Below are 56,267 nucleotides of genomic sequence, written 5' to 3' on the forward strand. Positions count from 1 at the left end.
TTTATCTAAACCTAATTTTTTAATCGTCTCTAAAATAGCCATCACATGACCATGAGGAAGACTTCTAATCACTTCAAAATGATTGGGAATGCCTTCATTCATGGACAGTGTTGCTCCTTTAAGAGCCAGTTTCAGATTGTCGATAATATCATCGGGTAATTTTGAGAGATTGGCAAGGGTTCTTTTTTTGACTTGATCTCCTTCTCGGTAGGACTCTCGAAGAAGAACAGCGGGGGGGGAATTACGGTTAGGAACTTTTTCTATATACATGGCTATCATTCTAGCAAATGGAGAGAATTCTTGTCCATTAAGAAGTGTTACAAATTACATGGGTACATTAAGAAAAGTTAAGGGGCGTATCCATTGATGGATAAGGGTTTTCGGCTATTATAGTATATATGTATGGGGGAAGTTCAGTAATAACAGAACATCAACCCGCAATCCTAAGCGCATGGCATGATTACTTTGACCCTTGAAACCGAGCCAATTGCCCATCAAGTGACCCTAACCGACGATAAATTAATAATCGACCTAGCCGACGGTCGCAGCATCACCGTTCCGCTAACATGGTACCCTCGTTTACTGCACGCCTCCCCCGCCGAGCGTCAAAATTGGCAACTCTTAGCGGATGGATGTGCTATCGAATGGCTCGATCTAGATGAGCATATTGGTATCGAAGGACTATTAGCTGGTCGGCGCAGTAGCGAGAGTTCACGCTCCCTGAATCGATGGTTAACAACTCGCAGACAAACTGTAACCGAGTAAATGGGGACAATGTTTCTGTTGTGCCACCCCAAATCCTCCATTCTTGCCCTGTAATTTATATCAAAATTTACTTAGAGCTTGCTGAATAAATCTAAAAACCTTGTTGGGTAAGACTTTTAGACTTTTGGGAAATCAAAAAGTACTGGCTATCGGAGTGATCGGGGGTAAAATTAAGGTACTTTTTCCCTGAAAATTAGGTAATTGACCGCCTGAAAATCGGTAAAACCCTACACCCCACACCCCACACCCCACACCCTAGCCCCACCAACAAACTTTTTCAGTAAACCCTATCTATCAAGGGATTTACCATACCTTACCCGAAATAATAGTGAAATTTTGTGACAAAGTGCAGCCAGATACAAGAATCTTTGCTAGATTCCCAGAAGGCTTCGGTGATAAGTCTCCTTAAAGGAAGCTCTTTGCAGTAAGCTAATCTGGCTAACACGCTTTTGGGCGTGATATGGGGGAGGATACAACCATGACTCATGAGATTTTAGGTGAATTTTTATCTTTGCCTGCTGAAGCACAGAGCCAAGTAGTCAGCCTGATCGCTTTTTTGAAACAAAAGTACATATATTCTGAACCTCTGTCTGCATCGTCAAATGTTGATTTAGTTAATGATCCCTTTGTTGGAATGTGGCGCGATCGTCAAGATTTAGATAGTACTACTTGGGTGCGAAATTTACGAGAAAGCGAGTGGTCAAAGACAAATGGCTAGTTCAACTATCGTAGATACCGACATAATCATTGATGTTGGTCGTGGTATTCCTGAAGCAGTCAATTGTCTGCAAAGGCTACAATCAAGTTCCAGATTAGCAATTAGCGTAGTTACACAAATGGAACCAATTGTTGGCTGCACTAACAAGTCAGAGTTACGGACGCTGGAAAAATTCCTTCAACAGTTTGATGTAATCAGAATTGACCAACCTATTTCAGACAAAGCGGTTGACTTACTTCGCTTGTATCGGCTAAGTCACGGTTTGCTGATTGCCGATGGCTTGATTGCAGGTACAGCAATAATATGGAATTACCCTTTTATCACCAAGAATCAACGAGACTACCGATTTATTCAAAATTTAAATGTATTACCCTACCCTTAGCGAAAAGCCTAACTAGACCGTTATGCCGCAAGTCCTCGGTGGAGGGTGTAAACAGCCGATCTTGTAGGGTGCGTTCCTTAATGTGGCTCCTACTGGTCCAGCGATCGATTTTTGGGGAACGCACCATGCACATTGATTGCATCTTTGATACCAAATCCTGTTATAATAAAACGAGATATAGGGTGCGTCCCATGCAGCCTTTACCTTTTTGAAAACACTTTCAATGATGTAGCTATGGACTGGGAAACTCGAATTACACTAAATCCCGATATTTTGGTGGGAAAACCTATCATTAAAGGAACAAGGATTGCGGTTGAATTTATCATCGATCTTCTCGCCCAAGGTTGGAGTATTGATGAAATTCTGCGAAACTACCCAGGTATTACAGTAGAAGATATTCAAGCTTGTCTTAGCTATGCTAGTGTAATGCTCAAGTCTGAGAAAGTCTATGCTATTCCTGCTTAACTGATGCGTTTTCTAGCGAACGAAAATTTCCCCCTTGATGCGGTTGAAGCCCTAGGACAAAATGGCCATGATGTCCTGTGGATTAGGGTGGAATCCCCCGGAATCTCGGACTGGGAAGTTTTAAGTCGCGCCCAAGCAGAAAATCGTATTCTCTTGACATTTGATAAAGATTTTGGAGAACTCGCCTTTCGTTCAAGGTTGCCGGCCAGTGTTGGTATTATTTTGTTTAGAATAAGAGTACCTTCTGCATCTGTAGTCGCTGAGAAAGTTGCCAAGGTTATCTCATTGCGGGATGACTGGTATGGACACTTTACAGTTATTGAAGAAGACAAAATTAGAATGAGAGACTTAACGGTGAGATCGCCGATCTTGTAGGGTACGTTCCCTAATATGGCTCCTACTGCTCCACCGATCGATTTTGGGGAACGCACCATGCACATTGATTGAAACTGTGGGTTTAAGTGCGATGCCGAAGGCACTGCGTAGCAGTACACCAATCTTATAGAGACTTAGTAGGATGGGCATTAGCTCATCCTACAGACCTGTGAGATATTATAGAGGGGTCTCCAGAAGTCAAATCGTAATCAGGAGTTAGTATATGCAAGCAATCCTTTTAAGCCGTGAAGAAGTTGCTCAACGTGCAGAGAAACTGTACGAAAGCAGAATCCGCCAAGAGGTGGAAGTTGAAGAAAACATTGGCAAGATGGTTATCATTGACATTGAAACAGGTGACTACAAAGTTGATGAAAATGGCTTACACGCTGCTGACTTATTGAGCGAGAAACACCCCCATGCTCGGCTCTTTGGGATCAAAATTGGCTACAACGTTGCTGCCGCTTTTGGTGGGGGTGTTATGGAGCGTGTAGTTAAGTGATTTCAGGTATTGTGGCTAATGGACACCCGATCATCACTATCCCATTTCGGATTCCAAATCGCGCTGACTTTCCGATTGAGTTTGTAGTAGATACAGGATTTACAGATGAGCTTTGTTTACCACCCGAAGCAGTAGCATTACTGAATCTTCCTTTCAGGTACGATATGCGTGCGAATTTAGCAGACAACAGCCAAGTAATGCTGCCTCTTCACAAAGCAATTATTATCTGGAATGGTGAGGAGCGAGAAACTCGTGTATTTGCCACAGGGCGGCGACCCCTGGTTGGAACTGCTTTATTAGATAGCCATGAACTTGTGATTCAGTTTACGGAAGGTGGGTTGGTAACGATTGATGATTTGTAGTGCGATGCCGAAGGCACTGCGTAGCAGCACGCCGATCTTGTAAGCTGCGTTCCCTGATGTGGCTCTTACTGCTCCAGCGATCGATTTTTGGGGAACGCACCATGCACATTGATTGAAACTGTGGGTTTAAGTGCGATGCTGATCTTGTAGCTTGGGTTGACGGTTGTTACCCAACTCCCTCAAAACCAAGATTAAATGCAGTAGGATAGACGTGGGATAGATTTTCTAGATTGCCGTGAGCGAAACCGTCTATATTGAAACCAGTATTTTGGGTCATCTAACCGCAAGACCAACAGAAAACCTGATTCTTGCCGCTAACATTAAGATTACACAAGACTGGTGGGATGAGTATAGTAGTTCATTGGTTCTGTATGTTTCGGAAATTGTTGAAGATGAAGCATCGAGAGGAGATTCAAAAATTGCTACTCAAAGACAGAACTTGTTACAGTCCTTGATTTTTCTCGATCTAACCGAAGAAGCGATCGCTCTAGCACAAGAATTCCTACAACAAAGCAACCTACCCCCCAAAGCGTCTAATGATGCCTTACACATGGCACTAGCAACCGTTTATGGCTTAGACTATCTACTAACATGGAATTGTAAGCACATGGCAAACGCTCAAATTCAAAGAAAGCTATCTCAAATTAGTCTTGAGCTTGGATACAGGCTGCCATTTGTTTGTACCCCTTACGAGTTCATAGGATTTAAGCTTCGAGGAGAATAACTATGTATAAAGATGAAATTGTCGAAGAAATTCATAAATATAGAGAAGAATACGCAAAATCTTTTAATTATGATCTCAAGGCAATATTTGACGATCTTAGAGAAAAGCAAATTGCCAGTGGACGTAAAGTTATTAAGCTCCCGATCAAGCGACAGTATAACAAATCACTGCACCCGACCGAGAGTGCGATCGTCTTCAGGCACTGAAAGCCGTAGGGTACGTTCCCTAATGTGACTCCTACTGCTCCACCGATCGATTTTTGCGGAACGCACCATGCACATTGATTGAAGCTGTGGGTTAAAGTGCGATGCCGCTCTGGTGGGCCCAGTTGAGGAATGTTAGCGTTGGTTAAAATAGAGGGGCAATCCTGTAGGCTAGACTGTAAGCAGCTAACTAAATCACCCCTAATTCTTGTGATAGAGATTTCCCCATGCTCCAAGCCTTGAAAGCGATTTATCATAGTGGTACGTTCATCCTTCAAACAGCTTACGATTTACCTGAAGGCACTGAGGTGGAGCTTTTTGTCAAATCACCTCAAATTATTCCCCCAAAGATTACCGATATTGCGGCTAGGCAGAATTTTTTAAGGCTGCTTGTTGAGCGAATGCAACAAAACCCCATTCCCTCTGATGCTCCCCAGTTTACGAGAGATATGTTGCATGAACGCCGTTGACACAAATGTTTTAATTTACGTCAATGATTCGCGTGATCCCGGTAAGCAGACAATCGCAGCTTCTCTAGTAGCTAATCTGACAGAGGGAGTTTTAATTTGGCAGGTTGCCTGCGAATATTTAGCGGCAAGCCGCAAACTTGAGCCATTTGGGTATTCAGACATTGATGGGCTGAAAATTGTCAATCCTTTCAAGAGTCCCTAAACCTGCCGCCGCTCAACTTAACCGTTCCCATACCCTGCTCCCACCAAAAACTTTTTCCCTATGAGGGCAAAGATTCGCCAATAGACTGGACAAGAACCTCTAGATGGGCGCGGCTATGGGTGGCCATGGCAGTAAACCGCAGACGACTGGTGGGAACGGTAGGAGGACGAATTGCGGGGGCAAAAATGCCTTTTTCTAGCAGTTTTTGCGATAATTCTAGGGCTTGACCCGGATTGGCTACCGGTAAACATAAAATCGCCGCTTCCGAAGGCAATATATTAAAATTATTTAAGTTACTCTTGACAAAATTAATATTTTGGTGTAGGCGTTGGCGACGTTCCGGTTCCAGATGAATAATCTCTAGAGCCATTCTAGCGGCGGCGGTGTCGGCGGGGGATAAACCGGTAGTATAAATCCAAGTAGCGGCGCGATTGCGGATAAAATCGATAATTTTGGCGTTTCCGGTCACATATCCCCCTAAACTGCCCAAAGCTTTACTCAGGGTTCCCATCTGAATTAATTCCCGTCCCTGACAACCACAATATTCCACGCAACCTGTGCCATTTTCCCCCATAACCCCGGTAGCGTGGGCCTCATCCACCAAAACCATACAATTATAAATCTCGGCTAGAGCGAGAATTCCCGCTAGGGGACAGATATCCCCATCCATACTAAACACTGTATCGGTGAGCAGTAAACAATGACGATAGTGATGGCGGTGGGCTAATAACTGATTTTCTAAATCTTCGAGACTATTGTGCCGGTATTCTTTCACCGTGGCACCGCTTAACTTGGCTCCATTTTTCAGGCTAGAGTGATTGTACTGATCGCCTAAAATCAGGTCTTTCTGCCCGACTAAACAGGTAATTGTCCCCAAATTGGCTAAATATCCCGAACTAAAAACGATCGCGTCTTCGCTATTTTTAAAAGATGCGATCGCTAATTCTAAGTCTCGATGAAGATCTCGGTGTCCACTTAATAGACGCGAACCGGTGCTTCCAGTTCCATAGCGTTGTGTGGCTGCTATGGCTGCCGCGATCATTCTTTCATCGGCTGCTAATCCCAGATAATCATTACTGGCAAAATTAATCAGCGATCGACCCTCTAATTCTATAACGGCTCCGCCCTGGCCTTGAATGGTTTTAACCCTTCGATACCAATTGGCCCGATGGAGGGTTTTTAAGCTATCCTCGATCCAAGAATAAGGATGATTCATAGGCGATTTGTCAATACATAGTCAGATTGTTGCCGAAAAAGGCTCTTTTAAGGGTTAATAGTTTCGTAAAAACGACAATCTTGACAGGGACCAGAGGGGTTAATCGCACAGCGTAACAGTTCGGATCTGGCGTTAAAACGACAACTAGCATCCCCCATCACCCAACGTCCTTCAATCAAACTTTTTTCGTTAGGAGTGGGAGCAGTTTGTACATAAAGGGAAATTTTGCGTAAACAATAGCCACCAATCTTGTATTGATACTGGTGGTGACGTTCCAAAACCGCATAGGTTTGTCCTTTTAAGGCCAAATAATTACCCGGTTGTGGCATCCAATCCAATTGGATCTCTCCCAAACTTTGCCGTGGATGGGTTAGAATAACCTCCGTTAGTAATGAATCTTGCTCCATGATTATCCCTGTATTCTGGGCTACCTTTGCTCAATGGTAGCCTAGATCTCTGGCTCTCTTATTCTTTGTGTGATAAGTTTAACTTATATAATAGCGATCAATCTTTGTGTCCTTTGTGTCTCTGTGGTTCGTTCCACTCACTCTAGAATTGCCAATTTCCCGATTAGAGTAGAAGATAAACAGCAGGATTTTTCCGAGAATTTAGTTTATGGTTTACCCCATCCCGCCTGAAGATAATCTACCGCAAAAATTTCCGAAAATTCCCTTAGATCGTCGGGCCTATGCTTTCCTGATCGACTTTGCCTCGATCTGGTTTTTAAGCTCCTTTGCTAATAGTGCGCCTGTACTGCAATTCTTCCTTTTTCTGCTGATCTGGTGGTGTTTGCGGGTGTTATTGGTAGCGCAGAATCAGGGTCAGAGTTTAGGACGTTGGGCCTTGGATATGAAGGTCATCGATCTGCGACTTCAGCGTTTACCCGGAATTTTGGAGTTAAGCAAACGAGAGGCGATCGCTGGTGGCGGGGCAGCTTTAATGATGGTAGGGTTAAATACTTTTTTTGGCAATCCTTTAAGTTTGATTTTATTATCTTCGCCCCTTTTCGCCGATTGTGGTATGGCGATCGGTGATGAGCAATTGAACCGAGCTTTCCACGATCGCATCGGTGGCACGATTGTTATTCCCACCCGTCGGGGTTTTTCTCTCGATCTACGTTTAAGAAGGCTTTGGTATCAAGTTAAGGGCAGAATGAGAAGATAAATACCGGTTATTCAGGAGACAGGAGACGGGAGACAGGAGATTGCTTTTATTTATTCTCCCCACCCCCCAATTCATAATTCATAATTCATAATTCATAATTCATAATTCCCACTTCCCCACACCCCAACATCTAACTGATCACTGAAAAAGGCGGGATCGGCCGGGATCGAACCGGCGGCCTAGTGCTTAGGAGGCACTCGCTCTATCCAACTGAGCTACGACCCCAATTTTTTCCCTAACCATGATAAGCCATCCATGGCTAAATTGCTGATTGCCATGGATTATTTAAGGGTTTTTTGGGGGGGTAATCTCGACTAATCCAGCAGAAAACGCCTCGATACCCACTCCCTTTTTTGTTTTATGGCCGCAACCTTGGCAGTATGTTAATTTTATTTGCCCTTGAGGGCTTTTTGAAAATTCTTGCGGTAGGCGGGATTAACAGCCAACAGAAGCGGCCAGAACAGTGTTAGAGCTAAACGATTGGGTAAACTGGAACTAAAGTTAGTGCTTCTGTATCCATTCCAGAATTTCCAACCACCGACACCGTAAACAATTATTAAGAGAAAAACAACCAGTCTCATGTCATCTCATCCTTGGATTTAGACAATTCACATCTCCCATTGTAAGCTTGGGTTTTGCCGGCTTGGGAAAAGAAAATATTGTCCTGAATCGGGGGGACGGTGTTAGAATGCCGGTTAGGAACTAGCTCGATCGAGATAGGAAAACTAAAGCCATAATTTGCAAAAAATATTTAAAAACGGCGAAAAGATAGCCTTGGGAGGAAGTTATGCGAGCGGTACTAATGGCAGGTGGTTCGGGGACAAGATTACGTCCGCTTACTTGTGATCTTCCCAAACCGATGGTCCCGATTCTCAACCGTCCGATCGCCGAACATATTATTAATTTACTGCGAAAGCATGACATTACTGAAATTATCACCACTCTGCACTATCTCCCCGATGTCATGCGCGACTACTTTCAAGACGGCAGCGACTTTGGAGTAAAAATCACCTACGCTGTGGAGGAGGATCAACCCCTAGGCACCGCAGGATGTGTGAAAAATATTGCCGAATGGTTAGATGATACCTTTCTGGTGATTAGTGGCGATAGTATCACCGATTTTGACCTGCAAAAAGCGATCGCATTCCATAAAAGCAAAAACTCGAAAGCAACCCTCGTCCTGACGCGCGTTCCCAATCCGATCGAATTTGGGGTAGTGATTACCGACAAAGAAGGCAGAATTCGCCGTTTTATCGAAAAACCATCCACCAGCGAGATTTTTTCCGATACTGTCAACACCGGAACCTATATTCTTGAACCAGAAGTCCTCGATTATCTCCCTTACAAAGAAGAAGCCGACTTTTCTAAAGATTTGTTTCCGCTGCTGCTGCAAAGGGGCGAACCTATGTATGGTTATGTGGCCGATGGTTATTGGTGCGATGTCGGTCATCTGGAGGCCTACCGAGAAGCACAATACGACGCTTTATCCGGCAAAGTTAACCTAGAATTTCCCTATCGAGAAAAATCCCCCGGGGTGTGGGTCGGTACTAATACTTATATCGATCCTAGCGCCCAGATTGAGGCCCCGGCCATGATCGGCAATCATTGCCGCATTGGTGCAAATGTTCTGATCGAGAGGGGTTCGGTTATCGGCGATAATGTCACCATCGGTGCCGGTTCCGATCTGAAACGTCCCATCCTCTGGAATGGTGTAGTGATCGGGGATGAGGTCAATTTAGCCGCTTGTACGATCGCTAGGGGAACCAGAATCGATCGACGGGCCCAGGTACACGAAGGTGCGGTGATTGGACAATTATCGATCGTGGGGGAAGAAGCGCAGATCAATTCCGGGGTAAGAGTCTGGCCGAGTAAACAGATCGAATCGGGAGCCATCCTCAATATTAACCTGATTTGGGGAAATACTGCCCATAAAAACCTCTTTGGTCAACGAGGAGTATCGGGCCTGGCTAACATCGATATCACGCCCGAATTCGCCGTTAAACTGGGGGCATCCTACGGTTCCATTCTAAAACCGGGGTCAACGGTAATCGTCTCCCGGGATCAACGTAGTGTCTCGCGCATGGTCAGTCGATCGCTGATTGCCGGTTTAATGTCCGTGGGAGTTAATATCCAAAACCTACAAGCGAATGCTTTACCGATTTCGCGGACTTTAGTGTCTAAATTAAACGTAGTCGGTGGCATTCACGTCCGTATCCATCCCGATCGCCCGGATTTTCTCTTAATCGAGTTTTTAGACGAAAAAGGGATTAATGTTTCCAAAGCGAGGGAAAAGAAAATCGAAGGGGCCTATTTCAAAGAAGATCTGCGACGGGTGGGAATGCAGGACATCGGCAGTATGTCCTATCCGGCTGATATTCTCGATAATTACCGCAAAACCTTTGAAACTCAGCTAAATGTGGAGGCTATTCGCAATAGTAGCTCCAAAATCGTCATTGATTACGCCTACGGAGTCTCAGGGGCAATTTTACCAGAATTACTGGCTAAATTTGGCTGTGATGCCGTGGTTCTCAATGCCAGTTTACGTCAGAATGCCCTTTCCATGCAGGAAAGAGAGTTACTGATCCATCAATTGGGCCATGTGGTGGAGGCCCTGAAAGCGAACTTAGGGGTACAAGTTTCGGCCAACGGGGAACAATTAGTCCTCGTCGATGAGAGTGGTTTATCGATTCGCGGGGAACAATTAACTGCTTTAATGGTGAATACAATTCTGACCGCCCATCCTCGCGGTACAGTGGTAGTGCCGGTTCATGCTTCTAGTGCCGTGGAACAGATCGCGCGTCGTCACGATGGCCGGGTGGTGCGGACAAAAGCCAGTCCTAGCGCTTTAATGGAAGGATGTCAAACTAATCCTAATGTGGTTTTGGGAGGATATGGGCAAACTGGCTTTATTTTTCCGCAATTACATCCCGGTTTCGATGCCATGTTCAGCGTGGCGAAACTTTTGGAGATGTTAACCATTCAGGAACGTTCTCTAGCTCAGGTGCGGGCCGAGTTACCGCGCATTTACAATAAGAATACGGCGGTGCGTTGTCCTTGGAAAGTAAAGGGATCCTTGATGCGCTATCTGGTGGAGACTCACGCTACCGATAATCTAGAGTTGATCGATGGGGTGAAGGTGATTAATCCCCTTAATGATGACTGGGTGTTGATTTTACCCGATGCTGGAGAACCTTTAGTGCATATCTATGCTAACAGTGAGCAGCGGGAATGGGTCGATCGGACAATTAAAGAATATCGTCATCGTGTGCAGTATTTCGTCGAACATTACCAGGGCGAAATAGTGATGATTTAAGAGTTTTCTGCCCTATTAGCCCCGAAACTTGACTATGATGACTTTTTTGACCTAAAAGGTGGCGTAGCCCTGTAGATGCTCATTTTTCCCGCAAAAGCAAGGCGATTCGATCGGCCGCTGCCTCACCGGTGCGGATCGCTCCCTCAAAAAATCCCGGCCAGCGATCGGCCATTTCTGTGCCGGCCCAGTGAATCGGTCCGACGGGAGTAAAAAGAGCCTCGCCGAAACTTGTCCAGACTCCGGGGGGCATAAAAGCGGAATATGCGCCACCAGTCCAGGGATCCCCGGGCCAATCCACCTCATCGTAACTGATCGGGAAAAGTGCCTCTTGACCGAAATAAATAGCTAAATCCGAGAGAACGGCGGCACGACGCGCTGGGCCACTCATGGAGCGCCAACGGTTATAGCGATCGCCAACCACAAAGGTGGCGATTACCCCGACACCGGTTTCGGGATCGGAACTATCAGCACAGAGTTCCAACCATTGACAATTCCCTTGAGCAACTCCCGCTAGTCCCTGTTTTCGCCAGAAAGGTTGCTCATAGGAAATGAGGATTTTAGCGCAGCATCCCATCGGTACTCGTTGGGTTAGTTGTTCTCGCTGGGGTGGTAGCGGGGGATGATAAATAATGCGGCCGGCAAGATGGGGTGGCATGGCAATGATGGCAAATTTGGCGGTAAAAGTATTCTGGCTGGTTTCTACGGTCACGCCGGCCGAGTCATAATTAAGGCGAAAAACCGGTTCCCCCAGTCGAATTCGCTCTCCTAATTCCGCCGCGATCTTGTCGGGAATTTGTCCGGCTCCGCCATGGATCAGTTCGGCTTCTGGATGTTCGGCCTGAGGGGCGCAATTTTGTCCCCAAAGAACGTGCAGCAGTGAGACTTGGTTGGGTTCGGCTGGTCCGAGAAACCCCACTGCACGGGCCATATAAGCAAAATACCATTGACCAAAATCTGTGCTGGTGTTTTCTTCAATCCACTGGGCAAAAGTTTTACTGTCTAGTTTTTTGGTGTGATCGTTGCTTTGGGGATAACCTGAAGGTAGGGTTTTGGCTAGTTCTTGAAAACGCGCCCATGCTGACATCGCATCTTGCCATTCTGCCGCGCCGATATCGGGTACTTCTCCCTCGTGGAAACCTTGAAAAAAACCATTGAATTCATAGCGTTTGTTGTTGAACACTAGGACGGTTTTTCCCTGATTGGGAGAGGGAAAACGACGTATTTTATACTCATCAAGGAGGGCTAAAAAACGCTCTTGGGTTGGACCGACCCACTGACCACCTCGATCGATCCACTGTCCGGAGGGGAGATATTGTCCAGACATTCTGCCACCGTAACGATTTCGCGCTTCGATTACCAGAACTTGATGACCTTGCCTCTGGAGATTCCGCGCGGCGATTAATCCTGCTAATCCCGCCCCGATCACGATACACTCATAGTTAGTCAATTGGAGATTGGTCATGATTTTAGCCCCACAGAATACCTGATAATTAACAATTATTATTCTCCCCGATTTTTGCCTTAGTTTCTCTATCCATTGGCTCTTTTGATTAAATTATCTGCTGCTATCAATGTTTGATCTTCTTAGCGATCGCTTAAGCCAACACCTAGAACAAATTGTCCGAGAAAGAAACCCTTTTTTCTCTAGTCAAGGACATTTTTATGTGCGAGAATACCTGCGGCAAGAGTTAGGCAATTGGGGAAAAGTTGAATCACATTTTTTCCATTTTCAGGGAAAAAATTACGAAAATTTAATCTTGGATTTGCCTAACAACAGTCAAAAACCTCCGATTTTAATTGGCGCTCATTATGACACGGTGCCGGGGTCGCCGGGGGCCGACGATAACGCCACGGGATTAGCGGTATTATTAGAATTAGCGAGGTTTTTTGGGGAGAATCAGGCTAATTATCCAATTCGTTTAATTGCCTTCGATCTAGAAGAATACGGATTACTGGGGAGCATTGCCTACGCAGAAAAATTAAAACAAACTAAGCAGGATTTAAGGTTAATGTTATCCTTAGAAATGCTCGGTTACTGTGATAAAAATCCCCATTCTCAAAAATATCCGGCTTTTCTAGAACATTTTTACCCCAACACCGGGGATTTTATCGCTTTGATTGGCAATCTCAAAACCCGCAAGGATTTAAATTTTCTCAGTCGAGTCCTGCGGGAAAATCAGACTCCCTGCGAGTGGTTGCCGGTAATTTTTGGAGGTTATATCGTCCCCGATACTCGACGCAGCGATCATTCTCCCTTTTGGAGTCGCGGTTATTCGGCAATTATGGTGACAGATACGGCTAATATGCGTAATCCCTATTATCATAGTTCTCGGGATACAATCGCTACTTTAGACTTAAATTTCCTAACACGAGTGTGTCAAGGTCTCTGTTTTGGATTGCAATCTTTACCGATAAGATAAAAGTTAGCGTTAGCGTAACGCACCAATCCCAGTGAGAAACCCAACATTATTGACGACATTGGTGTGGTTGGGTTTCGCTCAAGCGTCGCTAATATTTGACAGACAAAAGTTATTATTGCTCAACCCAACCTACTGCTTAAGTCACTTGTCTTGGCAAAATTAAAGTCTATCCCGTGTTTTTCCCTATCAATGTTGTTCTTTCGATCATCTCACTCAAACTGGATTTTTTGTACTTCACCGCCGAACAATTTTTAAAAATTCCCTTGGTGTAACGATCTCTGTTTTCCCATAGCGTTGCAGTATAAGCAAATCATTGTCACCAGTAATGAGATAGCGTGCTTCCCCACTGGTTGCCAGATTTAGGAATTTGTTATCGTCTCGATCTCGGCAAATTTCAGTGTGGTCAGTAGGTCTAATCAGCAGCGAAATTTCCAAAATTCTTACTAGCAGTTGTCGGCGCTGCTCCAGTGTAATGTACCTCTCGAACTTTGGGAGAAGAAGTTTTGTGACCAACTCGCATATAGTTGCGGGACTTTGCAGAATAATAAAGTTATTAATCGCGTATTCTACAGCCAAAGCTGGTGTTGTCGTACTGCTTAAGGCGAAGCTTATCAAGACGTTCGTATCGATAACTATGGGTTCACGATTCATCTACTAAAAGCTCTTCCAACTTCTCATCAGTCAATCCCTGACTCTTGGCATAAGCACGAATTTCATTCACCACTTCCATCAAGGCTTGGGTGGTTTCTTCCTGTTCGTTTCCCGTCATCTCATGATTCTCGATGGTGAAATCGACACACGCATGAGCGGACAAACCTAACTGCTCGATCGCTGTGGGGATCTCGCTAATTTTAACGTTTCGGATCGTTGCTTTCATATTTTCAAAGTAGCACAAATACAAACTTAAAACAACCCTCTCATTACTTTTTGCTCGGTTTCCTTCTTAATCTTGAGTGTAGTGGATTGTTTCAGCTAATTTGGTGTATTAGAAAAATGCTATAAATTCTATAATCTAAGACTTTAAGCCGAAATCTATTGCCCTATTTTAGCTGAAACAGTCCAGTAGGGTGCGTTAGGGTTAGCGTAACGCACCAATCCCAGTTAGAAACCCAACATTATTGACGACATTGATGCGGTTGGATTTCGCTCAAGCGTCGCTAATAGTAGTATCCTAACATCGGCAACAGATAAACCTCCGTCAAGCATCTGTAACCATTGCTGGTTTTTTTCTCCGAATCACCCATAATCTTATTTTAACCGTTCAGGGGGCGGTTATCAAGTAGCCATTAGTTTTGTAATGGGGATTTATGTCCCGCTCCAAAAACTTTTCGTCTTAAGGCGAGGTTTTAGACCCGATTTTTTCGATAAAAGCAGACCACGGGGGAATTTTTCACAGCACTAAAGCTCTGCAAGAATTATCACTTTAAGCGGTGACATTTTCTGTTTCTGCTGGTTTAATTTCCTGCATTTCTACTTTAATTAAACTCACTCTAGCACGATAAAGTAGTTTTTCCCCATGACGATAGCCCCGATAACGAACTAAAACGGGTGTACCTATTTCTGCTTGACCATCGATCAATTGATGGATTTGCGGATCGTAACTAACATGATCACCGACACTGTGAATTGGTTGCACTCCCCAGCGCTGCAGTAACTGCATAATCGGTTTAACTAGGGAGAGGATTTTGACGGCTGCTAGGTCGGGATTTTTGCGGGCAACGGCCTCGGCCGTGGGCCATTGAACTAACCAAGATTCGATCGCTTCGATGCTTTGACGTTGAAATTCTTCGGCTAATTCTTCTTTTTGCTGGTCTAATTTTTGCTGTAAATTTTGATACTCTTGTTCGAGAATTTTTAATTCCCCTGAACGATCCTCTGTCCCCATCGTCGGGATTTGAAAATGAGCGAGGAGATCGCTAACTGGCAGCTGCAGCGCATTAGCTAATTTCACCAAAGATTCAGAGGATAATTTGGCGATTAAACCATGGCGAACTCTCTGCAATTGCCAAGAAGATAGACCCGATAACTTACTCAATTCTTCTAGGTTTTTACAGCCAATTTCTGCCATTAACTGCTCTAATTTTTGCCGATGATATTTATATAAGGACTCATTCATGGGACTTCTCAGCTTAAGCGATGTGTTTAGCTAAAACGGATTTAGGAGCGCGACGAACTCGACAGAGAATTGTTTCTTTACCGAGACGCTGATGAGCGGCAAAGCGATGGCAACCGGAAAAACCGTAGTATTGACCATCCACCTCCAAAACATCGATCGGTTCTCGCAATCCCTCCTCAGCGATCGATTGCATCAACTGATTAACTTTTTCGGGATCGGTTTGTCGCGGTAAAGGACGACGAATTTGGGACAGAGGAATGTTTTTAATTTCCATACTGTCTTCACTATAGCACATTTAGGCTAAACTGAAGATAAGTTGACTCGGTTGCTGATGCAGTGGTCTGCCTCGGTGCTGGCAGTTTTCTTGACACAGACAAGATTTTATCAGTCAGTCCTCTCCTTTGCTGACTATGACTATTCCTCCTATCAATGAAAAAATTATCCGGCAAAATAGCACCAATGCTTCCTATCAGCGCGGTCAATATTATTACGATAACGGTGCGGTTATTTCTCTTTGGCAACGGGGGCAAAATCTACAAGCTTTAGTGTATGGTAGTTAGGTTAAAAACTATCGAGTTGCTATCGATTTTAACCAAGATAATCTTGAGAATGTCTCCTGTTCTTGTTCCTAGTATTACGAGGGTTTGTGTAAGCATATTATGGCGGTTTTATTAACCTGTTCTCGTCAACTATAATTAATTATCAAAAAAGCTTCCCTAGAGGAGTTATTGACACCGATCGATGAAAGTAAATTAAGAAAATTGCTTAATCATTTAGTGGCTAAACACCCAGAAATTATCGAGACAATTGATAAATTTTTAGTTCCAGCTACCCCAGTTAATAAAGCGGCAGTGAAGATAACTATTAATCTCAAAGCTTATCGTAATACTGTCCGTAATGAACTGCGGCAATCCCTGCGAGCGATCCAAGAATATTACTACGAAGAAGAGCCAATTTCTAATGAAATTTACGCCCTAGTGGATGAGAACCAAGATTATTATCAAAAGGGAGAACCGGATAACGCCCTCGCTATTTTAGAAGCAATTATTAGCGCCTGTATCGAGGAATGGGATGATTTAGAAGATTACGGTGACATCAATGATGATTTAAGTGCTAGAATCGATCGAGTTTTAACTGCAGCAATTTTAAGTAGGTAGGTATTAAAAACTTTCAGATCCCCCCGCCTATCGGCACCCCCCTTATCAAGGGGGGCAGGGGGGATCAAACCTAAAATCTATTTTTAATTTAATTATAACCAGCATGAATGGAATGCCGATTTTGAGATGAGTTTAGTGGCCTTACAACAGGGATGAGGCGCTCCAGTTTTAGAGAAGATTTTACGGTGAGAATCGGCTAATTTTTCAGAAATATGGTCAGAGAATATCCGCGATTATGCCCAAAAATTAACTTCTATTCGCTTTACTACCCGTCTTTTTCCTTATCGCGAACTCAGGTTACTGTAGGATTTAAAAAATGGCGATCACTCTTACAGCAAGATTTCCAGTGCCAAAGTGAACCCCGGAACCACATCCTCCCCGCTTAAAATCGCGTTGGCGGGATAACAGGTAATCGTACCATCCTGACGGTAGACGAAAGCCTGTTTATTGTGGCGATCGATCAACCATCCTAACTTCACCCCGTTCTCCCGATACTCCTCCATTTTCCGCTTTAACTTGGATAAACTATCGGTTTTAGAACGGATCTCGATCACGAAATCCGGCGCGAGATCGAGAAATTCATCCTCCCTTTCCTGCCAACCGGACGGTAAACGTTCTCTCGCCACGAAAGCCACATCGGGAGAGCGTACCGCGCTATTGGCCAGTTTAAAACCGCCGCTAGAACTAAATACCTCTCCTAACCCGTTCTGTTCGACCCAGTAGAGCAGGCGAGCGCCGGCTTTCAGTTCTCGATTCGCCGAAATACTTCCGATCGGTGCCATAGTGACTAAGGTTCCATCTGCATTGCGTTCAAAGCGTAATTCCGGGTTCTGACAACTGAGGCGAATTAATTCCGCATCAGTAATCGTCGGGGATTTGCTTACCATATTGCATCAAAAAAAACAAGTATTTTTCACTAAATGATAACAAAGCTCTCCCGATTGCCGCGCTTTTTCCGTTTGTATCCGAAAGGAAAAAAAATTGATTGCCCTATTCTGCATATTCCCAAAAAAACAACCGATGAATTAGGTAGAAGCTCAAATCACCCTTACCGAGGAACTAGCCATGAAATCCTTTGCCCTTCTCACCACCGTCAGCCTAATCGGCCTCTCCACCCTCGCCACTGTTCGCCCCGTTATGGCCCTAGAAAGCCGACAACCAGCCGAAACCCTGATCACTCAAGCGAACTACAAAGAAGCGATCGCCCACTTTAACCGGGGAATTAACTACATCCTACAGGAAAAATATGATCTCGCCCTCGCTCAATTCACCAGAGCGATCGAACTCGATCCAGACTATACCGAAGCTTACCTCGGTCGGGGCATGATTTACACGATTCGTGAACAATGGCGGCCGGCGTTTCAAGACCTGAACACCGCGATCCGACTAAACCCCCGCGCTGCCTACGCTTACCATTTCCGCGGATACGTCCATCTCGCATTTAACCAGAGACAAAATGCGATCGCCGATCTAACAACGGCCGCCGAATTATTTCGCCAGCAGGGAAACACAGAAATGTACAACAGCGCCATAGAAGCACTACGGCAGATAGGTGCGTAAGTTGCAAGGGAGAGCGATCGCGCTCCCCCTCTAAACTTTTGTGAAAAAAGCAACCTGAAGACTTAAAACTTGATCGCATAATTGGAAAAAAACCAACGATAACATACTTGCAAGTATCCCCCGACTAAAGAGGAGCCAACCCGATGAAACCAATTACTTTCACCCTATCGGTGCTACTGGCCACCACTGGCCTACTCGTTCAACCAGGAAACTTCCTGATGGAAAACATTCCACCCATCCTCGCGCAGGAGCAGACCGCTTCTAGAGTCTATCAGAAAGCCAGCCCCGCCGTCGTCACCGTCAAAAATGGCAGCGGCCACGGTAGCGGCTTTCTGGTCAGTCCCGACGGTATCATCATTACCAACGCCCACGTTGTTGCGGACGGACCCCGGGTGGTGACGGTGAAATTTTCCAACGGACAGCAGGCCTCGGCAGACGTGATCGGCTTCGCTAAAAATGGCGTGGATTTAGCCGTCCTGCGGATTTATAACCGCCAAAACCTGCCCTATCTTCCCCTCGCCCGTCCGAACTCCGCCAAAGTCGGCGAAAGCGTTTTCGCCATCGGCACACCCTTAAACGAGGACTATCAAAACACCCTCACCCAGGGCATTATCAGCCGTCTCGACCCCGAAAAAGGCATTGTGCAACACAACGCTAATATCAACAAAGGCAATTCCGGCGGGCCGCTTTTGAATTCACGGGGGGAAGTGGTGGGGGTTAACGTCGCAGGCGATATCGGGAGTTACGTTTACGACGGTGCGGGAAACCCGATCGGCCTTACCCAGAGCGGCATTAATTTCGCCGTTTCCCTCGATCGCCTGCAAGCTTTCCTCACCGCAGTTAAAACAGGCGATGTCTCCACCGTCTCAACATTAGGACAGGACGATCGGATACAGTTACTCGCCCTCCCTCTTAACGGTCAGACCGTTCAAGGCAACTTGACCAAAGACCAAAACGAGCAATATTACGGGTTCGAGGGTCGTGCCGGACAGAAAATCGTTCTGGATATGAACAGCAACGAGATCGCTCCCTATCTTGTCCTCTATCGCGTTCTCCAATCTTCCGAGGGGACAAAATACCCACAGGTCGCCCGTAGTGACCAGCGTGTCGATCGCGCCCCCGGGGATTTTAACGCTCGACTTGTAACCGAATTACCCGCCGATGGAGTTTATATCCTAGTGGCTACCTCTCGCGAAGGGGGTGAATCGGGTCGCTACACCCTCAACGCCGCCGCTAACCCTTAAATAATCCCATTTTGACCCTAATCACGATTCTAATCCCTATTTTCTGAGGAACTATCCCTATGAACTCTAGATATATTTCCCACCGTCTCGCTTGCGTCGGCCTCCTCGCCACTGTCCTCCTCGGTGGTATCGCCCCCGGTTTCAGCCAATCGACCACCCCGAATGGCGTCACCTTCTTCTGTAAAGAGGTGTTCGATCGCGCATCGGGAGGAAAAATCCCCGCCACCCTCGCTTGGATTCCCCAAAGGAGCGGCAATGTGCGGATTATCGGCTGGAAATCGGAATATTTCTCCAAACGTTCCCCGGTTCGTTGCGAGGAAGTCACGAAAAAATTCCAGGAAGCATATAATCAAGGGCGTTTTAACTATCTCACCACCGGCCGGGCGAAGGGATACCCGATCATCTGCAGCGTTTCACGATCCGGCGATCCCTGCGATGGTAATAGCCAACTTTTTACCCTTAAACCCCACGATAATCCAGATTTAGTCTTGCAACAACTCATGGACATCCTAGAGGGGAAAAGCTCGGATATGCTCCTCCAGAATTCCGGAGATAAAACCTATATCTCGATGACGGAGTTTTTCGCCAAAGCACCACTCGCTGATCGCGACGCACCCTGTGGTACGAGATCTGCTGGCCCGCAAAATAATTGCGTTCCCACCCGCTAGAATTTTCGCTGTTTTACCCCGAATTTCCCCATAATAACCATGTTGAAACCCTTTCCCCTACTCCTAAGCCTCCTACTTCTGCCCGTCGTACCGGTTAAAGCGCTATCCCCTTTCTCTGCTCCGGCGATCGTGGCGGAAGACAGCCCAAACGCGCAGATCGAGCGATCGATCCGTCAAGTCACTGTTAAGATTACTAGCGAGATAAATCGGGGATCGGGAATCATTATCGGGAAAAAAGGCAGTATATACCTCGTTTTGACCAACGCTCACGTTACCCGCGGCGCGACCACCCTACAGATCCAAACCCACGACGGCCAAACCCGCACAGCCTCGATCGCGCCGAATTCCCTTTTAAAAGATAAGGATCTGGCCCTAGTGGAGTTTAGCGATACTAGGAATTATCCGATCGCCACCATCGCGGAGTTTACCCCCAATCAAGACAGGATCGGTTTAGAAGTGGTGGCCGCGGGATATGTTGCCGAAACGGGACAGTATCGGACAACAAAGGGAACCCTCGAACAGGTGAGCGATCGACCCCTCCGGGATGGCTACAGCGTCGGTTATAGTGGCGATATCGTGCAGGGAATGAGTGGCGGCGGCATTTTTGTCGATGGGGAGTTAATCGGCATTAACGGGCGATCGGCCCATCCGATTCTCTCTAACTACATCGACGAAGACGGTACGAAACCCACAGACGCAGAAATCCAACAGATGAGAGCGGTTAACTGGGGCATTCCCCTTCATACCCTATTAACCTACATCCGGCCCGAAATCCTCAGCGCCTATAACCTGCCCCTACCGCAGGTGAACCCCGATATAGAAACCACCGCCTATACTGGCTATATCGCCGAATTAGAAACAAAAGCCAAGGGTTTCACCGTGCGGATTGATAGTAGCAGTAAAGCCAATGGAAGTGGCGTAATTATTGCTAAAAAAGGCAATATTTACACGGTTTTAACCGCAGACCATGTATTATGTGAGAAGAAGGAAGAAAGTCAAGATGCTGCAAGTGAACCTTGTCCCGATCACACCTACACCGTCGTCACCAGCGACGGCAAAACTCGAAACATCGAGAAAAGCACCATCATCCGGCAGGAAGGGGTAGATTTAGCAGTCTTTCAGTTTGAAAGCCTGGACAATTATCCCGTTGCGGAAATAGCGAATTATAACCCAAATACCGGTGATTTTGTTTTTGCGGCAGGCTTCCCAAAAATTGGCCAAAATCCCTCGAAATGGTTGTTTAGTGGCGGTATAATTAACGATAAAGAACAGGGATTACTACAAACCCGCCAAAGTCCTTTAAGGAATAAACAAGGGGGAACATTACAAAGTGTTGCTTCTTTAACCGAAGGCTATGAATTAGTTTATACCAGCATCACATTTGGGGGCATGAGTGGCGGTGCAGTCTTAGACTCTCAGGGGAGAGTAATAGGGATTCATGGACGTTCAGAAGGAGCAGGGGGAGGGAAAATTCAGTTAGGGTATAGTTTGGGGATTCCCGTTAGCACTTTTATCGGATTGCAAGAAAGATTGAAGGTAAAACCGCAATTATTAACCACTGCTCAACCCCAAGTTAGTCAGCAACAACAACAAGAAATTATTCAAGCGATTACTGGTGTTATTGTTCCTAATACCAATGCGAAGGCGGATATTTGGATAGAAAGGGGAGGACAATTATGGCGGTTATTCAGGTTTGAGGAAGCAATTAAAGCCTTTGATGAAGCGATTAAGCAAAATGACCCCGATAATGTCTATTTAGCGTGGTATGGGAAGGGATTAGCGTTATTTGAATTACGCGAACATCAACCAGCTATGGAAGCTTTGCAACAAGCGATTAATACCTTACCTAAACGGGAAGATTTAAAGAAGTTTCACAGTAGTATTTTACAACGGCAAAGTGTATTTTATCGCTTTTTAGGTGACTTCTCAACAAGTGCTGGTAGAGAAAGAGAAGCCAGAGAAAATTATGAGCAAGCATTAACGGTGATTAATCAGGCGATTTCTCTGCTTCCCAATAACCCCAATTACTATAACGAGAAATGCGGAGTATTAAGTGAATTAAAACGCTATGATGAGGGATTAGCGGCGATTAATCAGGCAATTGATCTCGCTCCCCGTGCTGCTTGGTATGGCAATCGAGGGAATATTTACATTAACCAACAAAAATACGAATTAGCTTTAGCTGACTACAACAAAGCTATTCTACTTAATCCTAATTTAGCTGGGGCTTACTACAATCGGGGGGTTCTTTACCGTCTCCAAGAAAAATACGATTTAGCTTTAGCTGACTGGAACAAAGCTATTGAAATTAATCCTAATTTTGCTGAGGCTTACGTCAATCGGGGGGCTCTTTACTATGACTTGCAGAAATACGAATTAGCTTTAGCTGACTGGAACAAAGCTATTAAAATTAATCCTAATTTGGCTCAAGCTTACTACAATCGGGGGCTTCTTTACCATAACCAGCAGAAATACGAATTAGCTTTAGCTGACTACAACAAAGCTATTGACATTAATCCTAATTATGCTTTGGCTTACAACAATCGAGGGAATCTTTACAAAAACTTGCAGAAATACGAATTAGCCCTCTCTGACTACAGCAAAGCTATTAAAATTAATCCTAATGATGCTGATGCTTACTACAATCGGGGGGTTCTTTACTCTGACTTGCAGAAATACGATTTAGCCCTCTCTGACTACGACAAAGCTATTGAAATTAATCCTAATTATGCTGAGGCTTACGTCAATCGGGGGGTTCTTTACCGTCTCCAAGAAAAATACGAATTAGCTTTAGCTGACTACGACAAAGCTATTGAAATTAATCGTAATGATGCTGTGGCTTACTACAATCGGGGGGTTCTTTACTCTTACCAACAAAAATATGAATTAGCTTTAGCTGACTACAACCAAGCTATTAGAATTAATCCTAATTATGCTAATGCTTACTACAATCGGGGGGTTCTTTACTATAACTTGCAGAAATACGATTTAGCCCTCTCTGACTTCAGCAAAGCCATTGAAATTAATCCTAATTTGGCTCAAGCTTACTTAGGTCGTGGTGGTTTATATGCCATATTACGACAAACCGAAAAAGCAAAAATTGATCTACAACAAGCAGCCATATTATTCCTCCAACAGAATAATATGGCTGCTTATGAAAAGGTGATGCAGATTTTACAACAATTAGGGGGGTGAGTTTCGTAGGTTGGGTTGAGCGAATAAATATGTTAAAGAAAACCTCTCAATTCTCAGGAAAAGCGAAACCCAACAGCCAACACCTAAATCTGTCTGAATCTTTTTGTTGGGTTTCCTTGGGTTTATTGTTGGGTTTCCTTACGTCAATCCAATCGACTTTAGCTAGTAGGAGGAAATAAAACTGGCGATAAAAGATGGTATGAAAAAAACATTCCCATCGCCGAAAAAAGATTTGAAGCCTATTTAAAAACCTTAACGGAGCAAAATCTATGATTACCTTTGATGAAGAAATGGATAAACTGCCCTCTGAAAGAAGGGCAAAAATTGAAGCTAAAACCCAAGAGCTTTTACAAGAAATGCAAATCATTGATGAACTTCTTCAACGCCTAGGACTTGCTTCAGAAGAAATCACGGAAAGCGAAAGTGAACAGCCCTGTTTCTCAGCAAAATCGGATGATTTAAAACAACATCTTACCCTAGAAAATTTAACCCGTATGATGAGGGAATTAGGGGGAGAATGGGAACTTACCCTTAAATTTCCTGAGCAACAAGTGATTAAATTAAGTAGTGAGCGCCCGTAGTTTTTAGGTTGGGTTGAGGGAATAAATATGTTAAAGAAAACCTCTCAATTCTCAGGAAAAGCGCAACCCAACACCCAACACCTAAATCCGTCTGAATTTTTTTGTTGGGTTTCCTTGGTTCAACCCAATCGACGGTAATTCTATTCCTGTTAATAAAGGAGCAGAAGTCAAAATTATTCGTTATGTGGCTTAAAAATTAGCAGCCCATTTAAAAATCTTAACGGAGGAAAATTAATGATTAACTTAGAACAAATTCAAGAAGATATTAACCAATTACCTGAAGAAGCACAAAACTTACTGATTGATTTTATTGAGTTATTAAAAAAACGCTATTCCTTGGCAAAAAAGCCAGAGATTGCAGCAAAAATAAACCCTGAAGCTCAAAGTACCCTAGACATTTTAAAAGAATCTGGATTAATCGGTTGTATTAGTGCAGAATCCGACCTTTCTACTAATTATAAATCTGTTCTCAAAGAAGGATTAAAAGCTAAATATGATCATCGTTGATACCGGATTCTGGGTGGCTTTATTTAACAATAAAGATCAATATCATCTAATAGCACAGCAAACCTTAGCACAGTATTCTTCTCAACCACTAATTACAACTTGGTGTGTTTTAACAGAAAGTTGTAATCTTCTTTTACAACGTTCTCCAAATCTCTATACAGGAGTTGAAAAACAAATAAAATTAATGAACGTATTTGAGAGACATCCCCAAAAATTTCTATTATTTCACCTTGAAAATACTCATCTAAGTAGCTGGTTATAATTAAATTAAAAATGGATTTTAGGTTCGATCCCCCCTGCCCCCCTTGATAAGGGGGGTGCCGATCCCCCCTTAATCCCCCCTTGATAAGGGGGGTGCGGATCCGCCCTGCCCCCCTTGATAAGGGGGGTGTCTGATAATTTTTAACGCCTACCTACTTAGAAAGAATTCAAGACCTTATGAAACAATATCAAAGTCTGCCAATGGACTTAGCCGATGCCTCTCTATTTATCTTAGCAGAAGAGTTAGGAAATGGACGTATCTTATCAATTGATAATCGAGATTTTAATACCTATCGCTGGAAAAATAAAAAACCCTTTATTAATCTTTTCCCAAATTTCTAGTTAATCAGTAGTCCGTAGATTGGTTTGAGCGAATAAATATGTTAAAGAAAACCTCTCAATTCTCAGGGAAAGCGCAACCCAACACCCAACACCTAAATCTGTCTGAATCTTTTTGTTGGGTTTCCTTGGGTCAACCCAACGGACGATAATTGCTATGATTACTATAGGATTTAAAAAAGTAAGTTGAGGTAAACTATGAAAACTCTATCATTTAAAGACATCCAATTTATTATCGAAGCTCTCGAATCCCTTCTCAAAAATTATAGTGACCGTATTCAACAAATAGAAGCTCTCGAAAACTATGAAGATGAAATTTCGGACTTAAGTAATGATTCTTTATTTTTACAAGAATTAATTACTGATTTACAAAATCAACAAACACAAGAATTGGCTCTACTTGTGCCTGAATTTGATTTTAAAAAAATGCCTTTACAAACATTAATTAAACAAGGAAAAAACCTGTCAATTGAGGAAAAATTAATCTTATTGGAATCTCTAACTTCATCAATCCGCGAAGAATATAATCTAATGCGAACCTGAAATGAGAAATCAATGATTACTTATTTAGCCACCGTTCATAAAGTCCGTAGTCGTGGTCTTTTATATGCAAAATTAAAACAAACCGAAAAAGCAAAAATTGATCTATAACAAGCAGCTATATTATTCTACCAACAGAATAATATGGCAACTGATGAAAAGGTGATGCAATTTTTGCAGCAATTAGGGCAATAAGTGGGGGGGTGAGTTATCAGTATTTAGTTTTTTCTAGTCTAGTCTGTTAATTGTTCATTAAAAACCTTCGGGATGGATGTTAAGTAGCTGGTTATAATTAAATTAAAAATAGATTTTAGGTTCGATCCCCCCTGCCCCCCTTGATAAGGGGGGTGCCGATCCCCCCTTAATCCCCCCTTGATAAGGGGGGTGTCTGATAATTTTTAACGCCTACCTACTTATTTTATGACCCTAAAACAACTCATACAAGACAAACGAGAGGATATCCTAAAAATTGCTACCAAACATGGTGCTTTTAATGTGCGTGTATTTGGTTCCGTTGCTAGAGGTGAGGAAACCGAAAATAGTGATATTGATTTTTTAATTGATTATGATTTAGCTAAAACATCCCCTTGGTTTCCAGGTGGATTATTAGTTGATTTAGAGGCTCTCTTAGGGTGTAAAGTGGATATAGTAACTGAAAAAAGCCTTCATCATCTAATTAAACAGCGAATCTTAAAGGAGGCAATTAAGTTATGAATGAAGATCAAGTTTATCTTGAATACATTTTAGACTGTATTGATAAAATTAAGGAGTATTCCCAAGGAGGAAAACAGGAGTTTTTTGCTAATTCAATGATCAGCGATGCTATCATTAGACGCTTACAAACTTTGGCAGAATCAACTCAACGGCTTTCGGAGGAATTAAAGGCAAATATTCCTGATGTTGACTGGCGTAATATTTCTGGTTTTAGGAATATTTTAGTACATGATTATTTAGGGGGAATTGACCTACTTAAGATGAGGAATTTTTTCTCGTCGGTTTCTGGTGCGAAGAATGGAGTTGAAGACGATTACCTGTCCAACTCGATCCTAGTCCCTTGGCAGAGTGACTGACGGATAAGCTCGATCTGTTTGCAGATTTGGCCGGTTTTCTCGTCGCTAGTCATTCAATGATCAATGGGGAAAGATTAAGCCTACCTAATTTTAACTATCTTCTCTCCTCCCTAATCAAACAATGCCTACCATGACCTTAGTGTTACCAATGGTGTATCTACTGGTGATCTACCTCTTACTATCGATCGCAAAAAAGCTAAAATCAACTCCTAATCAGTGATCAGTTATCAGTGGGGAGATAGGAGTCGGTCGTCAGGAGATGGGGGCAAGGATCTGGTTTCCTTTTGCCTTCTGCCTTTTCTAACTGATTACTGCTCACTGAAAAAGGCTAACGGTTATAAAACAGGGACGGGTAAATAAACCTTTTCTACCGTAGGAGAAAAACCTAGCCATTGACGAGATAAACGGGCAAAAGTATCAGGATCACCGCTAACTGCGAAGTTAGTAGGTAGGGGTATTTCGGGATTTTTTATACCTAATAATTCTAGCTCTTTTTCCGCCGCTCGGACAACGGAAGCGGCGGGATCTACCAAGCGCACGGAACTAGGTAAAAGACGACGTAAAACCGGGGAAAGATGGCGATAATGGGTACAACCATAGACCAGAGTATCAATATTTTCTGCGAGTAAAGGCTGAAGATATTCCCTAGCCACTTGCGTGGTGTAGGGGTCAAAAATGCGGTTAGCCTCGATCAAAGGTACAAACTCAGGACAGGGAATTTGCCAAACTTGGGCAGTAGGATCGATTTCTTGAATTGCCTGTTTATAGGCATTACTTTTAGCCGTAGCCGGGGTAGAAATCACACCAATGCGCTTTCCTTGTTTAACGGCAGTTTTTGCCCCGGGCAAAATTACCCCCAAAATCGGTAAATCTTTAAATTCGGCCCGTACTTCTTCTAAAGCCAAGGCGGAACTGGTATTACAGGCCATAATCACCATTTTCACCCGGCGCTCACCCATCCAAGTGAGAATTTCCCGGACAAATTCGATAATTTCCCCTTTAGAACGGGTTCCGTAAGGAAGTCTAGCGGTATCAGCGAAATAGAGAATTGATTCTTGGGGCAGTTGTTTATACAACTCCCTTAAAACGGTCAGTCCACCCACACCACTATCAAACACACCAATCGGACTAAGTTGTGATTCTCTCATAGATATCGAGGAAAACGCTGATCTAAAGTAGCTTTATTTGATGATATTAAAACACGGATTTTTTGATTGGTAAACTAATGCTCCAATCATTTAATCATTAACGGAGATTTCGTTGAATATATTCAATAATCCCCCCAGCGATCGCCGCCGCCATTTGTCGTTGAAAGTTGGCATTGGCTAATTTAGCAGCATCCTCAGCGCCAGTAACGTAACCCACTTCCACGAGGGTAGAGGGCATTTTCGAGGTTCTCAGCACATAGAAACGGGCCCGACGCACCCCCCGATCGCGCATATCGACACTGCGGACAATATTGCGATGGATGGTATCCGATAAACGGCGATCGCCGAAGTAATACACCTCTATGCCATTGACATCCGGTCGTGCTTTCCCCATAGAGTTAGCGTGGATACTGACAAATAGATCGGCATCGATCCGGTTAGCTAGATCCGTGCGCCCTTGCAGGGTGACAAAAAAATCGCTATCCCTAGTTAGACGCACATCGATGCCCTGTTGTTGCAGGATGCGGGTAACTTCTAGGGAAATGGGCAGAATTACGTTTTTTTCCTGAAGGCCACCAATTCCGATCGCCCCCGGATCCTTACCACCGTGGCCCGGATCGATCACCACCAGAAAGCGGCTATTGCGTTGTCGGGGGGGATTAGGAGTGGGGTCAGAGGGGCGCGGAGGTGGGTTAAATTGCCCCGTATCTGGGGGTAAAGGGACAGGTATAGTGGTGGAGTCAGGAACCTGGGAAACGGGGCTAGAATTGCGGGAGGACAGCAATTCTAGGGCTAGGGTTTGATTGCCCGTTTGAGTTAATTGTCCCAGTTGAAAACCCGCGGCCGTCTGTACCAAAATCAGCACCTTATTGACACTTTCCTGACGTACCCGCAATTGATAGATGGGACTATTGCGACCAAAGCGCGGACCGCGAAAAGACTCGGCTAACTTAGCATTTTCGATGCGTAGTTCATAGACACCATCCCGGTTAACAATGCCGTTAGCTTTTAGGGGTAAATCCGCGCGAATTAAGAGGCGATCGTTATTACCTGCCAGATCGATCGAGGAGATCGTGGCCAAACGACTGCTAGAAGGGGGATTATTGGCAGTTTTCGCGGGGGGATTATTGGGACGGGGAGTGGGATTAGTGGCCTGAGTCGGGGGAGGTGAGGAGATATTATCCACGGAACTCAGACCGCCCCTAGGCAGTAAAACCAAGCCACCAAAACGACTATAGAGAGCTTGCCAATCGGGGCTATCTTTATTAACGCTTAGGGAAATCTTAGCCCGTTGATTGGCAGTCTGACTGAATTGAATATCACCGACCCCATAGCGATTGACAGGGATAGTTTGACCGGTGAGACTACCGGGTAAAGTGGCCCCGGGTAATTCAAATTCGATTTTTTTGCCGTCGCGGCTGCGTTGACTGCGGATCGATCGATCATCACCATTTTGCTCTAAACGGACAAAAAGACCATTGCGAGTGATCTGAAAATCATCGTTGTTGTCGGTCTGGCTAACTGGAGGTGGGGGAGTGGGACGGGTGGAACCGCGATCGGGGGGAGGTGTGGGGTCAGGGGTGACGGGTGGTTGCGTTTCCTCCCGAATCGGTTGGGGTTCTGGCAATTCCACTGTCCATTGGGTGGGCGAAATTCCGCGAATTTTTACCTGTTGAGGATCAAAGGTGTAGCCGGGGGCCAATTCAATCACTAAACGGGTAGTTTCCGCATCAAATTGACCAATACGGACACTTCTGACGATATTGCCAATGGGCCGGTTAATATTGGGTTGCCCTAACTTGATCCCGGGCAGATCGATCACGATCCTAGTGGGGTTAGTAATCATTTGCGCTCGCGGTTGCACTCGATTGTCGGTGGTGAACACCAGACGATTCTCATTGGTGTCGAATCGCCAAAAGACGAGCTTGCCGGCCCAAGCAGGGACCGCCACCAGCAACCAAGTTAATGCGCTTAGGAATAACCAATGAAATCTCACGATCGATGCTCCCGTTGCTCAGTTATCAATTACCTTTTTTCGGTAAAAATGGACGATTTTGTCGATTTTTGGCCATCCATAGCTCCGTTAATGCTCTGAGAATGACTATTAATAAAAACAAGCTTATGGGACGTTGGCATGGTCTGCTATGTTTCTGATCAGTGATCAGGGATTGGGTGTTGGGGAGCGGGAATTATAAATTATGAATTATAAATTATGAATTGGGAAGTGGGGGGGATGAGGAGAAGGGAGCGCCAGAGTTGGGAGAATAAATAAAGGCTGACTCCTGAACACTGACGACCGACGACCGGCTCCTAACTCACTGCTCACTGCTCACTGATTGAGGGCTGGCGGTAGGTTCTTTAAATACTAACCTTAACAGAGGCGGAGCGACAAAGGTGGTCAAGATCACCATCATAATAATGGCTGCATCGGTAGCGGGGGATAAAGCGCCACTAGCGGCCCCGACTCCGGCAAAGACTAAACCCACTTCACCCCGGGGAATCATGCCAACTCCGATCGCCAAGCGATTGAGTTTTTCCTTGCTGAAAACGGCTAACCCCGTCACCACTTTACCCAAAATAGCGACGACAATTAGGAAAGCGGCCAAGACTAATCCTTCTCGATTGGTGGGAATAGCGGGATTAAGGACACTTAAATCGGTTTTTGCCCCCACACAGACGAAAAATATCGGTACAAATAAATCGGCGATCGGGAACACTTGTTCTGCCAATTCCGATCGCTTTTCCGTTTCCGCCAGGACTAGGCCCGCAGCAAAGGAACCGAGAATCGCTTCTAATTGGATAACTTGGGCAATATAGGCAAGAATAAAAGCGAAAATCAGGGAAACTAAGAGCAATTGTCCCCTAGTTTTCATGCTATTAACTAATTGAACATAAAAGGGGCTTAAAAAACGACCGATCAGGATCGCCCCGACCACAAAAGCGCTAGAACTAATAACTAGATAAATTACTTTGCTAATCTGCACTTCTCCGGTCTTCACCAAAGAAGCAACGACGGCGAGAACGATAATACCGAGAATATCATCGAGAACCGCTGCCCCGATGATAATTTGACCTTCTTTCGCCGATAACTTCCCTATTTCTGCTAAAACCTTGGCGGTAATGCCGATACTGGTAGCGGTTAAAGCTGCCCCGGCAAAAATAGCGGGAATGGTGGCCAGATGGAAAATATAGATTAAACCCAAAGTACCCACCAAAAAGGGAACCGCAACCCCCACCACTGCGACAGCAGCTGCCTGTGGACCGACGCGAATTAATTCCTGTAAGTCTGATTCTAAACCGATCTCGAACAGCAGGATAATTACCCCCAATTCCGAGAGGACGGAAATCACCTCACTAGCAGCACTAAAAACGGCGGGAGATTGCTGCGGGGTGAGGGGTGAAGTGGATTCTAGGAAATGAATTAGGAGAGAATCCTCGAATCCCGCCCCTCCTTCTGGAAAAACCAGTAATTTTAGGGCAGAAACCCCGATAATCACCCCACCGACTAATTCTCCTAACACGGGAGGCAAGTTGAATCGGACGCATATTTCCCCCCCCAGTTTACAGGCGAAATAAATAACGGTCAAACTCAGCAGCACGCAGGCTAAAACTAAGGCACTATCGGCAGTCTCGGCCGTAGCTGCCGAGGCTAACAGGGGAATGTTAAAACTCCAAGCGGAAGAAAGGAAAGGCTGTAGTATCATCGCTCGCTCAAAATTACTCCCAATAGTTAGTAAAAGTATAGTCAAATATATGCAGACTGAATTCCATTTCAGAAATTCCCTTCACTTTTACTTCAAGAGATTGATTCTCCTTGGGTGAACTACGCACATCTCTATCCCATAGCGGTTAAACGCATTTGGGAATGCTTTTCGCAAAATGTTGTAGGAACCCATGACATCAGATTGAACCAGAATCCCCATAAATTTCCTAGTGAAGAAAGGCACTCTTGCAAGAGGCCCGGTGAGGCTAGTTTTTTGATTCTAGGGATTTTTCCTTTTCTCCTAATTCCCAGTAATTGAGCAGGATAGCATTAACTGTATTACCGATCACATTTAACACGGTTTTAAAGCCATCGGTCAAGCGATCGACCCCCGCTACTAAAGCCACTCCCTCTAAGGGTAAACCCGCCGCCGATAATACGGTAGTCATGGTAATTAATGCGCTGCCGGGGACCCCCGGGGTACTAAAAGAAACCAATAAACCACTCAATGCGATCGCTAATAACAAAGAGGGACTTAAAGGAACTCCGTAAACCTGAGCGATAAAAAGAGCATTAAATCCCTGTAAAATTGCCGAACCATCGCGTTTTAGTACCGTTCCCAAGGGAATAGCGAAACTGGCGATATCTTCAGGTAAACCGTATTCTTGAATTTCCCGCAAAACCACAGGTAAAGCGGCGTTAGAACTAGCAGTACCGAAAGATAAGGATAAAGACTCCGATAAAGAGCTAAAAAAGCGTCGAGGTTCTCCTTTGAGGGCAAAAAGGAGCAAAACATACACCCCAATCATCAAGGCGCTGGCCAAAAACAGACCAAAAACATAGAAAAAAAGTCTCGCCACTAATTCTAATCCCTGGGTGGCGATAACCGAAGCAATCAGAGCAAATACCCCCACAGGCGCTAGATAGAGAATCACCGATAGGATTCTCTCGCTGATTAGATAAAGACTGTCTATCAAGAGAATAAAAGGTTTTGCCCCCTCTTTGGCCAGTCCGATGCCGATACTAAATAAAACTCCCGTCACGATTACCTGTAAAAGATTGCCCCCGGTAAGAGCTTCTAGGGGATTAACCGGAATTAAGCTAATCAGCCAATCTCTCAAGGATACTGGTGTATTGGTGGTCATGGCGGCATTAGTGGCAAATCCCTCTAAACCTATCCCCGGTTTTAATAGCAACGCCGTGGCCATGCCGATTAACAGAGCAAGTGTACTGGTTAGCAGATAGCCAGTCATCAATCTGAGTAAATATCTACCGATCCGCGCAGCATTCTGTACCCGGGTTAATCCTAAAATAAGGGAAGAAAAAACGATCGGAACCACCACAAATTGAATTAAGCGCAGAAAAACCTCTCCCACCGGCGCGAGAATATAGTCATCTAAAGGTAGGATTAGCGCGGGAAAAAAACCATTCAGCAGCGCACCGAAAACAATTCCCGCACCGAGGGCGACTAAGATCAGGTTAGATAAATTCATGGCGTTAAGTTGAGAATTCCGAGACTAATTTGGGGCAGTGTAGCACTAGGCTAATCTTATCGAACCCTTCTGTCATTTTTTGCCAGAAAAGGGAGAGATGAGCCAATAAAAGCCCATCTCTCGGTAATTTATCCCTATACTTTAGTGACAGCCAAGAAGACTTTACTTGTTACCATTACCCTGCATGGCTAAAACCGCATCGCGCAGTTTATCTGGCACTTCTTGCAGGTGATCCTCATCCCACTGGAAGAAACCGACACCCATAGTCAAAGAACGCAATTCAACGATAAAATCCTGCATTTCCGCTTGGGGGAGATAGGTTGTTATCTGATCCCAACCTTTCCACTCCTCAGAAGCTTCAAAACCCTGAATTTGACCGCGTTTACCACTGATTAACTGTAAAACCTTGGCGGTGTATTCTGAGGGAGCGAGAACCGTCACCGATAGAATGGGTTCTAATAAGACCGGATGACATTTAGGCAGTCCCTCCGTCATCGCTAGACGGGCCGCTTGTTTAAAAGCTTGTTCGGAACTATCGACACTGTGATAGGAACCATCGGTGAGGGTGACATCAATATCCACCACGGGGAAACCCAAAGGACCATGACCGAGATATTCCCGCACTCCCGTTTCCACCCCGGGGATATACTGTTTGGGGACGACACCACCGACAATGCTTTCATGGAAGTGGAAACCTTCCCCCCGGGCCAGGGGTTTAATATCGAGATACACATCACCAAAAGCACCGTGGCCGCCGGTTTGGTGTTTATAACGTCCGTGGGATTTGGTGCTGGTTTTGATCGTTTCCTTGTAGGGAACTTGGGGTAAATGGGTGGTCATCGGTAGATTATACTTGCGTGCTAGGCGATCGAGGGCCACTTGTAGATGAATTTCTCCCTGTCCCCAGAGAATCACTTCTTTAGTGTCGCCGTGTTGTTCCCAGTAGAGGGAGGGATCTTCTTCGATCAGTTTTGTCAAAGCTGAACTTAATTTAACTTCATCCTTGCGATTGACGGCGGCAATAGCGAGAGCAAAGACGGGTTTAAGCTGTAATCCTTTGGGAAGGTCGGGTTTTTGACTGCCGCTGCTCACCACGTCTCCGGTGGCGATTCCCTCCAAACGACCGAGAGCGACAATTTCCCCCGCTTGGGCCTGCTGTAAGGGTTGTTGTTGTTGTCCCATGAGACGATAGATACCACCAATCCGCACACCGTTTAAGGCCATGCCATCGTTAAGGGTTCCCTGCCAGATTCGCCCTAGGGAGAGGCGACCGCCCTGGGGAGTAAAATAGGTTTTGAGGATTTGTACCACTGCGTCCCCATCGGCACTGGGATCGAGACCGCGACGATTGGCGGTAATTGTCGGGGCCGGCGCTTCTTCTACTAAAGCGGTGAGGAGATGACGCACACCATAGTCCCGTTCCGCCATACCGAAGAACACGGGTACTATCTGATCGGCTCCCAGTTCTTGTTTTAAGTCTTGGAGAATTTCTTCCAGGGAGGGGTTAATATCTTCGAGGAGTTCTTCTAAAAGATGATCGTCAAATTCGGCGATCGTTTCTAGCATTTCTTGTCGAGCGCTCTGTTCTTCTTCCTTGAGGTGGTCGGGTAAAGGTACAGGATCGGCGGGACTGTTAGGATGGTAATGATAAGCCTGTTCGTTGATTAAATCGATAAATCCGATAGTTTCGTTGTTCTGACGGATAGGATATTGCTGGGGAACAAGGGGACGACTAGAAACGGATTTGAGAGCTTGTAGGACTTCGTTAAAGTGACTATTACAGCGATCCATCTTGTTGATGAAGATTAGATGCGGAATTTCCCAATCATCGAGGAATTTTAGCAAGGGAGCCAGGGTGAGAACTCGATCGACCACCGGTTCACAAACGATAATAGCAGCACCGGCCCCGACCAGGGCATTATAGGTTTCACTGGCAAATTCGATCGAACCGGGGCAATCGAGAAAGGTAAAATTTAGGTTTTGGTATTGACTATGGGCAACGGAAACTTCTACACTCATCTGTCGATCCCGCGCTTGGGTGGAACTATCACCAACGGTATTGCGATCGCTAATTTTACCTTTTCTGGTGATGGCTCCTGTTACGAAAAGTAAACTTTCCAGTAAGGAGGTTTTTCCACTGGAGTAGGGGCCGACAAGGGCCACATTACGGGTGTTTGCTCCGATACTTTGATTCATACAGATACCCCCAACAATGATTTAGTGATTAGTTGCGGCGATTGGACGATATTTACACTCGATCGCCCTTGGGAAATATACTGTCATAGCACTGAAAATTACTCTCAGGACGTAGTTAGAAGCGAAAGGCCTGTCTTGCCATAATTTTGCCCAGTGCTACAGGTGTATTCTTTCCTACTCTTCACCCTAACTCAGTCTCAAGCATTACATCCCATTCTCGCAATCTCTTGTAAAATCTCGCCTACTTTTAGTTAAGGAACTTGAATAAATGTTAACTAGGGTTTGCTAAATAAGTTTTTCGTGGGTGTGGGGTGTGGGGTGTGGGGAAATGGGGAAATGGGGAGAATAAATAAAAATAATCTCCTGTCTCCTGAATCGGAGTCTCCTGAATCGGAGTCTCCTACCTCCAGGAAAAATTTTTTCAGCAAATGTTAACTAAGCTGTTGACTATCGAGAGTCTTTCTCCTCAACTGGATTTACAAAAACGAGAGGTTGCCTGATATAGTGAGAGGTCGGGATGATGTTTATCAAGCAATTTTTATGTTGAAAGCTGGAATCGTGGGACTGCCAAATGTGGGAAAATCCACCCTATTTAACGCTCTGGTGGCTAATGCTAAGGCGGAGGCCGCTAATTTCCCCTTTTGTACCATTGAACCGAATGTGGGTGTGGTATCCGTCCCCGATGAACGTCTGGAGGTTTTGGCTAAAATCTCTAATTCTGAGAAAATCGTGCCGACGCGGATTGAATTTGTCGATATCGCCGGATTAGTCAAGGGTGCTAGTCGCGGGGAAGGATTGGGTAATCAATTTTTGGCTAATATCCGGGAAGTGGACGCGATCGTTCATGTGGTGCGCTGTTTTGATAATGATGATATTATTCATGTTTCTGGGTCCGTGGATCCGGCCCGGGATATCGAGGTGATTAATCTAGAGTTAGCTCTAGCGGATTTGGGACAGGTGGAGAAGCGGGTGGAACGTTTACGCAAACAGGCGAAAAATAGCAAGGAAGCCGCCGAAGAATTGGCTATACTTGAAAAAATCCTAATTTGTCTTAATGACGGTATTTCGGCGCGAAAAGTGGATTTAAGCAAAGAGGAAGAAGAATTAATTAAAAATCTCGGTTTATTGAGTCGTAAACCGATTATTTATGCCGCTAATGTTAGCGAAGATGATCTGGCCACGGGTAATGATTGGGTAGAAAGTGTCCGTCAAATTGCCCAACAGGAACAGGCAAAAGTTGTGATCGTTTCTGCTCAAGTAGAATCGGAATTAGTGGAATTGTCGGAGGAAGAAAGAAAAGATTTTCTTGGTTCTTTAGGAGTAGAAGAAGGGGGATTAAAATCTTTAATTAAAGCTACCTACGAGTTATTAGGACTGCGTACCTATCTCACCACTGGTCCCCAAGAAACCCGCGCATGGACGATTATTGCCGGTATGAAAGCACCTCAAGCAGCCGGAGTTATTCACTCGGATTTTGAACGGGGTTTTATTCGTGCAGAAACTGTGTCTTATCAGGATTTAGTTAATAGTCGCACGATGAGCGCCGCTAAAGAAAAAGGTTTAGTCAGAAGTGAAGGCAAGGAATACATTGTTCAAGAGGGTGATGTTTTACTATTCCGTTTTAATGTATAGCTAAAAATAAATCAGGTGAACGCCGCCACCTGATCAAAAAGCTAAACAATAGGCGTTGTCAATAGCTGTAGGGCTAATTCATGAATTAGCCCTACAATTGGCGCTAATTCATGAATTAACCCTACAATTGGCCTTGTCAATTTGAAAGATGCTCCGAATTTCTGCCCTAAACAATCTCTCAGCTTTTTTTACTCATTTTGGTTAACATTAAACTGAATTTTTTATCTCTTGACATCCTCTAATTTATATTCTATAATCAGGTATAGTGGCAAGTTCTTGTTTAATCAAGATGGCGATGATCTCTGTCCACTAAAAGACTGGTTTGCTAGGAATGCAGTCAAGGCTAAAAATATTCTATCTATTCAACAACCCGCAAGGGTAAACGGTCAAATCAAGCGCAGTAAATGAAAGAGCAAGGATTGTTATTTTCCGAAGATAGCCTGTTACCTGAAAAACTCCCCCAAATTCAGGAATTACGACCTTCTAACAATCTTTCAGCAGTTTTTGAAGAGTGCCATAATTATATTTACGCCAACGAAGGAATGCTCAAAGACAAGATTTTTCACGAGATGGTTAAACTAATCATCATCAAACTTCATGACGAAAAATCTGCCAAGCAATCTGTAAACTTTGGCGTTACAGCAAATGAATATAAAGCCATCGGAGCAAATAAGTCCGATGAATTTATGTCGCGTCTCAGTCAATTATTTACCTCCATCAAGAATCATTATCGGGGATTTTTCACCGATGACACATTCAAGTTAAAACCTTTGACTCTTGCTTATATTGTAGGCAGGTTACAGTACATTAATTTAACTAAAACATCTGGCGATATAAAAGGGGAAGCCTTCCAGACTTTTGTAAATAGACACCAGCGTGGAGATAGGGGAGAATTTTTTACCCCTCACCCAATTGTCCGTCTTGCGGTTGAAATGATAGACCCAAAACCAAACGAAAAAATTATAGATCCTGCTTGCGGAAGTGGTGGTTTTTTAATTCAAGCAATCAACCATGTTCGACAAAATAACCCAGAGTTCAATATAGCAAGTTTTGTGCAAGAAAGTATTACAGGAATTGAATTTAATCCTGATGTCGCCCTTTCGGGAATGATTCGTTTAGTTTTTGAAGGTGGCACAGGTTCAGAAATTATCTGCACTAATGCGCTTATCGAAGATGAAAAATTAAATAATTCCTTTGATGTTATCTTGACCAATCCTCCTTTCGGAAATAAAGGCAAAGTAGAAGACCAGAAAATTCTTAAATCATATATTCTTGCCCGAAAATGGCATAAATCAGCGTCCAATAGTTGGGAAGTTTCCCCAACCGTTTTAGCGGGTCAGTCGCCCGATATTTTATTTATTGAGAAATCTATAAAATTATTGCGCGCAGGTGGGCGCATGGCGATTATTCTGCCCGATGGTTTATTACAAAATATCTCTAATGGACCGATTCGGCATTGGTTGCGCTCCCAAACAAAAATATTAGGTGTTGTTTCCATACCGCCGGAAGCCTTTGTACCCTACGGCACTGGAATCAAGACATCACTTTTGGTGGTTCAAAAATTACCAGCAAACAATGATTCTTGTTTTATGGCACAAATCAAAAAAATAGGCTATGACGTTAAAGGACAAACAATATATAAGCGCAACGAGTCGGGAGTTATAGCCCGAAAAAAATCAGGTTTGCCAATAGTTGACGATGATATAGATGATATTTCTCACTCTTTTAGGTCATTTATCAATGGCGAATTTGCACAAAACAGCGATTGTATTTATACAGTTAAAAACACCCTGCTCAATTCGAGACTGGATGCCGAACATTATTTACCCAATGACCAAAAATTATTAGAACATCTAAAATCTATTGGGGCGAAACCTTTAGGTGAAATTGCCGATATTTTGAGAGAGGCGGCTGATTTTCGTTTAGCTAGGGACAGTGAAATTAGATATATAGCTATTTCCGATGTTGATTATCGTACAATGCAAGTTGTTTCCCAACAAATAATTAAGGCACACGAGGCCCCATCTCGCGCAACTTATAGATTGTACAAAGGCGATATTATTACAGCAATTTCAGGAGCAAGTACAGGAACACCACGCCAAGCAACAGCCCTAATCACGGAAGATGAAGACGGAGCAATTTGCTCAAATGGATTTTCGGTATTAAGAAATATTCAGGGAGTCGAGCCTTTGTTTTTATTAGTATATATGCGAACAGACTTTTTTTTGCGTCAGATTAAAAGGTACATGACAGGTCATGCCATTCCTACTATTTTAGTAGATGATTTGTCTAAAGTTTTAGTGCCTATTCCACCCCAATCTGAACAGCAGAGAATAGCAAAAAGTATGGCTGAAATTCAAGCAATTAGAAAAGAAGCGTTAAAGGCAAGTGAGAATGTTGTTAACGAAATGAGTCTTTTACTTAGCCAATTTGAGTAAGGCAAAAAGCAGGTTAAGCTTAGAACAAGTCTTAAGTAGGTAGGAGTTAAAAATCATCAGACACCCCCCTTATCAAGGGGGGATTAAGGGGGGATCAAAGACAATCAATTTAATTATAACCACTTACTTAATACTAAATCCGGTTATTAAAGACTGATTATCTATTACCACTTTTGCCTGTCCTGATATGTAGCCTATACTCAACGGATTTAGTATCAGTCCCTAGTCGAGGAGAAAAATGTAAAGATTTATTAAATTGTAACTTTTGATACAATCGTGCTTCAAAACCTTGCGTCTTCATCGGCCCGCGTCCTGTAGGGGCGAAGCATTCGGGCAATAACCTATCGGTGAAACCGTAGATTTTCTATCCGAATGCTTCGCCCGTACTTTTTCAGCAAGCCCTATTCATTGATTTTTTTGATCCAATGGCAACTTTTCAATCAATAGGGTCAAATTCAATGAGTATGGTGATTTTGTGCTACAATAGAGGTCTGTTAAAAGTAAAAAGAACAATCAATTAAGTAGGTAGGCGTTAAAAATTATCAGACACCCCCCTTATCAAGGGGGGCAGGGGGGATCAACACCCCCCTTATCAAGGGGGGCAGGGGGGATCAACACCCCCCTTATCAAGGGGGGCAGGGGGGATCAACACCCCCCTTATCAAGGGTAGGGTTGATTCATGAATCAACCCTACCTTATCAAGGGGGGGAGGGGGTATCGAACCTAAAATCCATTTTTAATTTAATTATAACCAGCTACTTATTACGCTAAAATTAAACCCAATGACCGAGCAAACATAGAAAACAAATTAACTGGAACTATTCAATTAGAATTAGAAAAATATCGTCAAAAAGCAGCGGCAAGATTATCACCAATTATGGATCAAGCTAGTGATGAAGCAGAAGCTAACGGATTAACTCCAGATATTTTAGCCTCTATTTTAGAACAAATTGAGAGTTAATCACACTATTAAAAACGGATTAGGTGTAGGGCTAATTCCGGAATTAGCCCTACAATAGGCGTTGTTATTCTGATCTGACAACGCCGATAAATCAACAGGGATTTTCAATTTGCCTGGGAAATGTGCGTCACCAGGGCTGCCGATTGTAGGATGGGGGTAGTGGTGACGGAATCCGTCGCTAGGGTAAAGAGAGGATTGGAGAGGATACCGGCCAGGGAAGTCGCCACTAGGGAGAGGACAATACCCACCTGTAGGGGACGCATCCCGGTAAGAGTCCAATTGATAACGGGGTAATTTTTCACCGCATCGGACATCTCTTGGGGTTCCTTAACTACCATCATTTTGACCACACGGATATAGTAGTAAATCGAGGCCACACTGGTGACTAAACCAACGAGGACGAGGGCATAAAGTCCCGCTTGCCAACCGGCCCAGAATAGATAAATCTTACCAAAGAAGCCCGCTAGAGGCGGAATTCCCCCCAAAGAGAGGAGACAGATGCTTAAACAGAGGGTTAGGAGCGGATCTTTCTGGTAGAGTCCCGAATACTCAGCGATCTGATCGGTTCCAGTTCTGAGAGCAAAGAGAATCACACAGGCAAAAGCCCCTAGGTTCATGAACAGGTAAATTAACAGATAGAAAATCATGCTAGAGTAACCCGCGTCAGTACCGGCGGTTAAACCAATCATGACAAAACCCGCCTGACCGATCGAGGAATAGGCTAACATCCGTTTCATGCTAGTTTGGGCTAAGGCGACCACGTTGCCGAGGATCATGCTCAAAATTGCTAGAGCGATAAAGATAAACCGCCATTGTTCGCTGACTAGACCGAAAACCGTCACTAATAGGCGAATTGCTAGGGCAAAACCGGCCGCTTTGGAACCCACCGAGAGGAAAGCCACCACGGGAGTGGGTGAACCTTCGTACACATCAGGAGTCCACTGGTGAAAGGGAACCGCCGAAATTTTGAAGGCGATACCGGCAATCACAAAAACTAATGCGATCGCTAAGGCCAGGGACTGACCACCGTTAACATCGGTTAATTTTTGGGCAATGGCACTTAAACTGGTTTCACCTCCGGATAAACCGTAGAGAAGGGAAACACCATAGAGGAAAATCGCCGAGCTAGAAGCTCCAATTAACAGGTATTTTAAAGCGGCCTCGTTCGATCGAGGATCCCGCTTCATGTAACCGGTCATTAGATAGGAGGAAATACTGAGCATTTCTAGGGAGATGAAGATCATCACCAATTCACTAGCGCCGGATAGGAACATTCCCCCGAGGGTTGCGGTGAGCATAATGGCTAAAAATTCCGCTAGGGAGGTTCCCGCTTGTTCCACATAACGGATAGACATCAGCACTGTGGAGGCGGTAGAAAGGGCAATAATCGCCCTAAAGACGATACTGAGATTATCCCCCTCAAAAGCCCCTAAAAAGGCCAATGGTTTCGGATTGTCCCAGGCAAAATAAAGAGCAACCACAGCAGCGAGCAGACCAGCGATCGCCGCGTAGGGCAGCCAACTTCTGGCACTCCGTCCCAAGATCAAATCGCCGATTAAAATCACCATCAGGGTGATAATCAGGATTCCTTCGGGCCAGATAGCGCCGGCGTTTAGCTGACTGGCAACAAGACTAGAAAAATCCATATTGATTGAGGTTAAAGGAATTTGAAGTTAAAAAAGGCTTAATACAAGCTTAGGGCATTTCATCAGCGATTCAGTGATCAGTTATCAGTGATCAGTGATCAGGTGTGAGTTTTCAGTTCACTGATCGCCGCTATCGGGTCAAAATATCTAAAAAACCAGATAAATTTGAGATAATCTTAGCTTTTATGGGTATTGTAGTTGTCTCTTGTCTTTTTTATCCTTCTGTCTCGGAGTCTACTCAGCTAAGGGAAAATCTTTGATTTTTGCAGCAGAGCTAATTTCTGATGGTGACAAGTTGTCACCGAGATGTATCCAAGTTAACAGGGAAAAAGTGAAAACTCAGGAAATCATGACATAGACTGGCATCGTTAGTTGTCATTGAAGGATTCTGGTAAAATCAGGCTAGGGAAACCCCCGGAAAATCAGTTGTTTGTGAGCCATCCGCTTGATTTTGTTGTTGAAAAACTTTCTAGTTCGCTCAATCCTTTTCCTTTAGCGATCGCTTGAATGAGTAACGAAACCTATCTCAATCATCCCACTTTCGGTCTATTATACAGAGTCTGTCTATTAGAAGAACATCAGGAATTATTTACCACTCTTTATGCCCAACGTCTTTTTTTTCTGGTGACGGTGGGACCCAAAAAAGTCTCGTTCGATCCGATTAGTCGTTCCGATGCTCGTCTTTTGGTGGAAAACCGGCTGCGGAATTTGCGACGGCGCAGTAATGTGCAAGAATTTAACAGTCTCAACCAAACTTATCAACAAACCTTTTCAGTCTAGTTCATGACGATCGCTAGTCGTATCGAGTCAATCCGTCTTACCCTACCCCCCTCCACGCGCCTGATTGCCGTCAGTAAACAGGTATCGAGCGATTATATCCGTCAAGCTTACCGGGCAGGAGTGAGAGATTTTGCTGAAAGTAAGCTACAGGAAGCAATCTCGAAGCAGCAAGAACTAAAAGACCTGCCAGATATTTCTTGGCACTTTATCGGGCATCTACAGGCAAATAAAGCCCGCAAAGTCCTAGAATCTTTTGATTTAATTCATTCCCTCGATAGTTTAAAATTAGCCCAAAGACTCGATCGTCTAGCGGCGGAATTAGAGATTAATCCCCAAGTTTTGCTACAGGTGAAAGTTGTCCCCGATCCCGATAAGTTCGGTTGGGACAAGGCCGAATTACTGGCAGATATTACCGATTTAGTCAACTGTCAACAGCTAAAAATTCAGGGTTTGATGACAATTCTGCCCCAGGGATTATCCGCCGGGGAAAAGTTAGCCGCCTTTGAAAAAACCAGCGATTTAGCCCAAATAATCGAGAATAGCTCTAGTTTATGCCTGCCTCATCTATCCATGGGGATGTCTAACGATTATCCTCTGGCCATCAAGGCCGGAGCCACTTTGATCCGGGTGGGAACTGGCATCTTCGGCGATCGCATTTATTAAACCATCGCCGTAAATTTACAGAAAAAACCTCTAGAAATTTTAATAATCGGTGATAATATATCTTAAAATTACAGCGTCTAGTCTAGAAGTTGCTGGTTAGCAATGAGGAATTGACTTTTTCCCAATCCCTAAAAACTATCCCCTGATAACTGATAACTGAAAAGAGGGAACTAACCGCTGCCCCCAGACGACTAGAAGGAAAAATTTAGTTCCATCAACTAGATGGATGCCCCCTTAACAAAATAGTTCTCCTGTACCAAGTGAGAGCCAAAATTTTTAAGGGTAACTAAAACAACCCCGACTCTGGCCAAGACCACCCAAAAAAATCTTTTGAAGGACACTTAGACTGTGAACAACATTTTTACCAAACTCAAAGATTTTGTCGGTATCTCCGAACAACCGGAAGACGAAGACGAAACCGACTACGAAGAAATGAACTGGGAAAAGTCTTCCCCCCAAGATAGGGGTCAAAACGAAGAAGAAGATCCCCTCAATCGTCGTCAACGCGAACCTTTAAATCTCAGTACAGCCACATCTATGGGACTCAACAGAAGCAACGTGATCGGTATGCCAGGTATTAACAACAATAATGCAGAAGTGGTCGTGATCGAGCCCCATTCCTTCGAGGAAATGCCCCAAGTTATCCAAACCCTGAGAGAACGCAAATCGGTGGTTTTAAACCTCAACGTCATGGATCCCGAAGAGGCACAAAGAGCCGTGGATTTTGTCGCCGGTGGCACTTATGCAATTGATGGTCATCAAGAACGCATCGGTGAGAGTATTTTCCTATTTACCCCCAGCTGCGTTAAAGTTAGCACCCTTTCCGGAACTATTCACGATATCACCGATAACCCGAAAATAGCTCGTCCCGTTTCCTCCACACCTGCTTGGGCAGCCGAAAGCAGTCGATTAGCTCAATGAATCCTTCCATAGTCCTCTCGTCAGGTTTGTCGAAGCTAGAAATCGATCGATTTATCGAGAGGATGCGTTTTTTCTTGGTAGGATAGCTAAATCTCTCTTTTTTACTTTTTACTTTAAAAAATACTGTGTCTATTCGTTTAGGAATTATTGGCGGTGGAGTGATGGCCGAGGCCATTCTCAGCCGTTTATTAAAAAAAAATGTTTATAGTCCAGAAACGGTGTTAGTCAGTGAACCCCAGTCCCAACGGCGCAACTTTTGGGTTAATACCTATGGAGTGCAAGTCAGTGAGGATAACCGGGAAGCTGCTAGGGCAACTGAGGTGTTAATCTTAGCGGTAAAACCGCAAATTTTAGAGCAAGTAGTGAATAGTTTGCTAGGAATACCCGAAAAACCCCTAATTATCTCGATTTTAGCGGGAGTTACCCTCAATCGCTTAGAAATGGGCTTTCCCGATCGCCCCGTCATCCGGACGATGCCCAATACCCCGGCCACGGTGGGACAAGGGGTTACAGCGATCGCATCTGGTCGTCATGCGGAACCGGAACATCTGGCCGTAGCCAGAGATATTTTTGCCGCGGTCGGTTCGGTGGTGGAAGTTCCCGAAGCTTTGATGGACGCGGTAACGGGATTATCGGGATCGGGTCCGGCATTTGTGGCCTTGATGGTGGAAGCTTTAAGCGATGGTGGTGTGGCGGCTGGATTACCGCGAGCGATCGCATCTCAATTAGCTATAGAAACAGTTTTGGGGACGGCAACCCTATTAAAAGAATCGGCCATACATCCGGGGGAATTAAAGGATCGCGTCACTAGCCCTGGGGGAACGACGATTGCCGGGGTGAGACAATTAGAAAAAGGCTCTTTTCGATCGACTATTATCGAGGCAGTGGTGGCGGCCTATCATAGATCTAAAGATTTAGGGCGTAGTTCTGAAAAGTAATCTTTGTATCTTTTTTAACCCATAACTGATGTCTCAATCTGTGATAAGATACGCAGCAATTCTTGTCCAGAAAAAGTTATGAATAAGAAATCTTATCGTTTTGATTTAATGGCATTAATTGCCATTGCAGCTTTTTTTCTGGGGATTGTTTTCTGGAAAGTCCCGCTTCATTATCCCTATATCCTTAATTTTGATGAAGCGGTGGCCATGGTACTTGCCTACGTCACTAAACAAGGTTATCGTCTCTACGAACAAGTTTGGCACGATCATTTATCGGGTTTATCTCTTTTACTAAATGGTTGGTTAAGCGTGACAGGATTTACTATCCATGCCGCCCGCCTTATGGTGCTTTCTTTATCCACAATTATGTTAGGGATTTTTTATCTAATTCTGAGAGTTAATTGCGGAATATTGGCTTCTTGTTTATCGGTATTTATTCTCTCAACCTGTCTAGTTTATATTACCCTGTCAACGACAATGTTGCGGGAGTTACCCTCACTTTTTTTTACAATTTTAAGTATTTTTATCATCTTTAAAGCCGTTAAATTCACGGGTAAGCTTAAGTATGGACTGTATTTACTCAGTGCCATTGCTTTGGTTTTTTCCCTGCAAATTAAACTTTCGGGCATTACTATTATCCCAACTGTAGCTTTAATTATTTTTCTCAATCAACAGAATAGTTTTATTAAAAGAATCATTGATATTGTTATTTGGTCAGTCGCTGTCGTTTTAGTCTTTGTCTTAGGTTCCCTGACTATTTTTCCTTTTTCCTACGAAAATATTATTAAATCTCATGTTATTGTTGCCGCTAGTTTCGGTGAAGAAAATCTCACCTTATGGACTCTCTTACAAAGCGCCCTACAACACGAACCAATTTATCTAATCGTCACAGTGATCGCTATTATAGCGATGGTTTTTACTCGCAATATAATACCACTTTTACCGCCCTTGATCTGGTTGGGTTCTAATCTATTTAGATTTGCCACAGTCGCCCCAATTTGGCCTTATTATTATATCCATTTAATTATTCCTGCCGTTTGGATAATTGCCTTATTTGTCGAACAGTTAAAAATTACTGATAGCCTCGGGGAATTTAGGCAAAATCGAAAAATAACCAGGAAATTAGTTCTCAAAATGCTGATTTTTCTTCCCCTTTCTGGTCAATTTCTCTTTAATACCTTAAGAATAATCACCAATCGTGATCCCTCAATTAATGCCTACGTTCAATTTAACAAAAGGTATAAACCTCTTTTAGCAGAAGCTGTGTTTGAAAAATTTAAAAACTCCGAGAAACTTCTGTTAACCGATAATCCTCACTACATATATCAGTATTTCTTGAAAACACCCCCAGAAACTGCCGTCATCACCAGAAAGAGATTTATCAATCAGAATCTTGATGGGGATTTTATCCTAGAAGTTATCGAAAAAAGACAGCCAGATTTGGTTTTTCTTTATCGATTTGAAAAGGATTTTATGCAATCACCAAAACTCAGGGATTATTTAGAGAAAAATTATATCCAGTTTCCCGACCAGCAAGAAAAAGGAACTCTCTTTATCAGTCCGAAAACTTGGCAAGAATATCAAAGTAAGGCTAATTAGAAATTGTGGACGGGGACTATTAACGTTTTTTCTTTTTTACCGGTTTTTGAGCCACTTTTCGAGAACGTTTGTAGGCCGATCCGATCCAATCACTACAACTATGACTCATTGCCCCTAATTCTAAACCAAGGAAAATAGCGATCGCTACCCGGGGATACTGTTGCCATAATGCGATCGCTTGCTGCGGCCACAGTCGCCAATCCCAGTCTATACCCCAGAAACTTTGCAGGAGCGGAATGATGACGATCGCCGCTAGTAAAAGAAAACTACCGAAGTAAAATAACCGAAAAATTGTGCCGATCAATAAACCGTGGGATAACCAACCGCGATGACGGATCATGGAACGATAGGGTAGCCACAACCAGCGCAGATAACCCCAACGTTTGTACTGTACCGAGTGGATGTCAAGATCTGGTCCAAACAGGAATCCGCTAAACAAATAACTGGCCAAGAGTAACAGGGTTAATTTACCACTGCCACTGACCAAAAAACTCGCCCCCGCAATCGGTGGCAGCAAAATTAGGGTAATGCGATCGTGAGTTCGACCAGAGGGCATCGGAAAAAAATTAACTCGCTCAAAAAAATAATATACTTTTTTGAAAATATATGTTATGCTGAGAAAGTGCGAAATTGATTCGGGCGTTTAGCTCAGTGGTAGAGCGCCTGCCTTACAAGCAGGATGCCGTAAGTTCGACCCTTACAACGCCCATTTTATTAGATTCTTGCCTCGTCAAGCTTTCACTCTTGATCGCAGGTTGAGATTAAAACTATTGAGGGGAATTGTTGCTGGAAGGCAAAATTGGGACTATTTGCTAGTAAGCTAGTCAGTAGGTACTAGGATTAATTCATCGCAGCACAGCGGTTATATGGCCAATTGGAAATGTATTAAAAATTGTGGAGCTTGTTGTCAACTAAATCCCGACGAGCGTCCTGACTTAGAAGAATATCTGACTCCCGCACAATTAAGTCAATATCTCAGCATGGTGGGGGAAGAAGGTTGGTGTATACACTTTGATCGCCAAACCCGTCTCTGTACCATTTATGACCAGAGACCAGAATTTTGTCGTGTTCAACCCGATATTTTTGCCAAAATGTATCAAATTGAACCGGGAGAATTTGAGCAATTTGCGATCGATTGTTGTCATGAACACATTGAGGATCTTTATGGGGAAGATAGCCTAGAAATGAATAGCTATCGTCAGCAAGTAGGCTAAGATTTACCCCCATCCCAGAAATAACTCGGACGGGGAAGAAAATAAGTGGTCTGGTTATTTTTCCTAGCTTTTTGATGGCTAAACCAGTAAAATTACGGAATTGATTGTTTCCCTGTTGAGGAGAAGTCTATAGGAAACTCAAAACCTCTAGAGGTGCAGAGTTTGGGTTCAGGACAGGGAAAAAATATCATGGAAAAACCGGAAAAACAGCACCGCAGACGCGGGGTTATCCTCACCACCACGGGACTAGAAAAATTACTTACTGCTAAACAAGAAGCGGAATATCGGGATAATTGCGGTCATCGCTTCACCCTAGAAGTCCTCAGCGAGAAAACTCTTTTAGGGGTAGATACTCTGATGAAGGTATTCGCTTGTGAATCGGGAGTGGATAAAAAAACCTTGAAACATTGTTTTCAAGCCTTTAATTTAACTTTAGAAAATAGCGATTATTATCGTCCTAACCTACCAGAAACTAATAGTATTAATCCTCAACTATTGGCTGAATTACCAGAGGGACAAGTCCCCCTCGATTCCCCCTTGTATATCAACAGAAATAATCTAGAACAGACTTGTTATCAAGAGATATTGCGCGGGGGGAGTCTTATCCGGATTAACGCACCCAGAAAAATGGGAAAAACCTCCCTGATGGCCAGAATTATTAATTATGCTCAACAACAGCAATACCATACACTTTATTTCAGTTTTCGGTTAGCAGAAAGCTCAATTTTTCAAGATTTAAATCACTGGCTGCGTTGGCTTTGTGTTAGTATTAGTCGCCAGTTAGATTTAGATAATCATCTCCCACAGGATTGGGATGACTTCCTGGGGGGTAAAATTAACTGTAAAATCTATCTAGAAAAGCATATTCTCTCCCATCTCGATCGCCCTTTAGTGCTTGCCTTTGATGATCTTGAATATCTTTTATCCTATCCACAGCTAAGGGAAGAATTTTTTAGTATTCTGCACCTCTGGCACGAGGAAGGCAAAAACAAACCTCTCTGGCAAAAATTACGTTTAATTGTTGCCTATTCCCCTGCACAGGAGCTTGATAAAACCTCAGATATCTATCAATCTCCTTTTAGTCTTGGTTTACCGATCGAATTGCCTAATTTTACCAGCGCACAAGTACGAGAATTAAGTCAAAGACAGGGATTAGATCAGAATTTTGACTGCGAAAAATTACGGATATTTCTAGGGGGTAATCCCTATTTAATTCGTCTTGCTTGCTATCATCTTGCTCGGGGTAATTGTAGCCTAGAAAGCATTTTGGCTACTTCTATCGGCGAGGAAAATAATATTTTTGCAGGCCATCTTAAACGTTTACTTTGGCATCTGCAATACTTAAAGGGCAATTTAGCGGCTATCTTTGCTAAGGTGGTGATGGCGGAAAAAGACATAGAAATTGATTTAATGGCAGCTTTTCACCTAGAAAGTCTCGGACTAATTCACCGACAAGGTAAGTTTTGCCGAGTCAGTTGTCCTCTCTACCGTCAATATTTTGGCGAATATTTCCGGCAACGTTCTGTTTTTTTGCCTCGAAAAACTTCTATCCTCGCCAAAAAAATTACGCTTGCTCGCTTTGATACTTCCGAAAAAAGTCGCTATGCTATGTAATTTATAGTCCGTTAGGCGCTCGGCTAACACAGGCTAGGAGTGCTAAAGTTATCACCATAAACATCCTCAAGGAAAATCAACTCGGTGCGGACAATCCTGCTGCAATCTCTTCTTTGGCTTTTTGGGCTGCTGCGACTAGATTATTCTTCGTCTGTTTAAACGACTGATCCCATCGTTTTTCTTCTTCAATTTCTGCAATATAAGCTCGAACATACTCTACTAACTGCTCTTGAAGCTCATCAGGCAGAGACTCAACCATCTTGATGATCGTGGTAATAGCAGGAGAGGGCATGGTATCTATCAGCGTAGTAGGTTTTCTCTATTCTACAACGTCCACCGCAAACCCAAAATGATATGATCTTTGTTTCCTCTGTGTCTGGAGTGGTTTTTATTAATGAGCCTTGCTCAAAACCCAACAATTCATAATTGAAGAGCGAGGTATTTATGGGTAAAGAAGAAGAAATACTTGAACAATGGCGAGAACTGACACTGGAAAAGCAACAAAAAGTTTTACAATTTGTTCAAACACTGAAATCTAAGTCAGAAACAACAGCACCAATTAATTAGGAGTCTAACCCATGAGCGGCCCCACCATCGAAACCGATTTAGGAAAAATCCTAGACCAGATTAATCAGAATCTTAAAGAGACCAATCAGAAGCTAGACGCGCTCCAGAAAGATGTCACAGAGATCAGGATTGTTCAAGTCAGATTCGAGGCCGAAGTAAAGGGAGATCTCAAGGCATTACAGGGAGAATTCAACACATTACAAGGTGATTTAAAAGAGATTAAAGGCTCCCAGAAAGCCCAAATTTGGGCATTAATCACCATCTTGGCAACAGCAGTTATCGGAACTATTATCCGCTTTGTCATCACTGTTCCCCCTGTTAGCAACCCCTAACTTCCACTGCCGGGGAACAGGCTTCTGGTTCCTGTTTGATATTCAGGTAGAATTAATGATAGAATTGGTGCGTTACGGCGGATTATTAATTTGGGTTTTTTGACCGGATTTGTGACCGACTCAACACTTTATCATCCTCTACTGATCCCCCCTGCCCCCCTTGATAAGGGGGGTGCCGATAGGCGGGGGGATCCCCCCTGCCCCCCTTGATAAGGGGGGAACTGACAACTTTTAACACCTACCTACTTATGTTTTAGATGCTAGGGTTGGGAGATGGAAGAATTAAGAATTGTCAATTGAACACCGTTATCTCTTTCATAAACTATCACGACGGGAAAGGTTAATTTAGCTTCTTTTTTTGGTAACGCTGGGAAAATATAGGAATAACCATTGCCTTTGAGCAACAGTCGCCAAATTCTCGGTTTATCAGGGTTACTAATATCGTTAAGTTCGTTATCTAATAAACGTTTGTAGGATTGAAGATCGCCGATAATTCTAAAATTAGGTAAGTTAGTTTTTGTGGAACGACTTTCTAAAGGATTATTAAGTTTTCGTCCTAAGCTGGCATCTTGAGGCATAACAATCGTGACAATCGGTAAAGCGGAGGTTTCATTAACAGCATCTTTCCAAGCATCATCTTTTGCTTGCCAGGTTGCCAGCCAAAAAAGAGCCATCAGTACAAAAATAACGATAATAAATTCATTCAATAGGGATGATAAAAAATCAACGATCTTAGCTTGGGATTTACTCAAAGCAATCGGTAATCTTTTCAGATATTTTATCAGCCATCTTTGTCCGGCAAAGGTGATGACAGTAGCACCTATAATCACCAATAAAAATAGGATTTTTCTAGGAATTGCCCAAAGGTCTCCAAAAAATGTTTGAAAAGCGGCAAAATAAAAGGATTCGTTAGGAAGACTCAGAGTCGTAACTTCGAGGTAAAAAAAGCTAAAGTATGCCCAGCGATAAATCCAGCCGGTAAAGTAAAGAGCAGCGGCTAATAAAACCAATACACTAATTAGTTTACCGAGAGGATTAAATTCTGAGGAATTGTCGGGATCAGTCATGACAAACTGCTTGGGATGGTTGAAGTGAAAAAGGAGATGTTAAAATTCTATCATCTCTTATTTATTTCGATATTGAGGGGTTAAGTCGGATGATGAAAGCTATTTTGCGGGGGAGTATTTTCTCTTTGCTGTTGCTGGGAGTAGCAAGCGATAGGCGGTTAGAATGGCTTCAGGGTTCTGTCCGCAGTCAGGAAACGGCGTTAGAGGTGGCTGTACCGGATAAGGCGACGGTGGTACTCAAGCGGGGAAATCCTCTGACGGGACGGTTAACAGCTTTTAATCAGGCAAGTTTGAGACTGTCGGCGGGGGGTGATTCAGAAACAGTTCCTCTGAATCAAGTTAAATCGATAGAATTTCAAGGAGATGTCTGGATTGAGGGTGAACCTCTTCCTTCTCGTATCCGAGGTTATGTTAAAACTTGGCCTGGAGTTCCTGTCACAGCTTTCAGGTTACAAAATCCTCCCCAGTCGGCTAAAGTCAACTTAAATAGGGTATTAACACCTGAAGAATTACAAAAGCTACTTAATATCAAAGACAAGGTTCATGTACTATCTAAAATTAATTTTAACTCGCCTCAAAAAATGACATTAGAAGCCTTTACTATGCACAAAAAATAAATTATGTCTATCTCTCGTCTTAAACTTCTGGGTTATTTAATCATCACAACAACTATCCTAAGTGTTGCGATGTGGATGTCTCCTGAGAGAGGCAAATTTTTGCCATTTAAGGGCATCAATCAAGCTGTTACCCAAAATCGTCCAAACACACAACAGCAGCAAAGAATCGCGTTAGTAATTGGTAATGCTAATTACACAGTGGGAAAACTAAAAACTCCCCTTAATGATGCCACAGATATGGCTAATGCTTTGAAGGAATTAGGTTTTGAGGTAATTTTGCTCAAGGATTCTTCTAAACGACAAATGGATGATGCTCTCGATCAGTTTTTCACTCGGATTAATCAAGGTTATGTCGGTTTATTTTATTATGCAGGTCATGGAATGGAGGTAGAAGGAGAAAATTATCTTATTCCTGTTAATGCTCAGATTAAATATGAAAAAGATGTTGAGTATGAGTCAATGCCTTTGGGGAAAATACTCGGCAGAATGGAAGATGCGGGTAATCGAATTAATATTGTGATTTTAGATGCTTGTCGGGATAATCCTTTTCGTAAATTTTGGCGTTCATCTAGCAGGGGATTAACAGCACCATCGCAAGCAACATCAGGAACTTTAATTGCTTTTGCCACTGCACCGGGAAAAGTCGCTAGTGATGGTACTGGACGGAATGGATTATTTACTTCCTACTTATTGAAATATATTAAAACTCCCAATATGGAAGTGGATTCAATGCTGCGAAAAGTACGCTCTGATGTTGTCCAAAATACTAATAATTATCAAGTTCCTTGGACTTCATCTTCTTTAATAGGAGAATTTGCTTTTAATCAAAAGACTGAAACAACCCCTCCTCCTGTGACTAGCTCACCTGTTCCTAAACCTAGCCCATCTATTGCTGTTGTACCAACGCCAAAACCAACCCCTTCATCTGTCCTCAAGCCAGGAACTACTCTTATATCGAGGTCAACAGGAGTGAACTATACCAACCTTCGACAACTCCTACAACAGAAGAAATGGAAAGAAGCTGATGAAAAAACCTGGGATTTAATGATGGCTGCTGCTAATAGACAAGATTATGGTGGATTTAATGACGAATCATTCCGAAAGTTTTCCTGTGAGGATTTACGAATGATTGATCAAGAATGGTTAAATGCTTCAGGAGGAAAGTTTGGCTTTTCTATACAATTGGCGATTTATAAGCAGACAGGGAATACCCCCGGAAGCTTTAATCTAGAAACTTATCGTCGTTTTCGTGATGCAGTGGGCTGGCAGCTACAGGGGAGGATAACGGCGGGGAAACTATATGAGGACTTGACCTGGGGTACAAACGCACCTGCAATCGCACCCAAAGGACACCTCCCTCTCGGAGGTGGGTATGGTAGGCTATGGGAGGAAACTGACGTAAAGTTATATTATTCTAGTAGATATGAAGATTGGAGTAGAAAGACTTTTTTTGCAGAGCGACTTGTAGATTGTAGAATATAACAATCTCAGGTCTTTTGTCAAGTCTAATTTTAGGGGGTTTGCTCACGGAAACATCAGCTTTTGGGGAACTCGATACTTAACGATGTTGATGTCTATTATCGCGGAATTTCTAAGTTTAATTTAGGGGATAAACAAGTGGCGATCGCATAATTCTTTTCAACGAGGTTATGAGCTATCCAGCAATTCGATACCCATCACCATCACCTGATTGCATTTATTGATTTTTCATCGCATACTATTTAAAAAGAAACGTGCCAAAGACAAAAATCATCTTTTATCAAGAAGCAGAAGGCATCTCACCCGTTGTTGAGTGGCTTCAGAAATTACTCAAAACTGATAAAAAAGGATTTGCCAAATGTATAACCAAAATCGAACAACTTGCCGCACAAGGTCATGAACTGCGCCGCCCTGCTGCCGATTATCTCAGAAATGATATCTGGGAGCTTAGAGCCAAACAGGGAACCATACAATATCGAATCATCTATTTTTATCATGGTCAAAATATAGCAATTATTGGTCATGCTCTTATCAAAAAAACTTCCGCCGTTCCCTCACAAGACATCGAGAGAATTATCCAAAGAAAAGCACAATTTAAACAAAATCCAGAACTTCATACTTATCAAGGAGAAATAAACAATGCCTAAAACCACAGATGCCGTAAAAATCATTCACCAAATGATTGCAGACGATCCCACAATCAAAGAACAAATTGCCCTAGAATCCCTCAACTCAGAAATCGCACAATTGATTTATGACGCTCGTATGAATGCTGGATTAACTCAACAACAACTAGCCGACCTAATCCATGTTGAGCAATCCGTTATTGAAGATCTAGAAGACGCTGACTATCAAGACAATCCCCTAATAATGCTACAAAAAATTGCCACTGCCCTTAATCAACGAGTCAAAATGAGCCTTGTTAGTAGCTTGTAGGGTGCGTGTTTGCGCGTATTTAAAGGAGATTTGTTAATAATTAAACTATTACCGCGCCGTAACGCACCATCTTAAGAAAATTGGTGTGTTACTCTATCACTAACGCACCCGACAAGAGCCGCTACTGTGTCTGGAGTGGTTTTTATTATGATTATTTAACTGCTACCGAATATCCCCCCGCAGTAATCTCTCCCTAGTAACAGGTTTCTAGTTCTTGTTTGATATTCAGGTAGAATGAATGATATAATTGGTGCGTGGGGCGTGGCTCTCTCGTTTAAAAGCTTGTTACCTGTAGAATATAACGATCTCAGGTCTTTTGTCAAGTCTAATTTTAGGAGTTTTGCTCACGGAAACATCAGCTTTTGGGGAACTCGATACTTGACACTATTTAATTTATCATTTGTTAGAAAACTCACATATATAAAAGCTTTAATATGCCAAAAATACAACTTATTTTTTACCAAGATGAAAGAGGTAATATACCAATTATAGAATGGCTTGATAGTCTTCCTGGCAAAGCTCAAAACAAATGCTTTATCAAATTACAAAGACTGGCAGAACTAGGATATGAATTACGCAGACCAGAAGCAGACTTTTTGCGGGACAAAATTTATGAATTGAGAGTTAATTTTAAAGGAATAAATTATAGAATTCTTTATTTCTTTTATAAAAACAAAGCTGTGGTCATTTGTCATGGTATAATTAAAGAAAAAGAAGTTCTACCACTGGAAATCGAGCAAGCAATTAAAAACAAAGCTAAATTTGAAAAAAATCCCGAATTACACACCTATTTTCAGGAGTTGATATGAATACACACCAAACGACAGCCGATGGCTTACAAATTCTTTACCAACGTTATTATGCTAATAATCCAGAACGTCAATTAGAATTAGAAAAGGCTCGTATTGATGACGAAGTAGCCAGAAAAATATTTAAGATTAAGGAAACACATCATCTTTCAACAAAAGCTTTAGCAGAATTAATTAATACTGATGAATCTATTATTGAAGCCTTAGAAAATGCTGACTATGAAGGAAACTCTTTTTTGTTGCTAAATCTCATCGCTACAGCCCTAAAAATAAAGGTTAAATTTGAATTAGTTTCAGCCTAATTGTTTCAGTAATTTGCTACAATGAGAATAAGCTGTCGCGCATTTAAACAATGACAATGATAAACCTAGAAACAATTGAAGAAGATATTGCGTCCCTTCCCCCCGACGCACAACAGACTATTCTTGAACTTGTAGATATTCTCAAAAAACGATATTCTCCCAACCCACAGGAAATGAAAGAGCAGCGAACAGAAGATTGGTCTGACTTTATCGGTTGTATAGAAGCTGAACCAGACCTTTCTTTTGAATTATGAATTATGAATTATCAAAAAGAATAGAAGAAACAAATAGATATTCGGGAACGTTGTTTTGAGTATGCACTGCGAGCAATTAAACTTTATCAATCAACAATAATTTGAGAAAATGAACCAAAAAACTTACCAACTAACCTTAAACTTTGACCAGATTTTAGATTTGGTTAAACAACTCCCAGAAAGTGACAAAATAAAACTCAGTAAAGAACTCGAAAAAGAAACTTTAAATCAAAAATTAACCCAACTTCTAGAAAATTTTAAAACTGATGAGCTTTCCTTAGAGACAATTACCGAAGAAGTGGAGGAAGTTAGGGCTGAAATTTATGGACAACAAGCCACCAATTAAAGTTATTATTGATACTAACCTTTGGATTAGCTTTCTTATTGGTAAACAGTTAGCCAAAACTCTTCTGCCGATTTTTTCTCCACAGCTACTTAATGA

At 43.4% G+C, this 56,267-nt stretch carries 63 protein-coding genes, 2 tRNA genes and 4 pseudogenes (1 of these 69 running past the window's edge); 49 read left to right on the forward strand and 20 right to left on the reverse strand.

The genetic code is table 11. The features are described from left to right. Positions 1–270 (reverse strand): IS1634 family transposase N-terminal domain-related protein (locus tag LW728_RS04805; RefSeq protein WP_502845970.1); only part of this gene is annotated, 270 nt, incomplete at its 3' end. A gap of 186 nt (positions 271–456) precedes the next feature. Here LW728_RS04805 and LW728_RS04810 point away from each other — a divergent pair. The 11 genes from LW728_RS04810 to LW728_RS04860 all read left to right on the forward strand — a co-directional run bounded on the left by LW728_RS04810 (position 457) and on the right by LW728_RS04860 (position 5,165). Then, the gene (locus LW728_RS04810; protein WP_002752921.1) at positions 457–765 is read left to right on the forward strand and encodes a DUF2442 domain-containing protein; all 309 of its coding nucleotides are present in this window, start codon (positions 457–459) and stop codon (positions 763–765) included. Positions 766–1,243: 478 nt separating this feature from the next. Further along, positions 1,244–1,483: a hypothetical protein gene (locus tag LW728_RS04815; RefSeq protein ID WP_002739406.1), complete on the forward strand. Its 240-nt coding sequence runs from the start codon at positions 1,244–1,246 to the stop codon at positions 1,481–1,483. After that, positions 1,476–1,865 carry a type II toxin-antitoxin system VapC family toxin gene (locus LW728_RS04820; protein ID WP_287765478.1) on the forward strand — a complete coding sequence of 130 codons (390 nt, stop codon included), beginning with the start codon at positions 1,476–1,478 and terminating at the stop codon, positions 1,863–1,865. Before LW728_RS04815 ends, LW728_RS04820 begins: the two co-directional genes overlap by 8 nt. 234 nt (positions 1,866–2,099) lie before the next feature. Next, a complete protein-coding gene (locus LW728_RS04825; RefSeq protein WP_002779924.1) occupies positions 2,100–2,330 on the forward strand; it encodes a DUF433 domain-containing protein in 231 nt (76 codons plus the stop codon). Positions 2,331–2,333: 3 nt separating this feature from the next. Then, entirely contained in the window at positions 2,334–2,705 is a 372-nt protein-coding gene (locus LW728_RS04830; protein WP_287765481.1) for a DUF5615 family PIN-like protein, read from the forward strand. Positions 2,706–2,928: 223 nt separating this feature from the next. Next, a complete protein-coding gene (locus LW728_RS04835; RefSeq protein WP_002739245.1) occupies positions 2,929–3,204 on the forward strand; it encodes a hypothetical protein in 276 nt (91 codons plus the stop codon). Further along, complete coding sequence (locus LW728_RS04840) at positions 3,201–3,566, forward strand: clan AA aspartic protease (protein WP_008205585.1); 366 nt, start codon at positions 3,201–3,203, stop codon at positions 3,564–3,566. Before LW728_RS04835 ends, LW728_RS04840 begins: the two co-directional genes overlap by 4 nt. Before the next feature lie 235 nt (positions 3,567–3,801). Beyond that, positions 3,802–4,290 (forward strand): type II toxin-antitoxin system VapC family toxin, encoded by a 489-nt coding sequence (locus LW728_RS04845; protein WP_002770872.1) that lies wholly within the window; start codon positions 3,802–3,804, stop codon positions 4,288–4,290. 2 nt (positions 4,291–4,292) lie between these two features. Further along, a complete protein-coding gene (locus tag LW728_RS04850) occupies positions 4,293–4,496 on the forward strand; it encodes a hypothetical protein (protein ID WP_004163655.1) in 204 nt (67 codons plus the stop codon). Positions 4,497–4,720: 224 nt separating this feature from the next. Further along, entirely contained in the window at positions 4,721–4,963 is a 243-nt protein-coding gene (locus LW728_RS04855; RefSeq protein ID WP_287665863.1) for an antitoxin family protein, read from the forward strand. Further along, a complete protein-coding gene (locus LW728_RS04860) occupies positions 4,950–5,165 on the forward strand; it encodes a PIN domain-containing protein (protein ID WP_004163657.1) in 216 nt (71 codons plus the stop codon). The genes LW728_RS04855 and LW728_RS04860 overlap by 14 nt, the downstream gene beginning before the upstream one ends. 58 nt (positions 5,166–5,223) lie before the next feature. Here LW728_RS04860 and bioF read toward each other — a convergent pair whose 3' ends face one another. Both bioF and LW728_RS04870 read right to left on the reverse strand, forming a co-directional pair. Next, positions 5,224–6,381: an 8-amino-7-oxononanoate synthase gene (bioF, locus tag LW728_RS04865; RefSeq protein ID WP_287765483.1), complete on the reverse strand. Its 1,158-nt coding sequence runs from the start codon at positions 6,379–6,381 to the stop codon at positions 5,224–5,226. Between the two features lie 47 nt (positions 6,382–6,428). Next, entirely contained in the window at positions 6,429–6,788 is a 360-nt protein-coding gene (locus LW728_RS04870) for a DUF6464 family protein (RefSeq protein WP_002765174.1), read from the reverse strand. A gap of 208 nt (positions 6,789–6,996) precedes the next feature. Here LW728_RS04870 and LW728_RS04880 point away from each other — a divergent pair, with 208 nt between their 5' ends. Next, positions 6,997–7,545, forward strand: a complete 549-nt coding sequence (locus LW728_RS04880; protein ID WP_108935332.1) for an RDD family protein — start codon at positions 6,997–6,999, stop codon at positions 7,543–7,545. Between the two features lie 151 nt (positions 7,546–7,696). On the opposite strand, the gene LW728_RS04885 is transcribed toward LW728_RS04880, so the two are convergent. Together LW728_RS04885 and LW728_RS04890 are read right to left on the reverse strand one after the other, a co-directional pair. Further along, positions 7,697–7,770, reverse strand: a tRNA-Arg gene (locus tag LW728_RS04885). Positions 7,771–7,934: 164 nt separating this feature from the next. Beyond that, on the reverse strand, positions 7,935–8,126 hold the full coding sequence (locus LW728_RS04890; protein WP_039899592.1) for a hypothetical protein: 192 nt from the start codon (positions 8,124–8,126) through the stop codon (positions 7,935–7,937). A gap of 206 nt (positions 8,127–8,332) precedes the next feature. Between LW728_RS04890 and LW728_RS04895 the strand changes: the two genes are divergently transcribed. Next, positions 8,333–10,858, forward strand: coding sequence for a mannose-1-phosphate guanyltransferase (locus LW728_RS04895; RefSeq protein ID WP_287765486.1), 2,526 nt, complete (start codon positions 8,333–8,335; stop codon positions 10,856–10,858). A 79-nt stretch (positions 10,859–10,937) separates the two neighbouring features. Here LW728_RS04895 and LW728_RS04900 read toward each other — a convergent pair whose 3' ends face one another. Next, on the reverse strand, positions 10,938–12,320 hold the full coding sequence (locus tag LW728_RS04900; RefSeq protein ID WP_004163662.1) for a flavin monoamine oxidase family protein: 1,383 nt from the start codon (positions 12,318–12,320) through the stop codon (positions 10,938–10,940). A gap of 109 nt (positions 12,321–12,429) precedes the next feature. Between LW728_RS04900 and LW728_RS04905 the strand changes: the two genes are divergently transcribed. Then, positions 12,430–13,278 carry a M28 family metallopeptidase gene (locus LW728_RS04905; RefSeq protein ID WP_287765489.1) on the forward strand — a complete coding sequence of 283 codons (849 nt, stop codon included), beginning with the start codon at positions 12,430–12,432 and terminating at the stop codon, positions 13,276–13,278. Positions 13,279–13,512: 234 nt separating this feature from the next. On the opposite strand, the gene LW728_RS23110 is transcribed toward LW728_RS04905, so the two are convergent. The 4 genes from LW728_RS23110 to LW728_RS04920 all read right to left on the reverse strand — a co-directional run bounded on the left by LW728_RS23110 (position 13,513) and on the right by LW728_RS04920 (position 15,689). Further along, positions 13,513–13,929 (reverse strand): putative toxin-antitoxin system toxin component, PIN family, encoded by a 417-nt coding sequence (locus tag LW728_RS23110; protein WP_061433419.1) that lies wholly within the window; start codon positions 13,927–13,929, stop codon positions 13,513–13,515. Continuing rightward, positions 13,919–14,155 carry a hypothetical protein gene (locus LW728_RS04910; RefSeq protein ID WP_002799399.1) on the reverse strand — a complete coding sequence of 79 codons (237 nt, stop codon included), beginning with the start codon at positions 14,153–14,155 and terminating at the stop codon, positions 13,919–13,921. The genes LW728_RS23110 and LW728_RS04910 overlap by 11 nt, the downstream gene beginning before the upstream one ends. 546 nt (positions 14,156–14,701) lie before the next feature. Then, complete coding sequence (locus LW728_RS04915; protein ID WP_287765492.1) at positions 14,702–15,394, reverse strand: helix-turn-helix domain-containing protein; 693 nt, start codon at positions 15,392–15,394, stop codon at positions 14,702–14,704. 13 nt (positions 15,395–15,407) lie between these two features. Next, complete coding sequence (locus LW728_RS04920; protein WP_004163666.1) at positions 15,408–15,689, reverse strand: ParB N-terminal domain-containing protein; 282 nt, start codon at positions 15,687–15,689, stop codon at positions 15,408–15,410. A 115-nt stretch (positions 15,690–15,804) separates the two neighbouring features. On the opposite strand from LW728_RS04920, the pseudogene LW728_RS23340 reads away from it, so the two are divergent. Continuing rightward, positions 15,805–16,545, forward strand: a pseudogene (locus LW728_RS23340) (SWIM zinc finger family protein); the annotation flags it as partial. A gap of 335 nt (positions 16,546–16,880) precedes the next feature. On the opposite strand, the gene LW728_RS04935 reads toward LW728_RS23340, so the two are convergent. Beyond that, the gene (locus tag LW728_RS04935; RefSeq protein WP_004163670.1) at positions 16,881–17,438 is read right to left on the reverse strand and encodes a Uma2 family endonuclease; all 558 of its coding nucleotides are present in this window, start codon (positions 17,436–17,438) and stop codon (positions 16,881–16,883) included. 178 nt (positions 17,439–17,616) lie between these two features. On the opposite strand from LW728_RS04935, the gene LW728_RS04940 reads away from it, so the two are divergent. The 12 genes and pseudogenes from LW728_RS04940 to LW728_RS04995 all read left to right on the forward strand — a co-directional run bounded on the left by LW728_RS04940 (position 17,617) and on the right by LW728_RS04995 (position 26,516). Then, entirely contained in the window at positions 17,617–18,111 is a 495-nt protein-coding gene (locus LW728_RS04940; RefSeq protein WP_004163671.1) for a tetratricopeptide repeat protein, read from the forward strand. A 143-nt stretch (positions 18,112–18,254) separates the two neighbouring features. Further along, on the forward strand, positions 18,255–19,355 hold the full coding sequence (locus LW728_RS04945) for a S1C family serine protease (protein ID WP_287765498.1): 1,101 nt from the start codon (positions 18,255–18,257) through the stop codon (positions 19,353–19,355). A gap of 59 nt (positions 19,356–19,414) precedes the next feature. After that, positions 19,415–20,023 carry a COP23 domain-containing protein gene (locus tag LW728_RS04950; RefSeq protein ID WP_002763038.1) on the forward strand — a complete coding sequence of 203 codons (609 nt, stop codon included), beginning with the start codon at positions 19,415–19,417 and terminating at the stop codon, positions 20,021–20,023. Positions 20,024–20,062: 39 nt separating this feature from the next. Next, complete coding sequence (locus tag LW728_RS04955; protein ID WP_287765500.1) at positions 20,063–23,218, forward strand: tetratricopeptide repeat protein; 3,156 nt, start codon at positions 20,063–20,065, stop codon at positions 23,216–23,218. 269 nt (positions 23,219–23,487) lie between these two features. Continuing rightward, on the forward strand, positions 23,488–23,799 hold the full coding sequence (locus LW728_RS04960; RefSeq protein ID WP_016514503.1) for a hypothetical protein: 312 nt from the start codon (positions 23,488–23,490) through the stop codon (positions 23,797–23,799). A 234-nt stretch (positions 23,800–24,033) separates the two neighbouring features. After that, complete coding sequence (locus LW728_RS04965; protein ID WP_002774769.1) at positions 24,034–24,306, forward strand: hypothetical protein; 273 nt, start codon at positions 24,034–24,036, stop codon at positions 24,304–24,306. Further along, the gene (locus LW728_RS04970; protein ID WP_409772692.1) at positions 24,293–24,568 is read left to right on the forward strand and encodes a type II toxin-antitoxin system VapC family toxin; all 276 of its coding nucleotides are present in this window, start codon (positions 24,293–24,295) and stop codon (positions 24,566–24,568) included. The genes LW728_RS04965 and LW728_RS04970 overlap by 14 nt, the downstream gene beginning before the upstream one ends. A gap of 161 nt (positions 24,569–24,729) precedes the next feature. Further along, a pseudogene (locus tag LW728_RS04975) lies at positions 24,730–24,909 on the forward strand (type II toxin-antitoxin system VapC family toxin); the annotation flags it as partial. A gap of 195 nt (positions 24,910–25,104) precedes the next feature. Further along, positions 25,105–25,449 (forward strand): hypothetical protein, encoded by a 345-nt coding sequence (locus LW728_RS04980; protein ID WP_287765503.1) that lies wholly within the window; start codon positions 25,105–25,107, stop codon positions 25,447–25,449. Positions 25,450–25,461: 12 nt separating this feature from the next. Then, positions 25,462–25,641 (forward strand): annotated as a pseudogene (locus LW728_RS04985) (hypothetical protein). A gap of 225 nt (positions 25,642–25,866) precedes the next feature. After that, positions 25,867–26,160, forward strand: coding sequence for a nucleotidyltransferase family protein (locus LW728_RS04990; RefSeq protein ID WP_002800375.1), 294 nt, complete (start codon positions 25,867–25,869; stop codon positions 26,158–26,160). Beyond that, a complete protein-coding gene (locus LW728_RS04995) occupies positions 26,157–26,516 on the forward strand; it encodes a HepT-like ribonuclease domain-containing protein (RefSeq protein ID WP_002800376.1) in 360 nt (119 codons plus the stop codon). Before LW728_RS04990 ends, LW728_RS04995 begins: the two co-directional genes overlap by 4 nt. Before the next feature lie 335 nt (positions 26,517–26,851). On the opposite strand, the gene murI is transcribed toward LW728_RS04995, so the two are convergent. The 5 genes from murI to LW728_RS05020 all read right to left on the reverse strand — a co-directional run bounded on the left by murI (position 26,852) and on the right by LW728_RS05020 (position 35,056). Further along, a complete protein-coding gene (murI, locus tag LW728_RS05000; RefSeq protein WP_002800377.1) occupies positions 26,852–27,664 on the reverse strand; it encodes a glutamate racemase in 813 nt (270 codons plus the stop codon). A 97-nt stretch (positions 27,665–27,761) separates the two neighbouring features. Continuing rightward, positions 27,762–29,660, reverse strand: a complete 1,899-nt coding sequence (locus LW728_RS05005; RefSeq protein WP_287665910.1) for an N-acetylmuramoyl-L-alanine amidase — start codon at positions 29,658–29,660, stop codon at positions 27,762–27,764. Positions 29,661–29,979: 319 nt separating this feature from the next. Continuing rightward, complete coding sequence (locus LW728_RS05010; RefSeq protein WP_287765507.1) at positions 29,980–31,368, reverse strand: cation:proton antiporter; 1,389 nt, start codon at positions 31,366–31,368, stop codon at positions 29,980–29,982. A 265-nt stretch (positions 31,369–31,633) separates the two neighbouring features. Beyond that, the gene (locus LW728_RS05015) at positions 31,634–32,860 is read right to left on the reverse strand and encodes a dicarboxylate/amino acid:cation symporter (protein WP_002800380.1); all 1,227 of its coding nucleotides are present in this window, start codon (positions 32,858–32,860) and stop codon (positions 31,634–31,636) included. 162 nt (positions 32,861–33,022) lie between these two features. Then, the gene (locus LW728_RS05020; RefSeq protein WP_287765510.1) at positions 33,023–35,056 is read right to left on the reverse strand and encodes an elongation factor G; all 2,034 of its coding nucleotides are present in this window, start codon (positions 35,054–35,056) and stop codon (positions 33,023–33,025) included. 540 nt (positions 35,057–35,596) lie between these two features. Here LW728_RS05020 and ychF point away from each other — a divergent pair. The 3 genes and pseudogenes from ychF to LW728_RS23120 form a co-directional block, all read left to right on the forward strand. Then, on the forward strand, positions 35,597–36,688 hold the full coding sequence (ychF, locus tag LW728_RS05025) for a redox-regulated ATPase YchF (protein WP_043997648.1): 1,092 nt from the start codon (positions 35,597–35,599) through the stop codon (positions 36,686–36,688). 404 nt (positions 36,689–37,092) lie between these two features. After that, positions 37,093–39,126, forward strand: a complete 2,034-nt coding sequence (locus LW728_RS05030) for an N-6 DNA methylase (RefSeq protein ID WP_287765511.1) — start codon at positions 37,093–37,095, stop codon at positions 39,124–39,126. 754 nt (positions 39,127–39,880) lie between these two features. Then, positions 39,881–40,087: pseudogene (locus LW728_RS23120) on the forward strand (hypothetical protein); the annotation flags it as partial. A 104-nt stretch (positions 40,088–40,191) separates the two neighbouring features. On the opposite strand, the gene LW728_RS05035 reads toward LW728_RS23120, so the two are convergent. After that, positions 40,192–41,733 carry an NAD(P)H-quinone oxidoreductase subunit N gene (locus LW728_RS05035; protein WP_002800386.1) on the reverse strand — a complete coding sequence of 514 codons (1,542 nt, stop codon included), beginning with the start codon at positions 41,731–41,733 and terminating at the stop codon, positions 40,192–40,194. Positions 41,734–42,240: 507 nt separating this feature from the next. Here LW728_RS05035 and pipX point away from each other — a divergent pair. The 5 genes from pipX to LW728_RS05060 all read left to right on the forward strand — a co-directional run bounded on the left by pipX (position 42,241) and on the right by LW728_RS05060 (position 46,634). Continuing rightward, complete coding sequence (gene pipX / locus LW728_RS05040) at positions 42,241–42,513, forward strand: transcriptional coactivator PipX (protein ID WP_002800387.1); 273 nt, start codon at positions 42,241–42,243, stop codon at positions 42,511–42,513. A 3-nt stretch (positions 42,514–42,516) separates the two neighbouring features. Further along, a complete protein-coding gene (locus tag LW728_RS05045; RefSeq protein ID WP_287765514.1) occupies positions 42,517–43,176 on the forward strand; it encodes a YggS family pyridoxal phosphate-dependent enzyme in 660 nt (219 codons plus the stop codon). Positions 43,177–43,524: 348 nt separating this feature from the next. Further along, positions 43,525–44,097 (forward strand): cell division protein SepF, encoded by a 573-nt coding sequence (locus tag LW728_RS05050; RefSeq protein ID WP_287765517.1) that lies wholly within the window; start codon positions 43,525–43,527, stop codon positions 44,095–44,097. A gap of 125 nt (positions 44,098–44,222) precedes the next feature. Next, complete coding sequence (proC, locus tag LW728_RS05055) at positions 44,223–45,035, forward strand: pyrroline-5-carboxylate reductase (protein WP_123230106.1); 813 nt, start codon at positions 44,223–44,225, stop codon at positions 45,033–45,035. Positions 45,036–45,113: 78 nt separating this feature from the next. After that, complete coding sequence (locus tag LW728_RS05060) at positions 45,114–46,634, forward strand: ArnT family glycosyltransferase (RefSeq protein WP_287765519.1); 1,521 nt, start codon at positions 45,114–45,116, stop codon at positions 46,632–46,634. Positions 46,635–46,653: 19 nt separating this feature from the next. Here LW728_RS05060 and LW728_RS05065 read toward each other — a convergent pair whose 3' ends face one another. Further along, on the reverse strand, positions 46,654–47,190 hold the full coding sequence (locus tag LW728_RS05065) for a metal-binding protein (protein ID WP_002800395.1): 537 nt from the start codon (positions 47,188–47,190) through the stop codon (positions 46,654–46,656). A gap of 81 nt (positions 47,191–47,271) precedes the next feature. Between LW728_RS05065 and LW728_RS05070 the strand changes: the two genes are divergently transcribed. The 3 genes from LW728_RS05070 to LW728_RS05080 all read left to right on the forward strand — a co-directional run bounded on the left by LW728_RS05070 (position 47,272) and on the right by LW728_RS05080 (position 49,462). Continuing rightward, positions 47,272–47,343, forward strand: a tRNA-Val gene (locus LW728_RS05070). 157 nt (positions 47,344–47,500) lie between these two features. After that, positions 47,501–47,848, forward strand: coding sequence for a YkgJ family cysteine cluster protein (locus LW728_RS05075; protein WP_002800396.1), 348 nt, complete (start codon positions 47,501–47,503; stop codon positions 47,846–47,848). 189 nt (positions 47,849–48,037) lie between these two features. Next, the gene (locus LW728_RS05080; protein WP_287765521.1) at positions 48,038–49,462 is read left to right on the forward strand and encodes an AAA-like domain-containing protein; all 1,425 of its coding nucleotides are present in this window, start codon (positions 48,038–48,040) and stop codon (positions 49,460–49,462) included. Positions 49,463–49,538: 76 nt separating this feature from the next. Here the strand turns inward: LW728_RS05080 and LW728_RS05085 are convergent, their stop codons facing one another. Next, the gene (locus LW728_RS05085) at positions 49,539–49,754 is read right to left on the reverse strand and encodes a hypothetical protein (protein ID WP_002800398.1); all 216 of its coding nucleotides are present in this window, start codon (positions 49,752–49,754) and stop codon (positions 49,539–49,541) included. Between the two features lie 152 nt (positions 49,755–49,906). Here LW728_RS05085 and LW728_RS05090 point away from each other — a divergent pair, with 152 nt between their 5' ends. Together LW728_RS05090 and LW728_RS05095 are read left to right on the forward strand one after the other, a co-directional pair. Continuing rightward, positions 49,907–50,029, forward strand: coding sequence for a hypothetical protein (locus tag LW728_RS05090; protein ID WP_002800399.1), 123 nt, complete (start codon positions 49,907–49,909; stop codon positions 50,027–50,029). Between the two features lie 11 nt (positions 50,030–50,040). Then, positions 50,041–50,361 carry a hypothetical protein gene (locus tag LW728_RS05095; protein ID WP_159253755.1) on the forward strand — a complete coding sequence of 107 codons (321 nt, stop codon included), beginning with the start codon at positions 50,041–50,043 and terminating at the stop codon, positions 50,359–50,361. 260 nt (positions 50,362–50,621) lie between these two features. On the opposite strand, the gene LW728_RS05100 is transcribed toward LW728_RS05095, so the two are convergent. Continuing rightward, positions 50,622–51,428 carry a hypothetical protein gene (locus LW728_RS05100; RefSeq protein WP_287765524.1) on the reverse strand — a complete coding sequence of 269 codons (807 nt, stop codon included), beginning with the start codon at positions 51,426–51,428 and terminating at the stop codon, positions 50,622–50,624. 89 nt (positions 51,429–51,517) lie between these two features. Between LW728_RS05100 and LW728_RS05105 the strand changes: the two genes are divergently transcribed. The 9 genes from LW728_RS05105 to LW728_RS05145 all read left to right on the forward strand — a co-directional run. Continuing rightward, positions 51,518–52,045, forward strand: a complete 528-nt coding sequence (locus tag LW728_RS05105) for a hypothetical protein (RefSeq protein ID WP_287765526.1) — start codon at positions 51,518–51,520, stop codon at positions 52,043–52,045. 3 nt (positions 52,046–52,048) lie between these two features. Further along, on the forward strand, positions 52,049–53,527 hold the full coding sequence (locus tag LW728_RS05110) for a caspase family protein (RefSeq protein WP_287765528.1): 1,479 nt from the start codon (positions 52,049–52,051) through the stop codon (positions 53,525–53,527). Positions 53,528–53,778: 251 nt separating this feature from the next. Beyond that, complete coding sequence (locus LW728_RS05115) at positions 53,779–54,171, forward strand: type II toxin-antitoxin system RelE/ParE family toxin (protein WP_287765531.1); 393 nt, start codon at positions 53,779–53,781, stop codon at positions 54,169–54,171. Then, positions 54,164–54,460: a helix-turn-helix domain-containing protein gene (locus tag LW728_RS05120; protein ID WP_002731911.1), complete on the forward strand. Its 297-nt coding sequence runs from the start codon at positions 54,164–54,166 to the stop codon at positions 54,458–54,460. Before LW728_RS05115 ends, LW728_RS05120 begins: the two co-directional genes overlap by 8 nt. Before the next feature lie 434 nt (positions 54,461–54,894). Then, entirely contained in the window at positions 54,895–55,269 is a 375-nt protein-coding gene (locus LW728_RS05125; RefSeq protein ID WP_287665943.1) for a type II toxin-antitoxin system RelE/ParE family toxin, read from the forward strand. Beyond that, entirely contained in the window at positions 55,266–55,571 is a 306-nt protein-coding gene (locus LW728_RS05130) for a helix-turn-helix domain-containing protein (RefSeq protein ID WP_002732780.1), read from the forward strand. Before LW728_RS05125 ends, LW728_RS05130 begins: the two co-directional genes overlap by 4 nt. A 50-nt stretch (positions 55,572–55,621) precedes the next feature. Then, a complete protein-coding gene (locus tag LW728_RS05135) occupies positions 55,622–55,825 on the forward strand; it encodes a hypothetical protein (protein ID WP_079205616.1) in 204 nt (67 codons plus the stop codon). Positions 55,826–55,934: 109 nt separating this feature from the next. Further along, the gene (gene vap15, locus LW728_RS05140; RefSeq protein WP_287765534.1) at positions 55,935–56,171 is read left to right on the forward strand and encodes a type II toxin-antitoxin system VapB15 family antitoxin; all 237 of its coding nucleotides are present in this window, start codon (positions 55,935–55,937) and stop codon (positions 56,169–56,171) included. Further along, positions 56,149–56,267 carry the 5' end (the start) of a putative toxin-antitoxin system toxin component, PIN family gene (locus LW728_RS05145; protein ID WP_287765536.1) on the forward strand. The gene runs 241 nt beyond the window's last position, so 119 of the gene's 360 nt are visible here — the first part of the coding sequence; the start codon lies at positions 56,149–56,151; its stop codon lies beyond the right edge, outside the window. Before vap15 ends, LW728_RS05145 begins: the two co-directional genes overlap by 23 nt.

Source organism: Microcystis sp. 49638_E5 (assembly GCF_021300285.1).
Taxonomy (GTDB): domain Bacteria; phylum Cyanobacteriota; class Cyanobacteriia; order Cyanobacteriales; family Microcystaceae; genus Microcystis; species Microcystis aeruginosa_C.

Bases quoted from the DNA above. Each gene is read 5' to 3' on its own strand.
- LW728_RS04810 (WP_002752921.1), top strand. From the start codon at position 457: ATGATTACTTTGACCCTTGAAACCGAGCCAATTGCCCATCAAGTGACC.
- LW728_RS04815 (WP_002739406.1), top strand. From the start codon at position 1,244: ATGACTCATGAGATTTTAGGTGAATTTTTATCTTTGCCTGCTGAAGCA.
- LW728_RS04820 (WP_287765478.1), top strand. From the start codon at position 1,476: ATGGCTAGTTCAACTATCGTAGATACCGACATAATCATTGATGTTGGT.
- LW728_RS04825 (WP_002779924.1), top strand. From the start codon at position 2,100: ATGGACTGGGAAACTCGAATTACACTAAATCCCGATATTTTGGTGGGA.
- LW728_RS04830 (WP_287765481.1), top strand. From the start codon at position 2,334: ATGCGTTTTCTAGCGAACGAAAATTTCCCCCTTGATGCGGTTGAAGCC.
- LW728_RS04835 (WP_002739245.1), top strand. From the start codon at position 2,929: ATGCAAGCAATCCTTTTAAGCCGTGAAGAAGTTGCTCAACGTGCAGAG.
- LW728_RS04850 (WP_004163655.1), top strand. From the start codon at position 4,293: ATGTATAAAGATGAAATTGTCGAAGAAATTCATAAATATAGAGAAGAA.
- LW728_RS04855 (WP_287665863.1), top strand. From the start codon at position 4,721: ATGCTCCAAGCCTTGAAAGCGATTTATCATAGTGGTACGTTCATCCTT.
- LW728_RS04860 (WP_004163657.1), top strand. From the start codon at position 4,950: ATGAACGCCGTTGACACAAATGTTTTAATTTACGTCAATGATTCGCGT.
- bioF (WP_287765483.1), bottom strand. From the start codon at position 6,381: ATGAATCATCCTTATTCTTGGATCGAGGATAGCTTAAAAACCCTCCAT.
- LW728_RS04870 (WP_002765174.1), bottom strand. From the start codon at position 6,788: ATGGAGCAAGATTCATTACTAACGGAGGTTATTCTAACCCATCCACGG.
- LW728_RS04880 (WP_108935332.1), top strand. From the start codon at position 6,997: ATGGTTTACCCCATCCCGCCTGAAGATAATCTACCGCAAAAATTTCCG.
- LW728_RS04890 (WP_039899592.1), bottom strand. From the start codon at position 8,126: ATGAGACTGGTTGTTTTTCTCTTAATAATTGTTTACGGTGTCGGTGGT.
- LW728_RS04895 (WP_287765486.1), top strand. From the start codon at position 8,333: ATGCGAGCGGTACTAATGGCAGGTGGTTCGGGGACAAGATTACGTCCG.
- LW728_RS04900 (WP_004163662.1), bottom strand. From the start codon at position 12,320: ATGACCAATCTCCAATTGACTAACTATGAGTGTATCGTGATCGGGGCG.
- LW728_RS04905 (WP_287765489.1), top strand. From the start codon at position 12,430: ATGTTTGATCTTCTTAGCGATCGCTTAAGCCAACACCTAGAACAAATT.
- LW728_RS23110 (WP_061433419.1), bottom strand. From the start codon at position 13,929: ATGAATCGTGAACCCATAGTTATCGATACGAACGTCTTGATAAGCTTC.
- LW728_RS04910 (WP_002799399.1), bottom strand. From the start codon at position 14,155: ATGAAAGCAACGATCCGAAACGTTAAAATTAGCGAGATCCCCACAGCG.
- LW728_RS04915 (WP_287765492.1), bottom strand. From the start codon at position 15,394: ATGAATGAGTCCTTATATAAATATCATCGGCAAAAATTAGAGCAGTTA.
- LW728_RS04920 (WP_004163666.1), bottom strand. From the start codon at position 15,689: ATGTGCTATAGTGAAGACAGTATGGAAATTAAAAACATTCCTCTGTCC.
- LW728_RS04935 (WP_004163670.1), bottom strand. From the start codon at position 17,438: ATGGTAAGCAAATCCCCGACGATTACTGATGCGGAATTAATTCGCCTC.
- LW728_RS04940 (WP_004163671.1), top strand. From the start codon at position 17,617: ATGAAATCCTTTGCCCTTCTCACCACCGTCAGCCTAATCGGCCTCTCC.
- LW728_RS04945 (WP_287765498.1), top strand. From the start codon at position 18,255: ATGAAACCAATTACTTTCACCCTATCGGTGCTACTGGCCACCACTGGC.
- LW728_RS04950 (WP_002763038.1), top strand. From the start codon at position 19,415: ATGAACTCTAGATATATTTCCCACCGTCTCGCTTGCGTCGGCCTCCTC.
- LW728_RS04955 (WP_287765500.1), top strand. From the start codon at position 20,063: ATGTTGAAACCCTTTCCCCTACTCCTAAGCCTCCTACTTCTGCCCGTC.
- LW728_RS04960 (WP_016514503.1), top strand. From the start codon at position 23,488: ATGATTACCTTTGATGAAGAAATGGATAAACTGCCCTCTGAAAGAAGG.
- LW728_RS04965 (WP_002774769.1), top strand. From the start codon at position 24,034: ATGATTAACTTAGAACAAATTCAAGAAGATATTAACCAATTACCTGAA.
- LW728_RS04970 (WP_409772692.1), top strand. From the start codon at position 24,293: ATGATCATCGTTGATACCGGATTCTGGGTGGCTTTATTTAACAATAAA.
- LW728_RS04980 (WP_287765503.1), top strand. From the start codon at position 25,105: ATGAAAACTCTATCATTTAAAGACATCCAATTTATTATCGAAGCTCTC.
- LW728_RS04990 (WP_002800375.1), top strand. From the start codon at position 25,867: ATGACCCTAAAACAACTCATACAAGACAAACGAGAGGATATCCTAAAA.
- LW728_RS04995 (WP_002800376.1), top strand. From the start codon at position 26,157: ATGAATGAAGATCAAGTTTATCTTGAATACATTTTAGACTGTATTGAT.
- murI (WP_002800377.1), bottom strand. From the start codon at position 27,664: ATGAGAGAATCACAACTTAGTCCGATTGGTGTGTTTGATAGTGGTGTG.
- LW728_RS05010 (WP_287765507.1), bottom strand. From the start codon at position 31,368: ATGATACTACAGCCTTTCCTTTCTTCCGCTTGGAGTTTTAACATTCCC.
- LW728_RS05015 (WP_002800380.1), bottom strand. From the start codon at position 32,860: ATGAATTTATCTAACCTGATCTTAGTCGCCCTCGGTGCGGGAATTGTT.
- LW728_RS05020 (WP_287765510.1), bottom strand. From the start codon at position 35,056: ATGAATCAAAGTATCGGAGCAAACACCCGTAATGTGGCCCTTGTCGGC.
- ychF (WP_043997648.1), top strand. From the start codon at position 35,597: ATGTTGAAAGCTGGAATCGTGGGACTGCCAAATGTGGGAAAATCCACC.
- LW728_RS05030 (WP_287765511.1), top strand. From the start codon at position 37,093: ATGAAAGAGCAAGGATTGTTATTTTCCGAAGATAGCCTGTTACCTGAA.
- LW728_RS05035 (WP_002800386.1), bottom strand. From the start codon at position 41,733: ATGGATTTTTCTAGTCTTGTTGCCAGTCAGCTAAACGCCGGCGCTATC.
- pipX (WP_002800387.1), top strand. From the start codon at position 42,241: ATGAGTAACGAAACCTATCTCAATCATCCCACTTTCGGTCTATTATAC.
- LW728_RS05045 (WP_287765514.1), top strand. From the start codon at position 42,517: ATGACGATCGCTAGTCGTATCGAGTCAATCCGTCTTACCCTACCCCCC.
- LW728_RS05060 (WP_287765519.1), top strand. From the start codon at position 45,114: ATGAATAAGAAATCTTATCGTTTTGATTTAATGGCATTAATTGCCATT.
- LW728_RS05065 (WP_002800395.1), bottom strand. From the start codon at position 47,190: ATGCCCTCTGGTCGAACTCACGATCGCATTACCCTAATTTTGCTGCCA.
- LW728_RS05075 (WP_002800396.1), top strand. From the start codon at position 47,501: ATGGCCAATTGGAAATGTATTAAAAATTGTGGAGCTTGTTGTCAACTA.
- LW728_RS05080 (WP_287765521.1), top strand. From the start codon at position 48,038: ATGGAAAAACCGGAAAAACAGCACCGCAGACGCGGGGTTATCCTCACC.
- LW728_RS05085 (WP_002800398.1), bottom strand. From the start codon at position 49,754: ATGCCCTCTCCTGCTATTACCACGATCATCAAGATGGTTGAGTCTCTG.
- LW728_RS05090 (WP_002800399.1), top strand. From the start codon at position 49,907: ATGGGTAAAGAAGAAGAAATACTTGAACAATGGCGAGAACTGACACTG.
- LW728_RS05095 (WP_159253755.1), top strand. From the start codon at position 50,041: ATGAGCGGCCCCACCATCGAAACCGATTTAGGAAAAATCCTAGACCAG.
- LW728_RS05100 (WP_287765524.1), bottom strand. From the start codon at position 51,428: ATGACTGATCCCGACAATTCCTCAGAATTTAATCCTCTCGGTAAACTA.
- LW728_RS05105 (WP_287765526.1), top strand. From the start codon at position 51,518: ATGATGAAAGCTATTTTGCGGGGGAGTATTTTCTCTTTGCTGTTGCTG.
- LW728_RS05110 (WP_287765528.1), top strand. From the start codon at position 52,049: ATGTCTATCTCTCGTCTTAAACTTCTGGGTTATTTAATCATCACAACA.
- LW728_RS05120 (WP_002731911.1), top strand. From the start codon at position 54,164: ATGCCTAAAACCACAGATGCCGTAAAAATCATTCACCAAATGATTGCA.
- LW728_RS05125 (WP_287665943.1), top strand. From the start codon at position 54,895: ATGCCAAAAATACAACTTATTTTTTACCAAGATGAAAGAGGTAATATA.
- LW728_RS05130 (WP_002732780.1), top strand. From the start codon at position 55,266: ATGAATACACACCAAACGACAGCCGATGGCTTACAAATTCTTTACCAA.
- LW728_RS05135 (WP_079205616.1), top strand. From the start codon at position 55,622: ATGACAATGATAAACCTAGAAACAATTGAAGAAGATATTGCGTCCCTT.
- vap15 (WP_287765534.1), top strand. From the start codon at position 55,935: ATGAACCAAAAAACTTACCAACTAACCTTAAACTTTGACCAGATTTTA.